This is a genomic window from Embleya sp. NPDC055664, from assembly GCF_053618075.1.
On sequence record NZ_JBSHGZ010000020.1, the window covers coordinates 103,368 to 158,860 of the forward strand.

Annotated in this window: 54 protein-coding genes and 1 pseudogene (2 of these 55 cut by a window edge); 24 read left to right on the forward strand and 31 right to left on the reverse strand. The window is 72.3% G+C overall.

Going from position 1 to position 55,493, the window contains the following annotated elements; translation table 11 throughout:
• The 4 genes from ACWGR4_RS28320 to ACWGR4_RS28335 all read right to left on the reverse strand — a co-directional run.
• On the reverse strand, positions 1 to 625 hold the beginning of the coding sequence (locus ACWGR4_RS28320) for a pyridoxal phosphate-dependent aminotransferase (RefSeq protein WP_452130890.1). Its footprint begins 635 nt before the window's first position; only the first 625 of its 1,260 coding nucleotides appear in the window; the start codon lies at positions 623 to 625; its stop codon lies beyond the left edge, outside the window.
• Positions 622 to 2,043: a KamA family radical SAM protein gene (locus ACWGR4_RS28325; RefSeq protein WP_452130889.1), complete on the reverse strand. Its 1,422-nt coding sequence runs from the start codon at positions 2,041 to 2,043 to the stop codon at positions 622 to 624. The genes ACWGR4_RS28320 and ACWGR4_RS28325 overlap by 4 nt, the downstream gene beginning before the upstream one ends.
• Positions 2,044 to 2,153: 110 nt before the next feature.
• Positions 2,154 to 3,254 carry a carboxylate-amine ligase gene (locus ACWGR4_RS28330; protein ID WP_452130888.1) on the reverse strand — a complete coding sequence of 367 codons (1,101 nt, stop codon included), beginning with the start codon at positions 3,252 to 3,254 and terminating at the stop codon, positions 2,154 to 2,156.
• A 531-nt stretch (positions 3,255 to 3,785) separates the two neighbouring features.
• A complete protein-coding gene (locus ACWGR4_RS28335) occupies positions 3,786 to 4,208 on the reverse strand; it encodes a hypothetical protein (protein ID WP_380012237.1) in 423 nt (140 codons plus the stop codon).
• A gap of 287 nt (positions 4,209 to 4,495) precedes the next feature.
• Here ACWGR4_RS28335 and ACWGR4_RS28340 point away from each other — a divergent pair, with 287 nt between their 5' ends.
• Positions 4,496 to 5,629: a PP2C family protein-serine/threonine phosphatase gene (locus tag ACWGR4_RS28340; protein ID WP_452130887.1), complete on the forward strand. Its 1,134-nt coding sequence runs from the start codon at positions 4,496 to 4,498 to the stop codon at positions 5,627 to 5,629.
• Here ACWGR4_RS28340 and ACWGR4_RS28345 read toward each other — a convergent pair.
• A complete protein-coding gene (locus ACWGR4_RS28345; RefSeq protein ID WP_452130886.1) occupies positions 5,626 to 6,606 on the reverse strand; it encodes a GlxA family transcriptional regulator in 981 nt (326 codons plus the stop codon). The genes ACWGR4_RS28340 and ACWGR4_RS28345 overlap by 4 nt on opposite strands.
• Before the next feature lie 71 nt (positions 6,607 to 6,677).
• Here ACWGR4_RS28345 and ACWGR4_RS28350 point away from each other — a divergent pair, with 71 nt between their 5' ends.
• Together ACWGR4_RS28350 and ACWGR4_RS28355 are read left to right on the forward strand one after the other, a co-directional pair.
• On the forward strand, positions 6,678 to 7,319 hold the full coding sequence (locus tag ACWGR4_RS28350) for an HD domain-containing protein (protein ID WP_380012246.1): 642 nt from the start codon (positions 6,678 to 6,680) through the stop codon (positions 7,317 to 7,319).
• A gap of 95 nt (positions 7,320 to 7,414) precedes the next feature.
• The gene (locus tag ACWGR4_RS28355) at positions 7,415 to 8,323 is read left to right on the forward strand and encodes an aminoglycoside phosphotransferase family protein (protein WP_452130885.1); all 909 of its coding nucleotides are present in this window, start codon (positions 7,415 to 7,417) and stop codon (positions 8,321 to 8,323) included.
• 50 nt (positions 8,324 to 8,373) lie between these two features.
• On the opposite strand, the gene ACWGR4_RS28360 is transcribed toward ACWGR4_RS28355, so the two are convergent.
• From ACWGR4_RS28360 to ACWGR4_RS28375, 4 genes are all read right to left on the reverse strand, one after another.
• Positions 8,374 to 8,727 carry a GIY-YIG nuclease family protein gene (locus tag ACWGR4_RS28360; RefSeq protein ID WP_380012252.1) on the reverse strand — a complete coding sequence of 118 codons (354 nt, stop codon included), beginning with the start codon at positions 8,725 to 8,727 and terminating at the stop codon, positions 8,374 to 8,376.
• 252 nt (positions 8,728 to 8,979) lie between these two features.
• Positions 8,980 to 10,227, reverse strand: a complete 1,248-nt coding sequence (locus ACWGR4_RS28365; protein ID WP_452130884.1) for a vWA domain-containing protein — start codon at positions 10,225 to 10,227, stop codon at positions 8,980 to 8,982.
• The gene (locus tag ACWGR4_RS28370; protein WP_452130883.1) at positions 10,224 to 11,474 is read right to left on the reverse strand and encodes an AAA family ATPase; all 1,251 of its coding nucleotides are present in this window, start codon (positions 11,472 to 11,474) and stop codon (positions 10,224 to 10,226) included. The genes ACWGR4_RS28365 and ACWGR4_RS28370 overlap by 4 nt, the downstream gene beginning before the upstream one ends.
• A 161-nt stretch (positions 11,475 to 11,635) precedes the next feature.
• Positions 11,636 to 13,060, reverse strand: a complete 1,425-nt coding sequence (locus ACWGR4_RS28375) for a hypothetical protein (protein WP_452130882.1) — start codon at positions 13,058 to 13,060, stop codon at positions 11,636 to 11,638.
• Positions 13,061 to 13,231: 171 nt separating this feature from the next.
• Here ACWGR4_RS28375 and ACWGR4_RS28380 point away from each other — a divergent pair, with 171 nt between their 5' ends.
• Positions 13,232 to 14,050, forward strand: a complete 819-nt coding sequence (locus ACWGR4_RS28380) for an inositol monophosphatase family protein (RefSeq protein ID WP_380012264.1) — start codon at positions 13,232 to 13,234, stop codon at positions 14,048 to 14,050.
• Between the two features lie 21 nt (positions 14,051 to 14,071).
• Here the strand turns inward: ACWGR4_RS28380 and ACWGR4_RS28385 are convergent, their stop codons facing one another.
• The 5 genes from ACWGR4_RS28385 to ACWGR4_RS28405 all read right to left on the reverse strand — a co-directional run bounded on the left by ACWGR4_RS28385 (position 14,072) and on the right by ACWGR4_RS28405 (position 17,413).
• Entirely contained in the window at positions 14,072 to 14,770 is a 699-nt protein-coding gene (locus ACWGR4_RS28385; RefSeq protein ID WP_452130881.1) for a hypothetical protein, read from the reverse strand.
• Between the two features lie 676 nt (positions 14,771 to 15,446).
• On the reverse strand, positions 15,447 to 15,953 hold the full coding sequence (locus ACWGR4_RS28390) for a hypothetical protein (protein ID WP_452130880.1): 507 nt from the start codon (positions 15,951 to 15,953) through the stop codon (positions 15,447 to 15,449).
• 63 nt (positions 15,954 to 16,016) lie between these two features.
• On the reverse strand, positions 16,017 to 16,631 hold the full coding sequence (locus tag ACWGR4_RS28395; protein WP_452130879.1) for a dihydrofolate reductase family protein: 615 nt from the start codon (positions 16,629 to 16,631) through the stop codon (positions 16,017 to 16,019).
• A gap of 71 nt (positions 16,632 to 16,702) precedes the next feature.
• Positions 16,703 to 16,960: a hypothetical protein gene (locus ACWGR4_RS28400; protein WP_452130878.1), complete on the reverse strand. Its 258-nt coding sequence runs from the start codon at positions 16,958 to 16,960 to the stop codon at positions 16,703 to 16,705.
• Positions 16,961 to 17,047: 87 nt separating this feature from the next.
• Positions 17,048 to 17,413 carry a YybH family protein gene (locus ACWGR4_RS28405; protein ID WP_380012282.1) on the reverse strand — a complete coding sequence of 122 codons (366 nt, stop codon included), beginning with the start codon at positions 17,411 to 17,413 and terminating at the stop codon, positions 17,048 to 17,050.
• 336 nt (positions 17,414 to 17,749) lie between these two features.
• On the opposite strand from ACWGR4_RS28405, the gene ACWGR4_RS28410 reads away from it, so the two are divergent.
• From ACWGR4_RS28410 to ACWGR4_RS28425, 4 genes are all read left to right on the forward strand, one after another.
• Positions 17,750 to 18,469 (forward strand): sensor histidine kinase, encoded by a 720-nt coding sequence (locus ACWGR4_RS28410; protein ID WP_452134259.1) that lies wholly within the window; start codon positions 17,750 to 17,752, stop codon positions 18,467 to 18,469.
• Positions 18,457 to 19,104, forward strand: a complete 648-nt coding sequence (locus tag ACWGR4_RS28415; protein ID WP_452130876.1) for a response regulator transcription factor — start codon at positions 18,457 to 18,459, stop codon at positions 19,102 to 19,104. Before ACWGR4_RS28410 ends, ACWGR4_RS28415 begins: the two co-directional genes overlap by 13 nt.
• Before the next feature lie 91 nt (positions 19,105 to 19,195).
• Positions 19,196 to 20,233 (forward strand): nucleotidyl transferase AbiEii/AbiGii toxin family protein, encoded by a 1,038-nt coding sequence (locus ACWGR4_RS28420; RefSeq protein WP_452130875.1) that lies wholly within the window; start codon positions 19,196 to 19,198, stop codon positions 20,231 to 20,233.
• Between the two features lie 66 nt (positions 20,234 to 20,299).
• Positions 20,300 to 21,277 carry a phosphotransferase family protein gene (locus ACWGR4_RS28425; RefSeq protein ID WP_452130874.1) on the forward strand — a complete coding sequence of 326 codons (978 nt, stop codon included), beginning with the start codon at positions 20,300 to 20,302 and terminating at the stop codon, positions 21,275 to 21,277.
• A 263-nt stretch (positions 21,278 to 21,540) separates the two neighbouring features.
• Here the strand turns inward: ACWGR4_RS28425 and ACWGR4_RS28430 are convergent, their stop codons facing one another.
• Together ACWGR4_RS28430 and ACWGR4_RS28435 are read right to left on the reverse strand one after the other, a co-directional pair.
• On the reverse strand, positions 21,541 to 21,696 hold the full coding sequence (locus tag ACWGR4_RS28430) for a hypothetical protein (protein WP_452130873.1): 156 nt from the start codon (positions 21,694 to 21,696) through the stop codon (positions 21,541 to 21,543).
• Positions 21,697 to 21,706: 10 nt separating this feature from the next.
• On the reverse strand, positions 21,707 to 23,692 hold the full coding sequence (locus ACWGR4_RS28435; RefSeq protein ID WP_452134261.1) for an MMPL family transporter: 1,986 nt from the start codon (positions 23,690 to 23,692) through the stop codon (positions 21,707 to 21,709).
• Positions 23,693 to 23,703: 11 nt separating this feature from the next.
• Between ACWGR4_RS28435 and ACWGR4_RS28440 the strand changes: the two genes are divergently transcribed.
• Both ACWGR4_RS28440 and ACWGR4_RS28445 read left to right on the forward strand, forming a co-directional pair.
• On the forward strand, positions 23,704 to 24,078 hold the full coding sequence (locus ACWGR4_RS28440; protein ID WP_452130902.1) for a hypothetical protein: 375 nt from the start codon (positions 23,704 to 23,706) through the stop codon (positions 24,076 to 24,078).
• Positions 24,079 to 24,269: 191 nt separating this feature from the next.
• Positions 24,270 to 25,688 carry a DUF2252 domain-containing protein gene (locus tag ACWGR4_RS28445; RefSeq protein WP_452130872.1) on the forward strand — a complete coding sequence of 473 codons (1,419 nt, stop codon included), beginning with the start codon at positions 24,270 to 24,272 and terminating at the stop codon, positions 25,686 to 25,688.
• A gap of 52 nt (positions 25,689 to 25,740) precedes the next feature.
• On the opposite strand, the gene ACWGR4_RS28450 is transcribed toward ACWGR4_RS28445, so the two are convergent.
• Positions 25,741 to 26,691, reverse strand: a complete 951-nt coding sequence (locus ACWGR4_RS28450; protein WP_452130871.1) for a hypothetical protein — start codon at positions 26,689 to 26,691, stop codon at positions 25,741 to 25,743.
• 302 nt (positions 26,692 to 26,993) lie between these two features.
• Between ACWGR4_RS28450 and ACWGR4_RS28455 the strand changes: the two are divergent.
• A pseudogene (locus tag ACWGR4_RS28455) lies at positions 26,994 to 27,656 on the forward strand (class I SAM-dependent methyltransferase); the annotation flags it as partial.
• A gap of 185 nt (positions 27,657 to 27,841) precedes the next feature.
• Here ACWGR4_RS28455 and ACWGR4_RS28460 read toward each other — a convergent pair.
• A complete protein-coding gene (locus ACWGR4_RS28460; protein ID WP_452130870.1) occupies positions 27,842 to 29,305 on the reverse strand; it encodes a S41 family peptidase in 1,464 nt (487 codons plus the stop codon).
• A 166-nt stretch (positions 29,306 to 29,471) separates the two neighbouring features.
• Between ACWGR4_RS28460 and ACWGR4_RS28465 the strand changes: the two genes are divergently transcribed.
• Complete coding sequence (locus ACWGR4_RS28465; protein WP_452130869.1) at positions 29,472 to 30,059, forward strand: GNAT family N-acetyltransferase; 588 nt, start codon at positions 29,472 to 29,474, stop codon at positions 30,057 to 30,059.
• 6 nt (positions 30,060 to 30,065) lie between these two features.
• Here ACWGR4_RS28465 and ACWGR4_RS28470 read toward each other — a convergent pair whose 3' ends face one another.
• From ACWGR4_RS28470 to ACWGR4_RS28480, 3 genes are all read right to left on the reverse strand, one after another.
• On the reverse strand, positions 30,066 to 30,326 hold the full coding sequence (locus ACWGR4_RS28470; RefSeq protein ID WP_452130868.1) for a hypothetical protein: 261 nt from the start codon (positions 30,324 to 30,326) through the stop codon (positions 30,066 to 30,068).
• Complete coding sequence (locus ACWGR4_RS28475) at positions 30,323 to 30,673, reverse strand: hypothetical protein (protein ID WP_452130867.1); 351 nt, start codon at positions 30,671 to 30,673, stop codon at positions 30,323 to 30,325. Before ACWGR4_RS28475 ends, ACWGR4_RS28470 begins: the two co-directional genes overlap by 4 nt.
• Positions 30,674 to 30,804: 131 nt before the next feature.
• Positions 30,805 to 31,215, reverse strand: coding sequence for a Fur family transcriptional regulator (locus ACWGR4_RS28480; protein ID WP_452130866.1), 411 nt, complete (start codon positions 31,213 to 31,215; stop codon positions 30,805 to 30,807).
• A 435-nt stretch (positions 31,216 to 31,650) separates the two neighbouring features.
• Between ACWGR4_RS28480 and katG the strand changes: the two genes are divergently transcribed.
• Positions 31,651 to 33,882 (forward strand): catalase/peroxidase HPI, encoded by a 2,232-nt coding sequence (katG, locus tag ACWGR4_RS28485; RefSeq protein ID WP_380012321.1) that lies wholly within the window; start codon positions 31,651 to 31,653, stop codon positions 33,880 to 33,882.
• Positions 33,883 to 33,948: 66 nt separating this feature from the next.
• Here katG and nadE read toward each other — a convergent pair whose 3' ends face one another.
• Complete coding sequence (nadE, locus tag ACWGR4_RS28490; protein ID WP_452133647.1) at positions 33,949 to 34,809, reverse strand: ammonia-dependent NAD(+) synthetase; 861 nt, start codon at positions 34,807 to 34,809, stop codon at positions 33,949 to 33,951.
• Between the two features lie 95 nt (positions 34,810 to 34,904).
• Here nadE and ACWGR4_RS28495 point away from each other — a divergent pair, with 95 nt between their 5' ends.
• On the forward strand, positions 34,905 to 35,480 hold the full coding sequence (locus ACWGR4_RS28495; protein ID WP_452133646.1) for a cysteine hydrolase family protein: 576 nt from the start codon (positions 34,905 to 34,907) through the stop codon (positions 35,478 to 35,480).
• A 22-nt stretch (positions 35,481 to 35,502) separates the two neighbouring features.
• Here the strand turns inward: ACWGR4_RS28495 and ACWGR4_RS28500 are convergent, their stop codons facing one another.
• The gene (locus tag ACWGR4_RS28500; RefSeq protein WP_452133645.1) at positions 35,503 to 36,774 is read right to left on the reverse strand and encodes a citrate synthase; all 1,272 of its coding nucleotides are present in this window, start codon (positions 36,772 to 36,774) and stop codon (positions 35,503 to 35,505) included.
• 112 nt (positions 36,775 to 36,886) lie between these two features.
• Between ACWGR4_RS28500 and ACWGR4_RS28505 the strand changes: the two genes are divergently transcribed.
• Positions 36,887 to 38,065 (forward strand): citrate/2-methylcitrate synthase, encoded by a 1,179-nt coding sequence (locus ACWGR4_RS28505; protein ID WP_452133644.1) that lies wholly within the window; start codon positions 36,887 to 36,889, stop codon positions 38,063 to 38,065.
• Positions 38,066 to 38,098: 33 nt separating this feature from the next.
• Here ACWGR4_RS28505 and ACWGR4_RS28510 read toward each other — a convergent pair whose 3' ends face one another.
• A complete protein-coding gene (locus ACWGR4_RS28510) occupies positions 38,099 to 38,491 on the reverse strand; it encodes a nuclear transport factor 2 family protein (RefSeq protein WP_452133643.1) in 393 nt (130 codons plus the stop codon).
• A 117-nt stretch (positions 38,492 to 38,608) separates the two neighbouring features.
• Between ACWGR4_RS28510 and ACWGR4_RS28515 the strand changes: the two genes are divergently transcribed.
• Complete coding sequence (locus tag ACWGR4_RS28515) at positions 38,609 to 39,052, forward strand: MarR family winged helix-turn-helix transcriptional regulator (protein ID WP_452133642.1); 444 nt, start codon at positions 38,609 to 38,611, stop codon at positions 39,050 to 39,052.
• Positions 39,053 to 39,074: 22 nt separating this feature from the next.
• Here the strand turns inward: ACWGR4_RS28515 and ACWGR4_RS28520 are convergent, their stop codons facing one another.
• Positions 39,075 to 39,593, reverse strand: coding sequence for a pyridoxamine 5'-phosphate oxidase family protein (locus ACWGR4_RS28520; RefSeq protein ID WP_380012345.1), 519 nt, complete (start codon positions 39,591 to 39,593; stop codon positions 39,075 to 39,077).
• Between the two features lie 467 nt (positions 39,594 to 40,060).
• Between ACWGR4_RS28520 and ACWGR4_RS28525 the strand changes: the two genes are divergently transcribed.
• Together ACWGR4_RS28525 and ACWGR4_RS28530 are read left to right on the forward strand one after the other, a co-directional pair.
• Positions 40,061 to 42,763, forward strand: a complete 2,703-nt coding sequence (locus ACWGR4_RS28525; RefSeq protein WP_452133641.1) for an immune inhibitor A domain-containing protein — start codon at positions 40,061 to 40,063, stop codon at positions 42,761 to 42,763.
• A gap of 155 nt (positions 42,764 to 42,918) precedes the next feature.
• Complete coding sequence (locus ACWGR4_RS28530) at positions 42,919 to 43,764, forward strand: SAM-dependent methyltransferase (RefSeq protein WP_452133640.1); 846 nt, start codon at positions 42,919 to 42,921, stop codon at positions 43,762 to 43,764.
• A gap of 21 nt (positions 43,765 to 43,785) precedes the next feature.
• Here the strand turns inward: ACWGR4_RS28530 and ACWGR4_RS28535 are convergent, their stop codons facing one another.
• Entirely contained in the window at positions 43,786 to 45,747 is a 1,962-nt protein-coding gene (locus tag ACWGR4_RS28535; protein ID WP_452133639.1) for a hypothetical protein, read from the reverse strand.
• A 107-nt stretch (positions 45,748 to 45,854) separates the two neighbouring features.
• A complete protein-coding gene (locus ACWGR4_RS28540; RefSeq protein WP_452133638.1) occupies positions 45,855 to 47,069 on the reverse strand; it encodes a serine hydrolase domain-containing protein in 1,215 nt (404 codons plus the stop codon).
• 110 nt (positions 47,070 to 47,179) lie between these two features.
• Here ACWGR4_RS28540 and ACWGR4_RS28545 point away from each other — a divergent pair, with 110 nt between their 5' ends.
• Positions 47,180 to 48,442, forward strand: a complete 1,263-nt coding sequence (locus ACWGR4_RS28545) for a sensor histidine kinase (protein WP_452134260.1) — start codon at positions 47,180 to 47,182, stop codon at positions 48,440 to 48,442.
• The gene (locus ACWGR4_RS28550; protein ID WP_380012363.1) at positions 48,430 to 49,077 is read left to right on the forward strand and encodes a response regulator; all 648 of its coding nucleotides are present in this window, start codon (positions 48,430 to 48,432) and stop codon (positions 49,075 to 49,077) included. Before ACWGR4_RS28545 ends, ACWGR4_RS28550 begins: the two co-directional genes overlap by 13 nt.
• On the opposite strand, the gene ACWGR4_RS28555 is transcribed toward ACWGR4_RS28550, so the two are convergent.
• On the reverse strand, positions 49,053 to 50,636 hold the full coding sequence (locus tag ACWGR4_RS28555; RefSeq protein ID WP_452132956.1) for a phytoene desaturase family protein: 1,584 nt from the start codon (positions 50,634 to 50,636) through the stop codon (positions 49,053 to 49,055). The two genes, ACWGR4_RS28550 and ACWGR4_RS28555, sit on opposite strands and share 25 nt — an antisense overlap.
• 65 nt (positions 50,637 to 50,701) lie before the next feature.
• On the opposite strand from ACWGR4_RS28555, the gene ACWGR4_RS28560 reads away from it, so the two are divergent.
• Positions 50,702 to 50,890, forward strand: coding sequence for a hypothetical protein (locus ACWGR4_RS28560; RefSeq protein WP_452132955.1), 189 nt, complete (start codon positions 50,702 to 50,704; stop codon positions 50,888 to 50,890).
• A 15-nt stretch (positions 50,891 to 50,905) separates the two neighbouring features.
• Here ACWGR4_RS28560 and ACWGR4_RS28565 read toward each other — a convergent pair whose 3' ends face one another.
• Positions 50,906 to 51,508, reverse strand: a complete 603-nt coding sequence (locus tag ACWGR4_RS28565) for a TetR/AcrR family transcriptional regulator (protein ID WP_452132954.1) — start codon at positions 51,506 to 51,508, stop codon at positions 50,906 to 50,908.
• Positions 51,509 to 51,621: 113 nt separating this feature from the next.
• Between ACWGR4_RS28565 and ACWGR4_RS28570 the strand changes: the two genes are divergently transcribed.
• Positions 51,622 to 52,032 carry an organic hydroperoxide resistance protein gene (locus tag ACWGR4_RS28570; RefSeq protein ID WP_380012375.1) on the forward strand — a complete coding sequence of 137 codons (411 nt, stop codon included), beginning with the start codon at positions 51,622 to 51,624 and terminating at the stop codon, positions 52,030 to 52,032.
• A gap of 16 nt (positions 52,033 to 52,048) precedes the next feature.
• Here the strand turns inward: ACWGR4_RS28570 and ACWGR4_RS28575 are convergent, their stop codons facing one another.
• A complete protein-coding gene (locus ACWGR4_RS28575; protein WP_380012378.1) occupies positions 52,049 to 52,537 on the reverse strand; it encodes an Lrp/AsnC family transcriptional regulator in 489 nt (162 codons plus the stop codon).
• A gap of 93 nt (positions 52,538 to 52,630) precedes the next feature.
• Between ACWGR4_RS28575 and ACWGR4_RS28580 the strand changes: the two genes are divergently transcribed.
• On the forward strand, positions 52,631 to 53,554 hold the full coding sequence (locus ACWGR4_RS28580; protein ID WP_380012380.1) for an LLM class flavin-dependent oxidoreductase: 924 nt from the start codon (positions 52,631 to 52,633) through the stop codon (positions 53,552 to 53,554).
• A 10-nt stretch (positions 53,555 to 53,564) separates the two neighbouring features.
• Positions 53,565 to 54,050 (forward strand): nucleoside deaminase, encoded by a 486-nt coding sequence (locus tag ACWGR4_RS28585; protein WP_380012383.1) that lies wholly within the window; start codon positions 53,565 to 53,567, stop codon positions 54,048 to 54,050.
• Between the two features lie 47 nt (positions 54,051 to 54,097).
• On the opposite strand, the gene ACWGR4_RS28590 is transcribed toward ACWGR4_RS28585, so the two are convergent.
• Positions 54,098 to 55,493, reverse strand: the 3' portion of a protein-coding gene (locus ACWGR4_RS28590; RefSeq protein WP_380012387.1) for an MMPL family transporter. It continues 761 nt past the right edge of the window; only the last 1,396 of its 2,157 coding nucleotides appear in the window; the start codon falls outside the window, past its right edge; its stop codon occupies positions 54,098 to 54,100.

Genomic DNA, 55,493 nt, shown 5'->3' on the forward strand with positions numbered 1-55,493 from the left:
TGGCCTTCGGATCGTGCACGACGTCGCGGTAGATCTCGTCCGAGACGACCAACAGGTCCTCCGCCTCGGCGATCGTGCAGAGCCGGCGCACCACGTCCGGCGGTGCGAGCGTCCCGGTCGGATTGTCCGGCAGGGTGAACACCACGATGCGCGGGTCGAGCCCGTCGGCCCGGGCGGCGCGGATCCGCGCCCGCAAAACGTCCGGATCGGGAACTCCTCCGTAGTCGCGGGGAATCGGCACCCCGATCGGCGTCTTGCCGGCCAATCGGACCTGTGGCGCGTAGGAGTTCCAACACGGCCGGGGCAACAACACGTCGCCCGGGACGACATGTTGGATCGCCATCAGCAGCGGTTTGCTGCCCGGTGCCAGTACGACCTGTTCCGGATCGGTGGGCAGCCGGCGTCGGGCGAAGTATCCCGCCACCGCGGCGCGGACCGCGAGATCACCGGCCACCGGGCCGTACGCGTTGGTCGGCGCCCCGGTCCGCAACCGGTCGAGGAGCGGGGCGAAGACGGGCAGCCGGGACTCGCCGAACCCGAGGTGCACGATCGGCACCCCCGCGGCCCGGCGGCGATCCACGACCTCGTTGAGCGCCAGATTGGGCGAGGTGCACCAGGTGGTCATCGCCGCATCGCCTCCGCCGGCCGAAGGTCGTACCTGCTCCGCCGCCGCGCCCGGCCGGCGAGCCCCTGCGGGGAGCCCGGGGCGCTTGTGCCGCTCATGTCGCTGCGGCCGGATGTGCCCACCGCCGCCGCGATGTCGGCGGGGGTGTCCGGGGCGAGTACAAGGTCGTCCAGCCAGGTGGCGCCGGCGTCGTAGCGTGCCCGGAACGGGCGGGCGACCAGGGCCGGTTCCCGTGCCTGGAGCATCCGCAACCGGAAGTAGCGGCCGTTGCCGTCGTCCTCGACGCCGTCGACGAGCACCTTGCCCGGCGTCGCCGACATCACCGGCCCGCGGACCGTGCGGGCCAGGCCGGGCAGCGTGCGATAGGCGCCGCGGAAGATCTCCGCGGCCCGGGCCAGCGGTACCGCGAAGTACTCGTGCGGGCCGGTGTCGCGCTCGACGAACATGTAGTACGGGACCGCCCCGCAGGCCAGTTCGGCCCGCCACAGCCGAGCCCACACCGCAGCGTCGTCGTTGACGTGCGCGATCAGCGGAGCCTGGCAGTACACGAGCGCGCCGGTACCGCGAATGCGCGCGAGGGCCCGGCGGGCGAGCTCGGTCTCCAACTCGCGGGGATGGCTGAAGTGCGCCATCACGGCGATGTTGCGCCCGGAGGCGACGACCTCCTCGAACAGGCGCAGCAGGTCGTCGGCGTCGTGGTCGGTGACGAACCGATGCGGCCAGTAGGCGGGCGACTTGGTGCCGATGCGGATGGTGCGCACCGTCTCGACGCCCAGGATCGGTTCCAGGTGTGCGCGCAGCCGTTCGGTGGACATCACCAACGGATCGCCCCCGGTGACCAGGACGTCCTCGACCTCCGGATGCACCGCCAGGTAGGCCAGGAGCCCGTCGGGAGTCGGCGCCGCGAAGCGCAGGTCGGGGTCGCCGACGAACTGCGCCCAGCGGAAGCAGTACGTGCAGTAGGCGTGGCAGGTCTGGCCCTGCCCGGGGAAGTGGAGCACCGTCTGCCGGTACTTGTGCTGCAACCCCCGCACCTCGGCCTCGCCCACGCGCGGCACGTTGAGTTGCCGCTGTCCGGACGGATGCGGATTGAGGCCGTCGCGGATGTGCCGTACCAGGGAGCGCAGTTCGGCCCTGTCCCCCGGCGCGCGGGCCAGTTCGGCCAGTCGGCGTTCGTCGGCCGGGTCGAGCATGCCGCGTTGCGGGAAGACCAGCCGGAAGATCGGATCGTCGGGGATGTCGTCCCAGTCGACGAGGTTGGACAGGACGTACTCGTTGACCCGGAACGGCAGTACGCACGCGACCGCGCGGATGGTCTCGCGGATGTCGTCGGACAGACCGTAGCGGTCCGCGATCTCGTCCAGGTGATGCGGTCCCAGAGCCCGGAAACGTTCGGCGGCGGGCATGGTTGTGGGCATCGACGACATGACGAACTCCCGGAGATGTCAGGGTTCACGGATTCATGGCTGGGCGGAGGAGAGTGGGCGCCGCATGCGTGTGCGCGGGCCGCCGACGGGGGCCTCGGGGGCTACTCGCCCTGTTGCTCGGTGGCGTCCGCGAGGTAGCGGACCACGTCGGTGTATCGGTGTCGGCGTTCGAAGACCAGGCGTTGGCGCCGTGCCCCGCAACCGTCGCGGCGCAGGCCGGCGAGGGTTCGGGCGACGTGGGGGAGGTCGCCCGCCGCGTCCAGGTGGTCGCGTACCCGCTCGATCAGCGCGTCGACCATCGTGTTCGCCGGGACGAGTTCCCCGCTCTCCGGATGTACGGCCATGCCTTCGAGGCCGTCGCGGGCCGCGCGCCAGCGGGCCGCGACCAGCACCTCCGCCGGGATGTCCGGAGCGGGTTCGCCCGCGCGGATCGCGGTCAGCGCGTCGGCGACCAACGCGCGCACCAGGACGGCGAGCAGCACCGCCTCGTCGACCGTGGTCGCCACGTCCGGCGCCCGGACCTCCACCGTCGGCCAGGACGCCGACGGGCGTGCGTCCCAATAGATCATCTTGCGATCCTTGATGGCACCGGTGGCGATCAGGCCGGCGACGGCGTGCTCATAGGCGCTTACCGAGGTCAGTCGGGGCGGAATGCCGGAGCAGGGCCACATGGTGTTGACAATGCTGCGCCAACTGGCGTGCCCGGTGTCGTGTTCGTCGCGGAACGGCGAGTTGGCGCCGAGCGCGATCAGGGTGGGCAGCCAGGGGCGGAGCCGGCAGGTCACCTGTACGGCGGTCTCCGGGTCGAGGGTGCCGACGTGGATGTGGCAGCCGCAGTTGACGAACGTGTCGGTCAGGTCGCCGTATCGGGCCGACTGGTCGTGCCGCCTCGGGGCGTCGATGAGCAGCGGTCCGGGAGCAGGTGCGATGACGGGGGTGGCGCCGGCGACGAGGCGACAGTCGAACACGGCCGCCGCCTCCGTGCAGTCGCGCCGCGATCGCACGAGGTGGGCGCGTAGTTCGTCTGCGGTATGTGCGACGGGACTGGCCGACTCCACCTGGTAGCGGGTGGCTTCCAGACGTGTGGTGTCCGCGTCGGCGACCTTGGCCAGGACGAGTTCGGCGCGTGGGGCGGGCGCGCCGGTGCGGGCGTCGACGAGCAGGAATTCCTCCTCGACGCCGATCGTCGGGGTCGGCGTCACGACGGCGGAGGGTGCTTCCCCGGAGGCGGACCGGGTTGCGGGCCGGGCGGGGGATTCGGGCTGCCGGAGTATGAAGCGGGAACCTGCCATCGGAAGTCCTTCGGCCATCCGGGCGCGCCCGGCAACGAACCGGCGCACGGACGGGTGGGCTGTTTCGGATCCGGGCCGAACGGGAGACGGCCGGCCGGGTCTGGAATGCCGCGGTGGTCTTGCGCGACCGGAACCGGGCGGTGACTGGTGCGCGGCTCGGCGGTCGCACCGGACGGCACCCGAATGGCGAGTGCCGGTCCGATTTCCAGCTTCGCGGTTGGTCCGGAGCATCGCCAGTCGACACGAAAGGGCCCGGGAGGGGCCGGTGACGGCGGTGGGTGGGGCTTGCGCGGGTCCGGGGCGGTGGGGCGGGGTCGCGTCCGCTCGTTGCTCCGACGGGGTGTGGCGGGTCGGTTACCGTGCGGGTTTCGGTGACTGCGCGACTACCGCGCCACTACGGAGCGACGCCGACGCGAATACTGCGCGACTACGGAGCGACGACTACGCGACACCGATGGCGCCGAGGGCGTACTCGACCGCCCTGGCGAGTTCGTCCGCGGTCACCGGGCGGGCGACGAAGCCGTCGTGGTCGTCGAGTTCGTCGACCCGCTGGTCGGCCACGTCGAGGGCGAGATGTTCGGCGAACTCCGCGACCGCCCCGGCGTCACCGTCGAAGTCGGCGGCCCGGTCGGTGGGCGCGTCGAAGAGTACGCCGATCCACAGGTCAGGATCGCGCATCACCAGCGCCTCGCCCAGATGTACCCCGCACCCGGGCGGACCGTCCTCGTCGCCGACGGCCGGCGAGCGGCCCAGCATCGGCACGCCGCGCTCGTCGGTCGGGCCGCCGCACGCGTGCGCCGACGCCGCGCCCAGCGGACAGCGCCGGCCGTGCTCCTGATCCTCGATGTGCGTGCCGCGTGCCATCACCGCTCCTGTCCACGACTGCCGCCGATGCCGATCGCGACCGACGCCGTGCGCGCGTATGTCCGCGCGCCCACCGCCTCGCCACGCCGCCGAGTCCAACACGGGGGACGACCGACTCGAAGGCAAACGCGCCGTACCGGAGCACGGCATGCCACGAATGCCGTAATCCGACCGTCCGGCGACCCTGCCTGCCCGACGGTGATCGATCGTCACGCGATGTGCCGCCGATCCCGGCGCGGCGGGGCTCGGTCGCGCGAGGCTGTCGCGGGAGGGGCACACTCGGACACGTGGTACTCCGACGGCGTCTCGCGGAGTTCCGGCATCCATGGCAAACGGCCCATGCACTGCCGGTACTCACCGTCGTACTGATCGTGGTGATCACGGTCGTGGACCTGATCTCCTCACCCGACGTGCACCTCGGCCCGCTCCTGGTCGTGGCGCCCGCGCTGGCCGCCTCGTTCGCCGGGCCGCGGCTGACCGCCGGGATCGGGGCCGTCGCCGTCGGCGCCCAAATGCTCATCGCCACGCTGCGCGGGGGCCTGGTCACCCGAAACCACCTCATGCAGGTCATCGCCGTCGCCATGATCTCCGTACTGGTGTGGTACCTGTGTCTGCGCCGCGAACAGCGCCGACGCGAGGTGGTCCGGCTCCGTTCGGTCGCCGAGGCCGCACAGCGGGTCCTGCTTCGGCCGCTGCCGCGTCGGGTCGGCTCGTTGCGGATCGCGTCGTTCTATCTGGCCGCCGACGACGAGGCGCAGATCGGCGGTGACCTGTACGCGCTCGCCCGCACCGACGTCGGGATCCGCCTGATCATCGGCGACGTCCGCGGCAAGGGCCTTGCCGCCATCGGCGACGCCGCGCAACTGCTCGGCGCGTTCCGTGAGGGCGCCCACCGGTTCGCCGCGCTGCCCGAGCTGGCCGCCGCGCTGGAGGAGAGCATCTGCCGCTACCTGGCCGAGTTGTCCCCGACCGACACGGACGCGGACGAGCGTTTCATCACCGGCATCGTCGCGGATCTGCGCGAGCACGACGGCGTGGGCGCGCTGACCACCTTCGGACACCCGCCCCCGCTGCTCCTGCGCGACGGCCGGGTGCACACCCTCGACGCGCGGCGGCCCGCACCCCCGCTGGGCCTGTGTCAGGGCATCGACGCCGCCGACTACGTGGTCGACACCTTCACGCTCCACGCCCGGGACATCCTGGTGTTGTACACCGACGGAGTGATCGAGGCGCGGGCGCCCGACGGTACGTTCTATCCCCTGACCGAACGTGTCGCGGGGTGGAGCGACCTCGGCCCCGAGGGCCTGCTCGACCACCTCCGGCACGACCTGCCGGCGTACGTCGGCGGCCGGCTCGTGGACGACGCCGCCGTGGTCGCGATCGAACGCACCCCCACGCTGCTGCCGGGCCGGCGGTGCTAGGCCGTGTCGAAGGTGGCGCGGTAGGCGCTGGGGGGTACGCCGAGGCGGCGTTTGAAGAGGGTGCGCAGGTTGGCGGGGGTGCCGAGGCCGGATCGGCGGGCCACGGCGGCCATGGACAGGTCGGAGTCCTCGAGGAGTTCGCGGGCCCGGTCGACGCGGGCGTCGGACAACCACTGCATGGGCGGCCGTCCGGTCTCCTCGTGGAAGCGGCGGATGAGGGTGCGCCGGGACAGCCGGGCCCGTCTGGCCAGCACGTCGACGGTCAGCGGTTCGTCCAGGTGCCGCAGTGCCCAGGCGCGCAACTCGTCGAGCCCGCCGCCGCGTTCGGGCGGGGTGGGGTGGGCGATGTACTGCGCCTGGCCGCCCGCGCGATGTGGGGCGGCGACGAGGGCGCGGGCCCGTTGATTGGCGATCGTGGCGCCGAGGTCGGCGCGGATGATGTGCAGGCACAGGTCGATGCCGGCGGCCACGCCCGCCGAGGTCAGCACGTTGCCCTCGTCGACGTAGAGCACCTGCGGTTCGATGCGCACCGACGGGTATCGGTGGGCCAGTTCGGCGGCGCGTTGCCAGTGGGTGGTGGCGCGGCGGCCATCCAGCAGTCCCGCGCCGGCCAGGACGAACGCGCCGGTGCAGATCGACACCATGCGGGCGCCTCGGGCGGCGGCCTCGGCGAGGGCGGTGCGCAGTCGCGGCGACGGGGGATCGGGCGGGACCAGGCCGGGCACGACGATCGTGTCGGCGTCGGCGAGGGCGTCCAGACCGCGGTCGACGAGCAGCGACGGGCCGCCGTGGAGCGGGACGGGGCCGGGGTGCTCGGTACAGACGGTGACCCGGTACGGGCTTCCCTCCCAGTCGCCGAACGCCTGGATCGGGATGCCGAAGTCCAGGGCCAGGACTCCCGGTTGGGCCAGGACGACGACGTGGTGGGGCGGGCGTGGCACCGGGGCGTCGGCGCCGGTACGGGCTACGGCGGGCATGGCACGATGCTATCGATCAATGGCAATCGTGCCACTGCCTCGGGCGCCGATCCGCCGACTACGGTCGGGGCATGGACACAGTCGCCGCCGTTCCCACCACGCCCCTGGCCCACCGGACGATCGAGTACGTGCGGGCTCGCACGTCGCGGCCGACCGCGGAGCACAGTTTCCGCAGCTACCGGTTCGCCGTTTTGCAGGCCGCGTACGACGGGCTGCGGCCCGGCGCGGACTTCGACCCCGACCTGCTGTTCTCGGCCTGCGCGCTGCACGACCTCGGGACCTCGCCCGACGCCGAGGGCCGGCAACGATTCGAGGTCGAAGGGGCCGACATGGCCGCGGAGTTCCTGACCGGAGGCGGCGTGGCCGCCGCCGACGTCGACCGGGTCTGGGAGGCCATCGCGCTGCACACCTCGGCCGGGATCGCCGAGCGCCGCGGCACGCTGGCGTACCTGACCCGCAGGGGCATCGCCATCGATTTCGGCGTGGACACCGAATGTGTCGACGACGCCCAGGCCCGGGTGATCCACGCCGAACACCCCCGGCTGCGGATGGCCGAGACCCTGACCGGGGAAATCGTCCGCCACGCCCGCCGGAATCCGCAGAACGCCCCCCGCTACAGCCTCCCCGGCGAACTGCTCCGCGAACGGGGCGAGGACGGGACGGGCCGCACCGGGATGGAGGCGGGGGCGGCGGCCTCGCGCTGGGGTGAGTGAGCGGGCCGTCCGGGGTGGAGGTGCGCCGCGGGTGCGGGGCGGCGGGCGGGAAAACGGTTGACGGGTGTCGTGGGTGGGCGGTCGGATGGTCGGTGATGAACACAGGCCAGATGCACTCCGATATGCACCCCGTCGACGGCGACCTCGTGCGGCGGTTGATCGCCGGGCAGTTCCCCCGATGGGCGGGACTGCCGGTGGAGCGGTTTCCGTCGGGCGGCACGGTGAACGCGATGTACCGACTGGGCGAGGACATGGTCGTGCGGTTGCCGCTGGTGCGCGGCGGGGTCGCGGACGTCACGCTGGAGCGGGAGTGGTTGCCGCGCCTCGCCGGGCTGCTGCCGACGGCCGTGCCGGAGGTGCTCGGCGCGGGGGAGCCGGCCGACGGGTATCCCTGGCCGTGGTCGGTGTACCGGTGGCTGACGGGGGAGAACCCGGAGCCGGGGGCACTGCGGGCACCCGCGCGGCTGGCCGAGGACCTGGCCGGGTTCGTGGCGGCGATGCGCGAGCTCGAGTTGCCGGGAGCGCCGGCGGCCTACCGGGGCGGACCGCTCGCCGCGCTCGACGCCTCGACCCGGTCGGCGATCGAGGAACTGCGCGCGATCCCGGCGGAGGACGTCGACTGCGATGCCGCGATCGCGGTATGGGAGGACGGACTGCGGGCCGACGCGGGGCGGAACGAGCCGGTGTGGCTGCACGCCGACCTCATGCCGGGCAACCTGCTGGTGGACGGCGCCGGGCGGTTGACGGCGGTGATCGACTTCGGCTGCCTGGGGGTGGGCGACCCGGCCTGCGACCTGGTCCCGGCCTGGAACCTGCTGCCCGCCGGCGCGAGGCGGACCTTCCGCGACGCCCTCGACGTCGACGACGCGACCTGGACCCGGGGTCGGGCCCGCACGCTGTCCCAGGCCGTGATCGCCCTCCCGTACTACCGCGAAACCAACCGGGCGATGACCACCAACGCCCGCCACGTACTGGCGGCGATACTGGGCGAACAGGACGCCTGATCCACGCGATTGCCTTTGCTTCGATCCACGCGGTCGCCTGCGGCCACGATCTACGCGGTTGCCTTCGCCTTGAGGGTGGCGATGTGGTCGAGGAGGCGAGGGTCGGCGCGGAACCATTCGCCGCGGAGGCGGAGGTCCTGGAACGCCGCGTGCAGGCGGCGTTCGTCGGCGATCGAACCGGGTTCGGTGTGCAGGACCTCGCCCGGGGCGGACTGGGCCAGTCGCCGGCGCAGGTCGGTGGTGAAGCCGATCTTGATCCGTCGATCGGTGCGGACGAAGTAGACGAGCCCCTCGCCGAGCATGGTGACCTCGGTGGGTTGTCGGCGCGGGCGCCGGCCGGAGGGGGTCTCCTCCTCGTCGTCGCCCGGTAGGCCGTCATGGGCGAACTCGCAGGTGGCGGCCACGTGTTCGGCGCACAGCGGAACCGGGGCGTCGGGGAGGGCCGGTGCACGGCACCCGCCGTCGGGGCGGGGCGCGATGCACAGGCCGGTGGCGTCGCTGATGATGACCTCCTCGGCAGGCCGACCATTCCCGGGTCGTCGACACGACTGCGGGAACCCCCATGTTTCCACCCCGGTCCGACACCGCGACGCCGGGGACGGCGATGTCGACACCATGCCGCCGACACCCGATCGCCGATGGACTCCCGTGGGCGCTCAGGGAGTTGGGCCGATCGTTACCACGCGGGCCCAGTCGGGTGGCAGGTCCGGAGTGTACTCGGGGTTGTCCTCGTATGCGGAATAGTCGCGGATGCGGGGGAACAGGCCCACCACCGTGCGGCAGGACGGGCGGGCACTGGGCCAGGGGGTCTGACCGTCCGTCAACACCACGACGACGTCGGGGCGAGGGCTGCGGCGCAGGGCCTTGGCGAAGCCCGAGCGCAGGTCGGTACCGCCGCCGCCGAGCAGCGTGATGCCCTCGCCGTCGCACAGCGGTTGTACGATCCGGGCCGCCGCGTCGCACGAGACCACGGTGACCAGATCGCGCCGGCCGCCCACGGCGCGGGAGATGGCGGCCACTTCGAGGAGGGCGCTGCCCAGTTCGGCGTCGCTCACCGACGCGGACGTATCGACCACCACGGCCACCCGAGGCGGCTTGCGGCGCAGGCTCGGCAACACGACGCCGGGCACGCCGGCCGAACGGCGGGCCGGCCGACCGTATGTGTAGTCGTCCGCACCGCCGGCACCGGCCACCGCCGAGCGCACCGCCGCGCCCAACAACTGCCGCCACGGCTGCGGCGGATGGAATACCTCTTCGGCCCACCGCCGCCACGACTTCGAGGCATGCCCGGGCCGACCCCTGATGCCCTGCGCCACCCGGAACCGGACCGCGTCCCGTTCGTGCTCGCTCAGGCCGTGCGCGCCGTCCGGCCCCAGATCCCACTCCCGATCCAACCCGTCGGCGCCGCTGCCACAGTCCAGCCATGCCAGGTCCTGCGTGACCAGTCCCATCACGATCTCGCGCAGGTAGGTCTCCATCAACTCGCCCTCGGACAGCCCGAACAAGCCCGGCAGCACGGCGCCTTCGGGCCGGGGCAGTCCGTCGTCGAACGCGTCGTCGTTGATCTCGCAGTCGGCGGCGAGGTTCATCCGCAGCCGGTCACCGCGGCCGGTCAACCCGCGCTCGTGCGCCACCCGGTCGCTGCGCCCGTGGTGGTCGCGAAGCAGATGCGACACCTCGTGCACCCATACGGAGGCCAGTTCCTCCTCGGGTGTTCGGGCCACGAACACCGGCGAGACGTAGCACCGCCAGTGTCGGTCGACGGCCATCGTCGACACCGTCCGCGACTCGACCACGTGCAGCGCGTACAGGGCGGTGGCCAGGTATGGGCGGGCGCGGGCGGCGTACAGGCGGGCGGCGTAGAGCTTGTCCAGGTCGAGCGCTCCCGACGCGTCGGTGATCATCGGCCGGCCCGTGCGGTCACCGCGGACCGGGCCGCCGCCCGGTCCGCGCGCCGGGACAGCGACACCGCTCCGGCCAGCCGCTCGATCGATGCCGGCACCTCCCAATCCTGGTCGCGCAGCGAGGCGAGGGCGGTGGCGGGGACGACCACCAGGTCCGGGGCGCCGGTGTCGAGCGCGCGGACCAGGATCGCCCAGGCCGCGTCCCAGCGGGGCTTGTCCGGGCGGTTGCGGACCGCCTCGACCACGCCGTCGAGTACGGCCTGACGCAGGTCCCCGCGCTCGGGCAGGATCGCGCGGGTCGGGTCGGCGAGCAGGTCCTCGGGGTCCGGGAGGTCCATCCGGTCCAGGGCGGCCAGCAGTTCGAGTCCCGGGCCGTCCCCGACGGTGCCCCTGACCAGCAGGGACAACACGTCGCGGGAGGATCCGGCCGCGGTGGCGAAGGCGATCAGCGACACCGTCATGTCCCAGCTGCGCGGCGACGGCCAGGCGCCACCGCGACGGGTTTCCGTGGTGGGAAGGAGGTGGACGAGCTTGGGGCGGGTAGCGAGCAGGCCGCAGACCGCCCGGCGGGCGAAGGCCACGGCCTCGGCGAGTCGGGTCGGATCCAGGACGGGCAGGGTGGCATGCGGCCAGGTGCCGCCGAGGCCGCGCACCACGACGTCGTGGTCGTGTACCCATTGAAGGTGTACGAAGCGGTTTGCCATCGGCGGGCTCAGCTCCCAGCCGTCGGCGGCCGACCCGCGTGGGTTGGCGGCGGCCACGATCCGGATGCCGGGCGGCAGTTGCAGGGCGCCGACCCGGCGTTCGAGGACGAGTCGGAGCAGGGCGGCCTGTACGGCCGGCGGCGCGGTGGACAACTCGTCCAGGAACAGCAGTCCGCGTCCGGCGCGTACGAGACGAACGGCCCACTCCGGCGGGGCCATCGGCACACCGTTGGTCGCCGGATCGTCGCCGACGATGGGCAGGCCGGAGAAGTCCGAGGGTTCGTGCACGCTGGCGATCACGGTGGTGAGCGGCAGATCCAGGGTGTCGGCGAGTCGGGTGAGCGCGGCGGTCTTGCCGATCCCGGGTTCACCCCACAGCAGTACGGGCAGGTCGGCGGCCACGGCCAGGGTCAGGGCCTCCAGTTGGGTGTCGGGACGGGGCTCGGTGGCGGTGTCCCGCAGGAGGGCCAACAACTCGGCGGCCACGTCGAGTTGGGGCGTGTTGCGGGGGGCGGTGGTGGTGAGTGGGGCGGGTGTACGCATGGTTGATCACCTTTTGGGTTCGGTGGGGGGCGTCGGGCGCGCGAAGGTACACACACTGAAGTGCACCCGCAGCGCGCCGCGAAGTGCGTGCGGCGGCGCGCTCGACGGCGCACACGTGCGTGCGTCGGCTCGAAGTGCCCGGGGTGGTCGACGGGTTCGCGTCAGTGCGGGTTCATGTTCCGCGGATGGGCGCGGCGGGTGTGCGGGGGACGTGGACGGTTCGGGAGCGGGATGCGGTCGGGCGCCGGTCCGCCCAGGCCGGCTCGGAACAACCCGTGAGTGATCAACCGTTCGGCGGCGTCTTCCAGTTCGTCGCGGAGGAGGCCGCCGCGCGGCAGTGCGTCGGGACCGAGCAGGCTTTCGACGACGGCGAGCGCGCCGGCGATGTCGCCGTGGTCCAGACGTTCGCGGACGCCCGCGATGCAGTCCGGGCGGCGGTGTGCCGCGTCGATGGCCTGGAGGCAGGGCAGCGGGGTGCCGGTCAGCGCGTGCAGCAGTTCCTCGCGACGGATTTCGGCCGGATCGTGGTCGAGCGGCGCCAGTACGCCGTCGACCAGGCCGATCCGATGGCGCGAGCCCCGGCATTCCACGATGTCGGGTCGTCCCGAGGCGTGGTCCGCGAGGACGGGTGCCGTGCCCGGGACATGACCCCGTATCAATGCCGCGGCGACCAGCGGGTGCAGCCGATCGGGCTCGATCAGGCCGGCGCGCAGCAGTTCCAGGTCGGGCGGTATCCAGGTGGCCGCGTCGGGCAGGACCGGCAGCCCGGTGATGTCGCCGCCGGCGGGTCGCGGTTCGACGGCTGCGAGCCGTACCGTCGACGGCCCGGGACCGTCGTCGTCCGCGACCACGTGCAGGACCAGCCGGCGACGGCCCCCGCAGCGCACCGCGACCGCGCCGGTGCCGGTGGGTCGCCCCGCGGCCCGGAGCAGGATCGCGGCCTCGGCGGCCCATCGGTCGACGGCGCACTCGGCCGGGATCGGTCCCGGCCAAGCCGGATCCGGGCCCGAACTCCCGTCGCAGGGCGGCCGATCGGCCCCGGAACGGATCCACAGCTCGTCGCTGCGGCGGGCGTCCCAGAGATGTCGGTGCAGGTCCAGGCGGAACCGTCGATGGGGATGGCGGTGCGGATGGTGACGGAAGCCGGCGGCGTCGCGGTGCGATCCGTCCCACAGGGCGAGGGCGATGCGCTGACCGGCGTCCGCCCACGCGGGTGGGGTGCGGGCCACCAGGTGCACCGGGCGCGTGCCGCCGTGCTCCCCGACGTCGTACCGCGCCAGGGACACGGTCAGACCCGGGCGCAGCAGCCCGTCGGGAGCGATCCTCGGCATGTGCCAGCGCAGCAGATCCGGTGCCAGACCACGCAGGTCGTCTCGGATCCTGGCAGCGAACTCCCCGCCACGCGTGCGGGCTTCGAAGCGGAGATCGATGTCGACGTCGACACCTGCGGCGGCGCAGGCGGCCTGCCAGTCACCGGCCAGCCGGCGCGTGGTCGCGGTCTCGATCATGGAGGGCGGCACGGCGAACTCGCGCACGCGCAGCCAGAGGGTGAGGCGGGAATCCCGATTCGCGATCGCGGTGAGCATCAGCACTCACCTTGCGCGGTGGGGACCCCCAATCCGTTTACGGAGTCAGTAGTCATCGGCAGGAGCCTAGCGCCCTCGACCTCGGAGGGCCAGGACCCCCCTTGTCGGGGTCGGGTGCTCGACGTGCTCGCCGCGCGCGGGCTCGTCGAGAGCGGCGCGTAGGCTCCCCATATGGCGATCTTGAAGATGGAGACGGATGCGGGGCTGGCCGTACGGGCGGCGCGGGCGGGTTCGGCCGTGGTGCGCGGGATGTACGGGACGTCGCCGGAGCGGTTCGACAAGGGCGCCGGAGACTTCGCCACGGCCGCCGATCTGGACGCGGAGCAGGCCATCCTGGACGCCCTCCGCGACGCGCGGCCCGACGACGCGGTCACCGGCGAGGAGAGCGGCCCCACCGGCACGGCCGGCGCGGAACGCCGTTGGCTGGTCGATCCGTTGTGCGGCACGTTGAACTACGCCGTGGGCAACATGTTGGTCGCGGTGAACGTGGCCCTGCGGGTGGGCGCCGAGACCGTCGCGGCGGCCGTGGCGGATCCGTTCGCCGACGAGGTGTTCTGGACCGACGGTTCCGGGGCGTACCGCCGACTCGGCGGCGAGGACCGGGACTTGGTGCCGTCGTCCGGATCGCGGCTGGTGGATGTGAACCTGGATCCGCCGTTCCCCAACGCGCCGTCGTTCCGCGCGGTCCGGCTCCTCGCCGACCCGGACTTCGTCGCGGGTTTCCGGCCGCGCGTGGTGTCCACCACTCTGGCCGTCGCGTGGGTGGCCGCCGGCCGCCGGGCCGCCTATGTCACCGACGGCGACCTGCGCGACAGCGTGCACTTCACCGCCGGCATCGCGTTGTGTGAGGCCGCCGGCTGCGTGGTGACGGACCTGTACGGCCGACCGCCGTACACCGGGGCGGCCGGTCTGATCGCCGCGGCCGACCGGGAAACCCACACCGCGCTCCTGGACATGATCCGCCGGCAGGCCCCCGCGGCCGACCGGTAGGCGGGATCGGCCGGGCACGCGTCACTCGCCCCGAGGCGCCGATGGGTCGGGGTTGGAAACAGGGTGCGGGATGGGGTCGGAAACGGGGCCGGGCTCGGGATCCGGTCGGCGGCTCGGCAGGCGGAGGTGTCGTCGCGTCGTCGCCGTCACCACGACCGCCATCAGCAGCGCGCCCGCCGCGTGGGCGAGGGCGAGCATCATCCGCGAGTGCAGGAAACCCATCTCCGACCGGATCTGCCCGTCGAGTGGCCCGCTCCAGTCCTTGCCGACCAGGCCCAACAGGCGGGTGAGCGTGGTGAACACGAGTATCCCCACGGCCGACACCAGCACCGGGGCAGGGCCGATCCCGGCGCGTCCGGCGTTGCCCGTCCGCCGGTGCCCCGAGCGGCACAGGACGCCGAAGCCGCGCGAAGGGCCGTACCAGGCCGAGCGGTTCCGGCAGACCAGCGCGGTCCACCACACGACCAGGGCGATCATCGTCACGCTCGTGACGAAGACCGCCGAGGCGGCCGCGTCGGTGGCGCCGTTCCCGCGCGGCACCATCCGCGCACCGGTCGACAGCGCCTCCGGCTCGACCGATGTGTGCACGCGCGACGCCAGGCCGGCCCGCCAGTCCCGATAGACGAGATACGCGTACACATCCGCCACGACCACCCCCAACGACGCCGCGCCCGCCGCGATCCCCGCACACCACAAACGCCCGGACGCAACGGGGGACACATCCGAATCCCCCACCCGGACCGCCAAGTTAGCCAAACCCACGGATCGACCGCCCACGGCCCGCCCCTCGCTCTGTAATTCCCGCGCCTCCCAAGAATGCTGACCCGGATGCCCCCCGACCAGCCCAAACCCACATCGGCCCGACCGACCGGCATCGCGGTGGACATGGGCGCACATCCCGGCCGGGCGAGGGCCCGATTCGGGTGCCGAGCGTGGATTGGGCGTTGTGTGAGGGTATGCGGGGCTTCACAGGGAGGTGGGGCGGCGTCAGACTGTCGCGATGAACTCGAATCCCTCCGATCCGGCCGCAGTGCGTGCGCGTGAGTCCGCGGAGGTGGTCGAGGCGCAGTGGCAGAGGGTGTCGAGGTCGTGGGCATCGAGGCGGTTGCGACACGAGATCGACCGGCCTGACGGGTCGTATCCGCATTCGTGAGCGGGGCACCGGGGACGTGTTCGACGAAGTGGGCTCCGCTCGGGAGGCCGTTGCCGTGCTGTTGGCCCCCGCGCCGGCGGATCTGGGGCCGGCGGTGGCGGGAAACGCCTCCGACTTCGGCACGTTCGAGGTGTGAGGCCCCGGGTCGCTCGGGGCGAGCGGCTCGGGGCGGTGGGGCTATTTGTGGTGACGAGGCGGGCGGCGCAGGTGGGCGACGCGGATGACCGAGTCGGCGTGTGACGGCTACGTCGTCGGGTCGGGGTGCGCGTCGGCGTTCGGCTCGATCCGCGTGGCATGTTGGAGGGCGTTGTCGATCGTGTCGGCCAGGGCGTGGAGTTGGTCGGCCCAGTCCGGGCGGGACATGGTCAGCGGTGCGATGCGGGCGCAGCCGGTCGTGGTGAGCACCGCGACCGTCTCGGCGGGGGTCAGGGGCACCGCGCCGATCACCGGTCCGGCCGGACTGGCGTACGGGTCCAGGTACGGCAGCAGGTCCCGGTCGACGCCGGGCCGGGCCAGACCGGGGCGGGGGTCCACCTCGGTCGGCCCGTACGGACGCAACTCGGCGAGCGTGTGTTCGATGGCGCCGGCGAGGGCCCAGGCGGGGCCGCCCGGCCGGCCCAGACCGCACAGCCAGGCGCCGGCCCGACCGCCGGCCGCGGTGATCCGCTCCAGGGCCGCGCGTTGTTCGGGGGAGATCTGCGGGTCCGTGGCGGGGCGGGAACCGTCGGGCGGCGAGGCGTGGTTGCTCATACCCCGTTGAACGAGCGACGGCCGAACACGATGCTGTGCATGCCGGGGACACCCGCGACCGGTCTACCGACCGGCCTGGGACAGGTGCACCTTGGCATCGTCGTACGAGGCGTCGCCGGCCGCCGCTGCCGGGCCGTACACCAGGTGGAGCACGCCGGACCCGAACGCCTTCGACGAGATCAGCCGCAGCGGGATCGACCCCTCGCCCTCGGTGAACAGCCGCATGCCGGTGCGCACCGCGATCGGGTGCACGAACAGGTGCAACTCGTCCAGCAGCCCGGCGTCCAACAACAGGCGCACGATCGAGACCGAGCCGCTGATCGAGATGTCCGCGCCCGGCTCGTCCTTGAGCGCGGTGACGGCGCTGACGACATCACCGCGCAACTGCTCGGAGTTGCGCCAGGTGAAGGTCAGCTCGCTGCGCGACACCACGATCTTGCGCGCGTCGCCGATCGCCTTCCCGAAGGCGGCGTCGTCGCCACCGGCCGTCTCCCGCTCGGGCCAGGCGCCGGCGAAGCTGTCGTACGTCTTGCGACCCAGCAGGAGGGTGTCGGACGTTTCGAGCAGCGCGCCGACGGCCGCGCCCATCTCGTCGTCGAAGTAGGGGAAGTGCCACTGGTCGGGCGCCTCCACGACCCCGTCGAGCGAGATGAACAGGCCGGCGGTGATCTTCCTCATGATGTGCTCCAGAGTGCTGCGGTCGATGCGGTGTCGATGTCATGGAGGTAGACGACGGCCGCCCGCAAAACTCATCGGTGCGGGTGGGACCCGATGGCAAACCGGGTTCGACGGGTGTCACGGCCGGGCCGGCAGACTCCCGCCTCGTGCGCCGCGAGGCCGCCCAGCTCGCGCAACGCCCGCTCGGACGCCGACCCCGGCTCGGCGGCGAACAGGTCGAGCCCCCGACACGCCGGCTCGTCCGGCAGCGCGACGAGTTCGCCGTGCAGGGTCGGCTCACCCGCCGTCGGGTGAGGCAGGACATACACCCGGTCCCGGAGCTGCGCCACCGGCCGACCGACCCGGCGTCGACCGACCCGGCGTCGGCCGAGCCGCGCATGCCGACGGCCGCCCGGGTCGGGGCGGCCGTCGGGGGTTCAGCGGGTGGGCGGGGCGAATTCGGGCTGGTCGATCACCCGCAGCCAGCTTCCGTCGGGCCGGCGCCGGACCACCTGGGCCCGGGCACCGGAGCCGTCCTTCGGCGGGGTCGAGGTGAGCGCGATGTCGCCGTTGATCAGCGTCGGCAGCGGTTCCTCGGGCTCGAAGTGGGGACGGTCGGCCAGCACCTTGGCCCACAGCTCGCGGATGGCCTCCCGGCCCACGGTCGTGCTGCCCGGCGGGTAGGCCAGTACGGCGTCCTCCGCGTAGAGCTCGGCGACCCCGGCGGCATCGCCGGCGTTGGACCGTTCCACGAACAGGCGGGTGATGTCCTCGGGACGCATGGCCTTCTCGTACTCGGACATGGTTTGTGTTCCTTTCCTCGTGGTGTCGCGGCCTTTCGTAGTTCCATCCTGCTCACTCGCCGATCAGAAATCCAACAGATGGATCCGATCGATGTCAGAAGCTGTGGTTATGGTCGACGAGGGTGAAGCGGACGTTGACGGCCCCGTCGCGGCCTGCATGTGGCCCATACACCCCGGACCGGGTACTGCGGATCCGGTACTCCGGTACTCGTCCCCCGGAAGGACGCCCGGGTGCCGCACCCGTTCATAGGGTCGCCGTAGTGTGCGCGGCCCTCGAGGTCGCCGCGCGTGGTGTGCGTGGTGTGCGTCCGGAACGGGGCCGAGAAAGTGGCGAGTGTGCGGGATCGAGCGAAATCGCTGTGGTGTGAGGTGTGGCGTGACCTGGGGTGCCTTCGCACCCCGAACCGGGAGCCGGTCGTCGCCGCGCGGACGGTGAAGGCGGTCCCGAGCCGGGCGGACGTACTCGACGCCCACGGCGCGGAGTTGCGCCGCATCGAACGCGACCTGCACGACGGGGCCCAGGCCGGTCTCGTCGCGGTGGCCATGCGCCTCGGTGTCGCCCGGGACCTTCTCGGTGCCCAACACCCGGTCGTCGCCGACCTGTTGCGCGAGGCCCTGGAGGGGGCGGAGGAGGTGTTGACGGAACTGCGCGACGTCGTCCACGCCATCTACCCGCCGATCCTGGCCGACCGCGGCCTCGCGGGCGCGGTGGACGCGGTCGCCGCCCGGAGCGGGGTCACCACCGATGTCCGGCTGGGCGAACTCGGCCGACTGCCCGCCGCGATCGAGGCCGCCGCCTACTTCGTCGTGGCCGAAACGCTCGCCAACACCACCAAGTACAGCCGGGCCCGCCGCGCCCGCGTCGGCCTGACCCGCCGCGACGGCACCCTGGTGGTCGAGGTCGCGGACGACGGTGTCGGCGGCGCGGACGAGCGCAACGGCACCGGCATCGTCGGCATCCGGCGCCGCGTGGCCGCGCTGGACGGCCGGGTGGCGATCACCAGTCCGGTCGGCGGACCCACCGTCGTCACCGTGGAGTTGCCGTGCGCGTCGTGATCGCCGAGGACAACGCGCTGCTGTCGGCGGGCCTCGAACTCATCCTGTCCACACGGGACATCGGCGTCGCTGCGGTGGTCACCGACGGCCCCGGCCTGATCGCCGCGGTGCAAACGCATGACCCGGACCTGGTCGTCACCGATGTCCGGTTGCCACCGACCTTTCGCGACGAGGGACTTCGCGCCGCGCTGGAACTGCGGCGCATCCGCCCGGGTCTGCCGATCCTGGTCCTGTCGCAGTACGTCGAGCACGTCTACGCCCGGGATTTGTTGTCCGACGGTGCGGGCGGCGTCGGCTACCTGCTCAAGGACCGCGTGGGTCGGATGAGCGAATTCGTGGACAGCCTGCGGCGGGTCGTGGCCGGCGAGACGGTGATGGATCCCGAGGTGTTGTCGCAACTGATGACGGCCGCCGCCGGCAGCCCCCTGGACCCGCTCAGCCCCCGAGAGCACGAAGTGCTCGCGCTGATGGCCCGCGGTCTGGGCAACGGCGAGATCGCCGAGATCCTGTTCATCACCGCCAACGCGGTACACAAACACGTCGGCAACATCTTCGGCAAACTCGGCCTGCCCGCGTCCGACGCCGGCCATCGCCGCGTCCAGGCGGTGCTCACGTACCTCCGCGACGGTCGCTGACGGTCGTCGGTCGTCGGGGCCGGGGTCCGTGTCGGCTTCGATCGGTACAGTCGCCGGCCGGGGCGGGTGCGCGGAGGTCGAGGAGGAGTGGATGGCATACGGCGTGGACCCGGACGGTGACACGTCGGCGCGTCGGCAGGCGGCCCATCGTGCCGTGCTCGACCACCTGTTGGGGCTCGTGGCGGCCGCGCCGTGGAGTGACTGTGTGATGCTTCGCGGGAGCATGGCCATGGCCGCCTGGATGGGTGAGCGGGCGCGGGAGCCGGCGGACCTGGACTTCGTGGTGCTGCCTGCGCCGACCGTCTATATCGATCCGTCGGCGCCATACCCCTACCTCGACACCGTCGCGGCCGTGCAGCAGTGGCCGGAGGCGGCCGGCGGGGCGGCCGGATACGAGATCTGGGCCGACGGGGAGCGGGAGTTCGAGACACGCGGCGTGCGGGTGCTCGTGCCGCCCGAGGGGCTCCACTGGGACACGGACCCGGATCCGGTGGGGTCGATCCCCGCCTACGAGGACCTGACGCAATGGATCGGAAAGCGGCCGGAGGCGGCGCCGGGCCTGACCCTGGACGCGAACGGCACACGTCGGGACGGTGGTTGGGACTACGCGTACGACGGGCAGGGCGCGGGCGGGATGCGCATCCTGATCCCCTGGGAGGCGGAGGGACTGCCGCCGGGGGAGGCGCGGCTCGACTTCGCCTTCGACGAGAAGCTGCACCAACCGCCGGTGTGGACCCGGATACCGCGCGCCGACGGCGGGCCGGCGCCGGTGGTGCGTACCGCGAGCCGGGAGTTGTCCCTGGCCTGGAAGCTGGTGTGGCTGCATGTCGACGGCGGCGAGGGCGGCCGACCTCGGAGCAAGGACCTCTACGACGCGGTGCTGCTGGCCGAGGACGAACGCACCCGGCTCACCTCGGCGTTGCTGCGTCGGGTCGGCAGCGGTTTCATCCGGAGCGTGCCCGAGCACGGCTTCGACCCGGACGCGGTTCCGGTCGACGAGTCGGACTGGTCCGCCCTGCTCGCGGATCTGCCCGGCGTGCGCGGCACCGCCCGGGAGTGGCTCGGCCGGCTGGATGCGGCGCTGGCGCCGGTGTTCGCGGCGCGGGGAAAACCGATCGCCCGCGGGTGACGGCTCGCGTAGGGTGCCCCGGTTGTCGAACCGGAAAGGCGGGTCGCGGACGTGGCGCCGAGAAATGTGACGCGGGATCAACTGGCGGGAGCGGTACGGGCCGCGCTGGGCGGCGGGCGGCGGTTGGCGGGGGTCGAGCGGCTGACGGGCGGCACCCGGAAGGGGGTGTACCGGCTGACGATGGACGACGCGACGTCGGTGATCGCCTATCTGTGGGAGGACTCGGAGAACTACTGGCCGGCGCACGAGGGCGACGACGACGTGACCGATCCGTTCTCGCCGGGTGTCGGGCTCGACCTGTTCGAGGCGGCGCACGCCCGGCTGGACACGCTCGGGCTGCGGGTGCCGGAGGTGTATCTGGTCGACCGCGACCGGGCGTACTACCCGGCCGATCTCGCCATCGTGGAGGACTTCCCCGGCGAGGACCTGATGACCCGATTCGAGCGCGACCCGCGGGCGGTGGAGCCGACGATGGCTCGTCTGGTGGAAGGGTTGGCGGCGATGCGGGCGTATCGGGCGCCGACGTACGGCAAGGTGGCGCTGATCGACGGGGGCGGTACGGCGCGGGGCACTTCCTGCGAGGGCGTCGTGCTGGACGCCGCGTTGCGCCACCTCGCCGAGGCGGCCGGGCGCGACGCGCGGATCGCCGCAGCCCGTGACCGCCTGGAGGAGAGGCTGCACGAACTCGCTTCGGCGATACGGCCGCGCGCCGAATACTCGGTGATCCACGGCGAACTGGGCTTGGACCACGTCCTGGTGGACCGGGACGGCAATCCGGTGCTGATCGACATCGAGGACCTGATGTACTTCGACGTCGCATGGGAGCACGTGTTCCTGCGCATTCGCCTCCACGACGACTACCGCCGGGTGGCGGCGGACAACCTCGACGGGGCCCGCCTCGCCCTCTACATGCTCGCCCAACGCCTGTCCCTGACGGCGGGCCCCCTACGCCTCCTCGACGGCGACTTCCCCAACCGAAGCTTCATGCAGGGAATCGCCGAACACAACCTCAACGAGGCCCTGTCGCTGGTCGCCCCCGTGTAGCGCCCGACGCCCGAGCATGCGGGCGCGCGGAGTTCCACTCGCCGGCGCCGATCCGCGTGGCCGGACAACGTCATGTAGTCGTCGCGGTCACGACCGAGGCAGCGGGCCTGAACCGAGCCGCGGCCCACAGATCGGCCGGGGGGCGAAGTTGATCGCGGGCCCGGGAGCCGATCGCCGGTTCGGAGGCGTTCGGGCGCCCGCGAGTCGGTCGGGCGCCCGGGAGTCTTTTGGGACTCCCGGGCCCGTTCGGTGGCGGGGTCGGGTCACCAGTTGCTCGACGAGTTGCCGGGTCGGGAGGTGTAGCGGCCGGTGCGCCGCCCCTCCCGTGCCCGGCGGCCGAGCGTGGCACCGAGCAGCGCGACCAAGGCGATCCCGATCACGATCGGCCCGACGACGACGAGGACGATCAGGAGCGGCATCGGCACGTGATCAGCCCGTTTCGGGTCGTGGGGGTTCGGCGTCGATCCGGTTCAGGGTACGGGCCGGGCCCGAGGCCACGCCAGGGTGGTCCGCATGCTTCGGTACGTCGATACCCCGGCCGCCGCGCGGGCCGTCCGCGCGGTGCGGGAACCACCAGTTGGCCCGCCCCATCAGGGTCACCAGCGCGGGCGCAAGCACCCCTCGGACGATCGTCGCGTCCACCACGATGCCGACCGCGAGGGCGGCGGCCAGGATCTTGACGTCGGTGACCGGGACGGTGGACAACGCGACGAAGGCCAGGAACAGGATCAGCGCGGCGGAGGTGACCAGCCTGCCGGTACGGCCGATGCCGATCACGACGGCCTCCTCGGTGGTGTCCCGAATCCCTCGGGCGGCGAGGTCGAGGTGCGCCTCGCGGATCCGGGTCAGGATGAACACCTCGTAGTCCATGGACAATCCGAACAGGAACGCGAACACCGCCATCGGCACCCACACCGTGATCGCCCCCGTGGCCGGGGTGTCGAAGAGCAGTTCGCTGCCGTAGCCCTTCTGCCGGATCAGTACGACCGCGCCGTAGGCGGCGGCCACCGACACGGTGTTCAGCACGAGGGCCTTGACCGGCAGCCAGATCGACCGCAACGACCGCATCAGCACGAGGAACGTGAGCACCGCGATCGCCGCCAGGACCAGCGGCAACGAGCCGTAGACCGCGTCCGCGAAGTCGCGATCCTGCGCCGGGCCGCCACCCGCGTGCACCCCGGGCGTGGCGCGCGCCGCCGCCAGGACCCGGCCCACCGCCGCGCGACCCGCGTCGGTGGCGGGGTCCGCGGCCGTCCACACCTCCACGACCCGCAGGCCCCCGCTGTCCCACCCGGCGGGGGCGATCGCGCCTGCCACACCCCGCTCTGTCGCCAACCGTCGGGCCGGCGCCTTCGCGTCGCCGTCGGTCGCCACCTCGATCGGCTGGGCGATACCCGTGCCGAAGCCGGCCCGGTCGATCGCGGCGAACACCTGCGCGGGCTCGCCGCCACGGCCGAGCGCCGTCACCTGCGGCTGCCCCACCCGCATGGTCAGCGCGGGTGCGGCGAGGGCGAGCAGCAGCGCGCCGCCGAGTACGGCCGCCAGGACCGGCCGACGTGTGGTGGCCCGGGCGATCGCCGACCACGCGCGGCCGTCCGCACGCCGGGTGCGGCGCGGCACGTCCAGCCGGGCGCCGCACACGTACAGCAGCACCGGCAGCAGGGTCAGCGTGACCGCGACGCTCACCAGCGGCATCAGCAGACCCGCGTAGCCGACGCTGCGCAGGAACGGGACGGGCAGCACGACCAGCGCGGCCAGGGACAGTGCGACGGTCGCGCCGCTGAGCAGGACCGCGCGGCCGGCGGTGGTCGCCGCGCGCACGATCGCCTCGACGCGCCCGGCCGGATCGCACCCGCCCGGATCGGCCCCGTCCGCGCGGTCGCGTTCCTCGCGCCATCGGGTCACCACGAGCAGGGCGTAGTCGATCGCGATGCCCAGGCCGATCAGGGCGACCAGGTACTGCACGATGAACGACACGTCGGTGACCCGGGTCAGGCCTCCGACCAGCAGGAACGTCGTGGGGATGGCGATCGCGGCGGTCAGGAGCGGGATCAGGGCCAGGCCGCCGGCGAAGGTCGGGCCGAGCACGACCAACGCGCCCAGCGCGCCGAGCAGGGTCTCGGCGATCGGGCTGCGGGCGGCGCCGTTGTCGCGTCCGGTCGGCAGCGGCCGGCCGGTGACCCGGACGGGCGCGCCGGCGATCTCGATCCCGGCCACCGCCGCCCGCACCCGGGCCGGCGCATCGCCGTACGCCTTCGGGCCCTCGCCGCCGGGCGGGTAGACCAGGGCCACGGTGGCGCGCCCGTCGGCCGAGATCAGCGCCGGATCGCCGGTGGTCGCGAACGACGCGTGCCGGCCACCGGGCGGGGTGGCTCGCCGCCGCCCTCGCGGCGCTGCCGGCGCCGGCGGCCGTATGGTCCACCGCCATGCCGGCCGGCCCGACCGGCCCCTGGGAGCGGCGACCCCTCCTCCTCGACGCGGGCCTGGCGCTGCTCGCCTTCGGGACCGTCCTGGCCGCGGCCTCGGCGCTGTCCGGGCTGCGCGCGGCGACCGGCCCCCGGGCCGCCCTGCCCGGCGCGGCCCCGCCACTGCGCGAGGCGGCGACCGCCACGTTCGGCGTACTCCTCGTCCTGGCCACCCTGCTCATGCTCGTCGTCAACCGCGGCGTCACCGCCCCCGCCTCGCTCGCCTGGCCGCTGATTGCCCCGGTCGCCGTGCTGAACCTCGCGTTCGGCGCACACCTGGCCGGCACCTGGCGCCGCCTGCGCGCGCACCGCCCCGTGCGTCCCCGCCGGCCCTGACGGCCGCGCCGCCGTCACTCGTTGGCGCCACACCGCTCGCCGGGAGCGGGCCCAACGCGTTTCCTGAGGTGGGGCGGCGTGCCGTCCTCGCCCCCGAGCCGCCCAGGCGATCGGGGGCACCCGTTCGGGCGAACCGCGCCGGCCGCATGCGTGGATCGTGTGTGCCTCGATGCGGTTCCGGAGGGCTTGCGATGACGCCGAAGGCCGAAGTCCGTACCCGTGAGACCTTGCCGCCCACGCCCCGGGAGCGCGCCGAGCGCGGCCGGGCGGCGCGGGCGAAGGCGTCGCGGTCGAGCCACGCCGAGTTCGCACCGACCCGGCGGCCCGACCCGATCGACCTGATCGAGCGGCAATCGGCCTCGCGGGTACCGGAGTTGGTGCCGATCCGGTACGGGCGCATGGCCGAGTCGCCGTTCCGGTTCTATCGGGGTGCCGCCGCGATCATGGCGAGCGACCTCGCCGGTACGCCGAGTTCGGGGCTGCGGGTGCAACTGTGCGGCGACGCGCACATGCTCAACTTCCGACTGCTGGCCTCGCCCGAACGGCTGCTGCTGTTCGACCTCAACGACTTCGACGAGACGTTGCCCGGACCGTGGGAGTGGGACGTGAAGCGGCTGGCCGCGAGCCTGGTCATCGCGGGGCGCGAGAACGGCTACACGGACGCCGAACGCGCCGACGTGGTCCGGGGGACCGTACGGTCCTACCGCGAGGCGATGCGCCGCTTCGCGGGCATGCGCAACCTCGACGTCTGGTACGCCAAGGCCGACGCGGACCGGGTCCGGGCGCTGGCGTCCGGACGGTTGCACAAACGCGGCTGGCGGCAACTGTCCAAGGCCATGAGCAAGGCGCGCGGTCGGGACAGCCTCCAGGCCTTCGCGAAGCTCACCCGCATGGTCGACGGCGAGCCGCGGATCATCTCCTCACCGCCACTGGTCACCCCGATCGCCGAACTCCTGCCCGACGACGAACGGGCCGCGCTCGCCGGGCGGATCGGCGACCTGATCGACCGCTATCGCCACACGCTTCGCTCCGAACTGCGCCACCTGCTCGGCCAGTACACCGTGGTGGACATGGCCCGCAAGGTCGTCGGCGTCGGCAGCGTCGGCACCCGCTGCTGGATCGTGCTCCTGCTCGGCCGTGACCTGGACGACCCGCTGATCCTCCAGGCCAAGGAGGCCGACGAGTCGGTCCTGGCCGCGCACGTCGGCCCCGCCGAGACGGCCACCCAGGGCGAACGGGTCGTCGCGGGCCAGCGGTTGATGCAGGCCGCCGGCGACATGCTCCTGGGCTGGGAACGGGTGGACGGTATCGACGGACGGCAACGCGACTTCTACGTCCGACAACTCCGCGACTGGAAGGGCATCGCCGAACCGTCCCTGATGGTGCCGCGCGGAATGCGCGCGTTCGGCGAACTGTGCGGCGCCACCCTGGCCCGCGCACACGCCCGCTCCGGGGACCGCATCGCCATCGCCGCCTACCTGGGCGGCGGGGACACCTTCGACCGCGCGGTGACCACCTTCGCGGAAACCTACGCCGACCGCAACGAACGCGACCACGCCGCGCTCCTCGCCGCGGTGAAGTCCGGCCGGCTCACCGCAGAGGACGCGTAGGGGGTGGGCCACCGGGCGTCCACCCCGTGACCCACCCCCCACCGCTACCGGCTCAGTGCTTGCGCTTGAACTCGTACACCGTCGCGCGCGCCGCGCAGTCGCGCGGCGGGATCATCTCGACGCGCAGCACACCGGTGTGCCGGTCGTAGTCGTTGCCCTCGGTCTCGAAGTCGACGGCCGTGCCGGGGCAGGCGCTGAGCTGCGGAAGCGCGCCGAGCGAGGTCACATGCCCGGTGACGGTGCGGCCGTTCAGCGCCTTCTTCAGTTCGATCTGCAGCAGCGGCTTGGCCTCGGGGAACAACTTCCGGTCGGAGTCGTCCGAAGCGCACAGCAGCCGCTTCGCGTCCAGGAACGTACAACCCTGGATGTCCTTGACCGGACGGTCCAGTTCGATGGTGCCCGCGAGCGCGAGGTCGCCGCCGGTGCGCGCCGTGGCGGGGTTGAGCAGCGGGGTGGGGAAGACGAGCAGGCGGTTCATCGTGTCCCACTCGCCGGAGACCATCCAGCGGCTGTCGGGGGAGATCGCGGCGAACGAGTTGTTCATCGCCTCGCCGGCCGCCAGCGGGTGCACGTACTCGTAGGCCGCGCCCGACGGCGTGGTCACCCGGAACATCTTCGCCGTCGCGTCGCCGCCGCCCTGGTACGCGTCGAACAGGTAGCCGCGCGAGGAGTCCGGGTCGCCGATGTGCGACCAGCCGCGCTCGCGCACCGGCGCGGGGATCGAGGTGTTGCCCGTGTAGTACAGGTACGGCTTGGCGCCGGGCGGGCGCACGTTGGCCAGTCCCTGGGCCTGCGACGCGGCGTCGATCTCGTACCGCCCGATCGGCTGCCACCCCTTGATCTCGGACGGGAACGCCGGCTTCGCCTGCGCCGCGTGCTCGTCGGACACCTCCGCCGCGTGCGCCGTGCCCGTGAGCCCGACCGTCGCACACAGCGCGACGCAGGCCGCCCCGGCCGCCACGCCGCGTACCGCCGACCGCAAACCTCGGACCATCGACCTCATGTGCACCGAACTCCTCTGCCGTGCCAGTGCCGTACCGACAGGTCCGGCCGCCAAGACCCTGGCGCAACACGATGGCCGCCAGACACCACACACCTGAACACCGGCGAACCAATGCCCCACGATCCGGAATCCCGACGTCCGCATACCGCCGGTTCGACTCGGCCGTGCGTGGCCCGAGGATGGGTGATCGGTGTGGGTCAGCCGGTGTCCGGTGGTGCGGAATCGGGGGTGGTCGGGGTTCGGGGGGTGGACGGGGTGGGCAACCGGGGGGTGGGTGTGCTTCCTGTCGAGAGGTGGGGTCGATGACGGACGGGTCCGGTGGGACGCGGCATGTGATTCCGGCGGCGGTCGAGAGGACCTATGGGGCGGACGATCTCGGGGCGACCGGGTTGTTCGGCGGCGGGTTCATCAACTTCGGTTACTGGCGAGGGATCGATCTCGATCGGGCGCTCACCGAGGAGGATCGCATCGCCAGTCAGCGGGCCCTGTATCGGCACGTGCTGGACGGGTTGGCGCCGGGCGAGGGGCTGCGGGTCCTGGAGGTGGGCTGCGGGATGGGGGCCGGGGGCGCGGTGGCGTTGGAGGAGTACGGCTTCGCCCGCGTCACCGGCATGGACATCCATCCGGAGCAGTTGCGGCGGGCCGAACGGGCCACCGCCGAGGTGTCCGCGCGCCGGCCCGGGGGGTTGCGGTTCGTGCGCGGGGCGGCCGAGGACATGCCGTTCGGCGACGGCGAGTTCGACTGCCTGTACAGCGTCGAGGCCGCCCAGCACTTCCGGGACCTCGGGGCGTTCGCCCGCGAGGCCGCGCGGGTGTTGCGGCCCGGGGGGCGCATGGTCGTGGCCACCTTCCTCGTGCCCGACGCCGATCCGGTCCGGGCGCGGCGGCCGGCCGAGTTGTTGCCCACGTTCGCCGAGGACCTGGATGTACCGCACACCGTCCCGGAGTTGACCGACGCCCTCGAACGCGCGGGGCTCGGCGACATCAGGGTCGCCTCGATCGGCGAGTCGGTCTGGCCCGGCTGGGACCGCTGGCTGGATCGCACCTGGGCACCCGGCACCTGGCCGCACAACTTCCTCCTGGCCTACCGCGAGGGCACCCTCGACTACTTCACCGTCACCGCCCGCCGCCGCGAGAGCGAGGCCACCGGTCAGGGATTGCGGCCGCCCAGCAGTCGTACCGCGCGGTCGAAGGCGGAGTCGCGGTCGGCGGCGAACTCCGCGTCCGTGAAGACCGGGGTGCGGAAGTCGACCGGCAACCCCACACCTTCGAAGCCGCGGCCGGTGGGGGAGACGTAGCGTTCGTTGGACAGGGTGAACGCCCAGCCGTTGGGGAGCGTGCGGCCGAACATGTCGGAGAAGATGCCCTGCGTGTTGTCGCCGACGAAGGTGGTGGGCCCCGGGCGTTCGCGCAGGGCCAGGGCGAACGTCTCGCCGGCGCTCACCGTGGCGGGGCCGGTGAGCACCGCGACCGGGCCGGTGTAGCGCGGCGCGCCGGCGGCGGGCTCGATTCGGAACGCCTGGGGTGGGGTGAAGCGGGTGGGGTCGTGCGGGTCGTCGCGGGCGCTTTTGACGTAGGCGGGGTGGGCCCGGTCGGTCAGCCGGGCGGCGACGCGTCGGCCGAGGTCGTCCAGGCCGCCGAGGTTGACCCGGATATCGATGATCAGGCCGTGCCAGGCGTCGGGACCGGACGCGCGCCGGGCGGTGACGATCGTGTCGAGGACGCGGTCGAGTTCGGCGGCCTCGACCGCGAACGGGGCCTGGTCGCCGGTGTAGCCGACGAACCGGTTGATCCGTAGATAGCCGATCCGGCCCGGGAGTTCGGCATAGCCGATCGCACCCGCGGCGAAGGTCCGCAACGGTGTGCCGCCGAGGTCGCGGCGCTCGACGAAGGCCCGGATCCGGTCCTCGTACGCCTGGTCCAACTCGGGTGTTCCGGGGCGACCGACCCGCCACAAGCGGTCCAGGGCCGGGGCCCGCAGGGAGGTGTGGCCGTCGCGCAGTGGTTCGGCCATCGTGGTGAGGATCTCGAAGAGGCGATCGTCGGTGGTGTCCGGGCGCACCATCGGCCGATACCTGTCCCGGGCCGCCGCCCAGTCGACGCCGCGTTCGGCGAAGAAGGCGTAGTTCTCCCGGAACGTCTGCCAGAACACGTCGAAGACGGCCCGCGGATCGGCGGGCGCGGGCCGCAGGCAGTCGGCCGGCAGCGTGCGCACGCGCCGCAACTCGCGGCGGCCCAGGGTGCCTTCGACGGTCAGGGCGGCCCGCTCGGGGCGCCCGGGGAGCCGGCGTACCGTGATCGGGAAGTAGCTGTCGGGGGCGTCGCGGGCGCGGAACCGCACGGAGCCGTCCGGTGCGTGCTCCCGGTACGCGGGGATGCCGGGCACACACCCGAGGTCGGTCGTCTCGTACGGCCGCAACACGCCGCCGTCGATCGTGAGGACCGTCCCGTAGCCGTCGGAGCGCCAGATCCCGTCCGGGGCGCGATCCGAGGCGGGGGCCGGCTCCACGCCGACGGCCACGCCCGCGGAACCGAGCAGAGCCAGGACAACCGTGCCCATCAGGACGAGTCGATACCGGCCGCGGCACACGCGGCCCACGTGTCGTGTGGTCATGCACACCACGCTTCCAGGCCGGACGAACCCTCGACACCACCACAGGTCGGAGAACGAACTCCCTCTCGCGAGGCGGTACATCTCCCCCGGCGGGCGGTAGCCGATAAGCGCGGTCTCGCGTCGGCGGGCGTAGCCTCGGCGCGGATCAGCGGGCAGGATCGAGGTCATGACCTCATCACCCGCATACCTTCTGCCGAGCGAGATCCGCGTACAGGGCCACGGGCTGTGGCTGCGCGAGTGGAACGACGACGACGTGCCGGCCATGGTGGAGCTGTTCGACGAGCCCGAGATCGACCGATGGACGCCGCTGGTCTCGCCGTTCGACGCCGAGGCCGCACGGGCGTACCTGGCGCGGGCCCGCGCGTCCCGCGCCCTGCATCGGGGCATCCAACTGGCGATCACCCTCGACGGCGGCGAACCGTGCGGCGAGGTGCTGCTGTTCCCGGACGCCGACGGCCCCGACGTCGACCTGGGCTCCGCGGCCGCGCGGCCGCGCCGGGTGGGGGAGATCGCCTACGGAATCGGCGCGCGGCACCGCCGCCAGGGCCTGGCCGGCCGCGCGGTGCGCCTGATGACGGAATACGCCCGCGACGAACTGGGCGCCGACGCGGTGATCCTGCGCATCGCCGCCGACAACGCCCCCAGCATCGCCGTCGCCCGATCCACCGGCTTCCACCTCACCGACGCCAAGCCCGTCACCCGCCCCCGCCCCGACGGCCAGGTCGTCCTGAACACCTGGCTGCACCGCGCCTAGCGCAAGTCAGTCGGCGGCCAGGTGTGTCGTCTGCAGGACGTAGACGCGCTCACTTCGTACGACGACCAGGTACAGGAACATGCCGTTGTCGACGTAGGCGGTGGCGGCACGCGGATTGGGACCCGTGTAGCAGGTGCCGTCGAGGTATCGGGCCTCGGCGGCACGGACGACCTCCGCCACGGCGATCTCGACCTGCGCGACGAACGCTTCCGGTGCGCCGCCCACGACGGTCGCCTCGTCGGGCTCGTACTCCCAACCCCAGGTCACCCGTCCACCGCGGCGTAGGCGGCGCGGAGGAGCCGGCCCGAGACGCGGACGCCTCTGGCGCGGACCGCGGGGTCGTCGCTGACCGTGTCGACCTGTTCGGCGTGGTGGTAGCGGAATGCGAGATCCGGGTGCCGCTCGATCTCCGCGACCGCCGCCCAGTGCCGCAACCAGGCCCGCAACGGGTCGAGCCGATTGAGCTCCAGTGCCTTCGCGGTTGCCTCACGCTGGGAGCGGTCCATCTCGGGAAGCCAGTGCGGGGCCAGCAACACGATCGCCTGACGCACACCTTCGATGGTGCGCTCGGGCCGGGCGATCACCGGAGTCGAGTATTCGGGTTCGGCGGTCACCAGCGCTCCTCACCTAGCCGGACCGGACACGCCCACCCTACCGCCGGCGCGACCCGGCGCCGGGCCCTGTCCGGTGGATCCCGCCTACGCGCCGGCTTCGGCCGGAGTCGGGAACGGCGGCGTGGGATCGGTCATGTGCAAGCGGGGCACAGACCTCGGTAGGTGACCTCGACCGCGGAGACCGTGAAGCCGAAGCGTTGGTCGGTGGGGAGGTCGGTCAGGGGGTTGCCCGCCGGGTGTACGTCGCGGATGGTGCCGCACCGGGAGCAGACCAGGTGCTGGTGCGGGCGGTGCGCGTTGGGGTCGTAGCGCTTGGCGCGGCCGTCGGTGGACACCTCGATGACCTCGCCCAGCGAGACCAGCTCGCCCAGCGCGTTGTAGACCGTGGCGCGGGAGATCTCGGGCAGGCGCGCCACCGCGCGCGCGTGAACCTCGTCGGCCGTCAGATGCACGTGGTCGCCGTCGAGGACCTCGGCCACGACGCGCCGCTGCGACGTCATCCGCCAACCACGCGCGCGCAGTCGCTCCAGCAGGTCACTCATATCGCTTCACCTATTCAGGTTCGGTGGAGACCCGAGTTTACCGGCGGAGGTCCGGGTTCCGTTTGAATATGGAATTGGCGCACATCTTGACTTGGACTCTGTCCATCGTAGGATCGGTTCTGACGATAGCCAAGAGTCGGGAACACCCCACTACGGCAGGAGACGGAGACGTGACGGGACCACCGCCGTGGAACCGCGCGGTGCCGGCCTGACGAAGTCGGCCGCCGGCGCGGGACCCGTACCACGCGGTGAACCGACCGCGACGCGGCCCGGTTCCACCGATCCGTCGTGTCGCCGCCGACGTGGACCGCACGACCGTAGAGGTTTGTCGATGCTCCCGGGCCGAGCACGTCCGGCGAGTCCGGCTTCTCCCCCCGACGTTGCACCGCTCGCATGCCCCGAGTACCACGATCCGCCTGGTCCGGAAGGATTCCCATGTCCGAGAACAATGATGCAATCGTCGTAGACGCGAAGACGGAGGGCGGAGGGGGCTGCCCGGTCGCGCACACGCGCGCACCGCACCCGACCCAGGGCGGTGGGAACCGGCAGTGGTGGCCGGAGCGACTGAACCTGAAGATCCTCGCCAAGAACCCCGCCGTGGCCAACCCCCTCGGCGCGGACTTCGACTACGCCGAGGCGTTCAAGGCGCTCGATCTTCCCGCGGTGAAGCGGGACATCGCCGAGGTGCTGACCACCTCGCAGGACTGGTGGCCGGCCGACTACGGCAACTACGGCCCGTTCATGATCCGGATGGCCTGGCACAGCGCCGGCACCTACCGGATCAGCGACGGCCGCGGCGGCGCCGGTGCCGGGCAACAGCGCTTCGCCCCGCTCAACAGCTGGCCGGACAACGCGAGCCTGGACAAGGCCCGTCGGCTGCTGTGGCCGGTCAAGAAGAAGTACGGGCAGAGCCTGTCCTGGGCCGACCTGCTGATACTCACCGGCAACGTGGCGCTGGAGACGATGGGCTTCGAGACCTTCGGCTTCGGCGGCGGTCGCGCCGACGTGTGGGAGGCCGACGAGGACGTCTACTGGGGTCCGGAGACCACCTGGCTCGGCGACGAGCGCTACAGCGGCGACCGGGATCTGGAGAACCCGCTCGGCGCGGTCCAGATGGGCCTCATCTACGTCAACCCGGAGGGCCCGAACGGCAACCCGGACCCGCTGGCCGCCGCGCGCGACATCCGCGAGACGTTCCGCCGGATGGCGATGAACGACGAGGAGACCGTCGCCCTGATCGCCGGCGGGCACACCTTCGGCAAGACGCACGGCGCGGGCCCGGCCGACCATGTCGGCCCCGACCCCGAGGCCGCCCCGATCGAGCAGCAGGGCCTGGGCTGGAAGAACACGTTCGGCACCGGCAAGGGCGCCGACGCGATCACCAGCGGGCTGGAGGGTGCCTGGACCGCCACCCCGGTGAGCTGGGACAACAGCTTCTTCGAGACGCTGTTCGGCTACGACTGGGAGCTGACCAAGAGCCCGGCCGGCGCGCACCAGTGGAAGCCGAAGGACGGCGCCGGCGCGGGCACCGTACCGGACGCGCACGACCCGTCGAAGACGCACGCGCCGACCATGCTGACCACCGACCTGTCGCTGCGCTTCGACCCGGCGTACGAGCAGATCTCGCGTCGGTTCCTGGCCGATCCGCAGGCGTTCGCCGACGCCTTCGCGCGCGCGTGGTTCAAGCTGACCCACCGCGACATGGGCCCGGTCGTGCGCTACCTCGGCCCGGAGGTGCCCACCGAGACGCTGCTGTGGCAGGACCCGCTGCCGGCGGTCGACCACGAGCTGATCGGCGCCGAGGAGATCGCCGACCTCAAGGCCCGGGTGTTCGCCTCCGGTCTGACCGTGTCCCAGCTGGTGTCCACCGCGTGGGCGTCGGCGTCCTCCTTCCGCGGCAGCGACAAGCGCGGCGGCGCCAACGGCGCGCGGCTGCGGCTCGAACCGCAGCTCGGCTGGGAGGTCAACGAGCCCGACCGGCTGGCCGCGGTGCTGCACGGCCTGGAGGAGATCAAGGCGGCGTTCGACGGCGGTCGCAGCGACGGCAAGCGTGTCTCGCTCGCCGACCTGATCGTGCTCGCCGGCGGTGCCGCGGTCGAGCAGGCCGCCAAGGCCGCCGGGGTCGACATCGAGGTGCCCTTCACCCCGGGCCGGGTGGACGCCTCGCAGGAGGAGACCGACGTCGAGTCGTTCGCCGCCCTGGAGCCGACCGCCGACGGGTTCCGCAACCACCTCGCGAAGGGCAACCGGCTGCCGGCCGAGTACCTGCTCATCGACCGGGCGAACCTGCTGACCCTGAGCGCGCCGGAGACCACGGTCCTGGTCGGCGGGCTGCGCGTGCTGGGCGCCAACCACCAGGAGTCGTCGCTCGGCGTGTTCACCAGCACGCCCGGCGTGCTGAGCAACGACTTCTTCGTCAACCTGCTCGACATGGGCACGACGTGGAAGGCGACGTCGGAGGACGCGAACACGTTCGAGGGCCGCGACGCGGCCACCGGCGAGGTCAAGTGGACCGGCAGCCGGGTCGACCTGGTCTTCGGGGCGAACTCCGAGCTGCGCGCGCTCGCGGAGGTCTACGCGAGCGACGACGCCAAGGAGAAGTTCGTCACCGACTTCGTCGCCGCCTGGACCAAGGTGATGGAGCTGGACCGGTTCGACCTGGTGTGACCACGACGTCCGGGTCGGCCCACGCGGGCCGACCCGGACGTTGTTCCACGAACCGCCGCGGTGCGGTCAGCGCCACCAGTCGTCGTCGGGCGTGACCGGCTGGGCCCGCTTGTGCCGGGTCGCGCGATGGGTCGACTCCAGGCGCGCCGCCACCTCCGGCGCGACGTCGCGGCCCTCCAGGTACTCGTCGATCTGAGCGTACGTCAGACCCAGCGCCACCTCGTCGGGCAGCGCGGGCCGGTCGTCCTCCAGGTCGGCGGTCGGCACCTTCTCCCACACGCTCGGCGGCGCGCCCAACTCCTGGAGCAGCGCCGCGCCCTGACGCTTGGTCAGACCGGTCAGCGGGGTGAGGTCGACACCGCCGTCGCCGTACTTGGTGAAGAAGCCCGTCACCGCCTCGGCGGCATGATCGGTGCCCACCACGAGCAGGTTCAGCTGTCCGGCGATCGCGTACTGGATCACCATGCGCTCACGGGCCTTGAGGTTGCCGCGCACGAAGTCCCGCAGCTCGGACTCCCCGCCCGCCGGCTCGGACTCCCCACCCGCCGACTCGGCCAGACCGCGGGCCACCTCGGCGGCCACCGCGTCGGCGCCCGGCTTGACGTTCACCGTGACCGAGCGGTCGGGCCGGATGAACCCCAGCGCGATCTGCGCGTCGTGCTCGTCGGCCTGCACGCCGTAGGGCAGCCGTACCGCGACGAACCGCGCCTCTCGGCCCTCGGCCCGCAACTCCTCGGCGGCGAGCTGGCACAACCGGCCCGCCAGTGTGCTGTCCTGGCCGCCGCTGATCCCGAGCACGTAGCCCTTGGCCGGGGTCGACCGCAGGTAGTCCTTGAGGAAGTCGACCCGGCGCCGGATCTCCACCTTGGGCACGACGGCCGTCCGCACGCCGAGTTCGGCGAGAATCTGCTCCCTGGGGTTTGCCATCCCCGTACTGTACCGAGCGGGGCACGACCCGACGCCGGGGAGCGGTGTCGGCCGGCTCACGGACCGCGCGGTCCGTGCTGGGAGGGACGATACGCATGGGCAACGGCGCACTGCTTGTGATGGACGTACAGCAGGAGATCGTCGAGATGGCCGACGACGGCTCCGGATACCTGGACCGGCTCGGCGCGGCGATCGAGGGGGCCCGCGCGGCGGGCATGTCCGTGATCTACGTGGTGATCGGGCTGCGGCCGGGGCAGCCGGAGGTGAGCCCACGCAACCGGGTGCTCACCAACTCCGCGGCAATGGGGCTGTTCACCGAGGGCGCCCCGGGCACCGCGATCCACCCCGCCATCGCGCCCCGCGAGGGCGACGTCGTGGTCACCAAACGACGCGGCAGCGCATTCTCCGGCAGCGACCTCGACCTGGTCCTGCGGGCGCGCGACATCGACCGCCTCGTCCTGGCCGGCATCGCCACCAGCGGTGTCGTGCTCTACACCCTGTGTCACGCGCAGGATCTGGACTTCGGCCTGACCGTGCTCGTGGACGGCTGCCTGGACCTCGACCCCGAGGTGCACCGCTTCCTCACCGAGAAGTTGTTCCCGCAGTGGGTGGAGGTCGCCCTGGTCGAGGACTGGCTGAAAACCGTCGCCGGCGCGGCCGAGGCGCGGTGAGCCGACCCGTCGACGCCGCGCCTCAGCGGCTCGGCGGGCGCGTGCCCGTGTAGACGCCGATGGCCCGGTAGCGCAGACCGGGCTGTCGATACTCCTCCATCGCGTGGGCCAGCCAGCCGATCGACCTGGCCATCGCGAAGACCGCCTCGCCGGCGTCCGGCCGCATCCGCATGGCGTGCGCCAACGCGGCCAGCGCCAGGTCGGCGTTGGGGAACACCTCGGCGCGCGCCGCCGGTTCGCGGGTCAGCGCGTCCACGGCGCGGATCACCCGGGCGACCCGCTCGTCGTGCTCGGCGTGTTCGCGGAGCAGGCCGAGCAACAGGTCGGCGCGCGGGTCGTGTTCGGCGTAGAGCAGGTGGCCCAGGCCCGGCAGGTGCTCCCCGGCGCGCAACCGGTCCGCGACCGCGCCGGTCGGGCCGCCGCCCGCCGGGTCCAGCGCGTCGCGCAGGAAGCGGTACGCCAACCCGATCGCCGCGCCGTGATGCCGGCCGTCGAACACCCCGAGCCCGGCCGAGACCACCGCGTACACGTCCGCCCGGGCGCCGGCCGCCACCCGCGCGGCCAGCGTGGACACCGCCAGGTCGTGGTCGGCCTTGAGCACGAGCGCGGCGTTCAGCAGCCGGATGTGCTCCGGGGTCGCCGCGCGAGCGGTCAGTTTCGGCCACAACCGCGCCGCGAGTGAGGGCCCGGTCGGCGGGGCCGCGCCCGGGCACGGGGGCAGGGTGTCCGCGATCATCGCGAGCAGCGCCTCGCCCGCGCGGACCACGGCCGGCTCCGACAGGTCGAAGCGCAGCGGATCGGCCGTGCCCGCCGCGGCCACGATCATCCGGATACGGTCGGTGAGCCGGGCGGTGTCCGGCAGCAGGCTCATCGTGCGCCGGACCAGGTCGGCCGGTCCGGCGGGGGCCTCGAACCGGGGCACCTCGGCGAGGTCCACGCCTCGCCACAACCAGTGCGCCACCGACTCCAGGCGATACCCGGTGAGTTCGGCTACGTCGCGGCCCCGGTAGTAGAGCCGGTCGTCGGCAAGCAGGGTCACCCGGGTGTGGATACGTTCGATCGAGCCGTTGGCGGGGCGTGCGCGCCGGCCGCCGGTCCGGCTCGCCAACTCCTCCACGTCCGCGGCGGCGAATCGGCTGCCGCGCTGTCGCGACTCGCGCACGCTCGTCAACAACCCGCGACTGACGTAGGCGTACACGGTCTCGGGCTTGACCCCCAACCGTTGCGCGACCTGGGCGGTGGTCAGGTAATCCCGGTCACTTTCGTCGCCCGGCACGGCCCGTCGACCAGCCATTTCGTCGCCGCCTTCCGCTCGTATTGAGGCAATCAACATTGACGATAGTTGATCGTCGGGACGACATTCGAGGTGGCCGAAGCGGAACTGTGCGCAGAGCGGGAGGCGTGTCATGTCGGTCGTCGTCGACGGCGGGATCGAAGTACCCAGGGGGCTGAAGGGGGTGGTGGTCACCACCACCGAGCTGGGCGATGTGCAGGGCGCGAAGGGCTTCTACCACTACCGGCAATACTCGGCGATCGAGCTGGCGGGCACCCGGACGTTCGAGGACGTGTGGTTCCTGTTCGTGCACGGCCGACTGCCCGCGGCCGACGAACGGACGGCGTTCGCAGCCGAGTTGGCCCGACTGCGGGTGTTGCCCGAGGAGCTGCGCCCGGTGTTGCACGCCATCGCCACGGCGGGCGAGCGCTTCGATCCGCTCGCCGGACTGCGCACCGCGCTGTCGCTGATCGGCGCCGCGCGTACGCTGCCGCCGCTGTGGGAGTCGTCGCCGGAGCGGCGCCGGGCGGATGCGCTCCTGGTGGGGGCGGTGACCCCGACGATCCTGGCGGCGCTGTACCGGATCCGGGCCGGATCCGAGCCGTTGCAGCCCCGGGCGGATCTTTCCACGGCGGCCAACTGGCTGTACCTGGTGACCGGCGAGGAGCCCGAACCCGAGCGGGTGGCGGCGATCGAGCGATATCTGATCGCCACCGTCGACCACGGCTTCAACGCCTCCACGTTCACCGCGCGGGTGATCGCCTCCACGGGGGCCGACCTGGCGTCCGCGGTGGTCGGGGCGATCGGCGCGTTCTCCGGTCCGCTGCACGGCGGCGCGCCGGATCGAGCCCTGGAATCGCTGGACGCGATCGGCTCGCCCGACGCGGTCGACGCGTGGGTGCGGCCCAGGATCGCCGAGGGCGAGCGGATCATGGGATTCGGTCACCCGGTCTACCGCACCGAGGATCCGCGGGCGGTGATGCTGGCCGAGCTGGCCCGCGAACTCGCCCCGCACACCGACGCGCGGGGCGTCGCGCTGGTGGAGTTCGCCGGCACGGTGCACCGACGGGTGACCGAGATCCTGGCCGAGCTGAAGCCGGGGCGGGAACTGCACGTCAACGTGGAGTTCTACGCGGGTGTGGTGATGGAACTGTGCGGCATTCCCCGGAACATGTTCACGCCGACCTTCACGGTGAGTCGGGTGATCGGGTGGTGCGCGAACATCCTGGAGCAGGCCGAGGACACGAAGATCATCCGGCCGATCGCCCGGTACACCGGGCCGCCCGCGCCGCAGCCGGTGCCCACCGGCTGAGGCCGGGCAGCACCCGGGTCGGGCCGGCCGGATTCAGCGGGCGCTGCCGAGATTCCGGTCGGCCTCGTCGCCTCGGAGCATGAGGGTGACCTCCTCGATGCGGTGGAAACGACCGTCGGGGGCCAGGTCGGCGAAGACGTAGACCTCGGTGCGTACGGTCGAGCCGTCGTGCTTGGTGATGTCGACCGTGTGCCGGTCGGCGTAGCGAGACCCGTCGCGCAGTTCGTCGTGGACCTCGACGGAACCGGCGGCCACGATCGTACGCAAGTGGGCGATGTGCGCGAGGAATTCGGCACGGTCGGCCCACTCCCCGTCGGTGCGCTGGCGGTAGTCCGGAGCGAAGTGCCGGTCGGCGGCCTCGGCGAGCGGGAGGTCGTGGTCGAAGAGCAGGTCGGTGAGGGCTGAGGCGATACCGGTGGGGGCCATGGGAGCCCGCCTTTCGGGTGAGCGGAAGGAAACGAAAGAGATGCGTGCGCGACGCACGCATTTCCTTCGCATACCGTAGCACCATATGCGTGCGCCGCGCACGCTATCCTTGGTGGTGTGGACAACGAGGTGGGATACGAGATCGCCGACGCGCTGGGCCTGCTGTTGCGGCGGACGACGCGGGAGCGGCTGCACCGGTCGTTGACCGAGGGCATGGGCGAGGGGGTGGACGAGGTGACCTACCCGGTCCTGAGCGCGCTGGCCCGGACGGGACCGCGCAGCGCGGCCGACCTGGCGCCCGACGTCGGACTCGACCGCTCCGGCGTCACCCGCCGCGCCACCCGCCTGGAGGAGGCCGGACTGGTACGGCGCGAACCGCACCCCACCGACCGACGGGCGGCGCTGCTCGTGCTCACCGACGCGGGGGAGCGCGCGGTGGTCGAACTGCGCCGCCGACTGGCCGATCACATCACCGCGAACCTGGACGCCTGGCCGCCGGGCGCGGCAGGGGAGTTCGCCCGATCGTTGCGCCGCTTCGTCGCCGAGGGTCCGTTCGCCTGACCGGGGCCGTCCGGGCGCGACCTCAGGCGGCGTCGAAGCGCCACCGGGTCTGGCTGTACGTGCCCTTGCCGAAGCCGAAGACGGTGGTCGGCGCCACTCGCAGGACCCGGGCCACATTGCCCCGGCTGCCGTGGAAGGCGCCGTCGCGGACCTCGAACCGCCAGTCGGGGCCGTACTTGCCCGCGTACGCGTCGGCGATGCGGCGCAGGGACGGGTCGTCCGCCAGGGGCACCGCGCGGCCCTCGACGACCAGGTCGAGGCCCCGGTCCAGGGCGTTGTCGCCGGTGGTCAGCACGCAGTTCGCATTGGTGTGGAGATTGTGCGCCTTACGTTCGTCGGCGCCGGTGCAAAAGTGCAGCGCGTTTTCCAGCCAGACCGCCAGCAGCGGTGTCACGTGCGGTCGTCCGTCCGGCCGCACCGTGCTCAGCCAGAACACCGGGGCGGTCGCCAGGCGGGTGACCGCCACCGACCACGGCACGGCCTCGGCGTCGGGGTGGCTGTAGCGCGAGTCCAGTCGGGTGCGCGGTTCGTGTTGCGACATCGGGCGTCCTCCGGGTGTCGGTGGTGCGCGGACCCGGCCGGGACCGGGCGGGATCGCGCGGACCTTTGCGGCCCATTGCAAAGGACTGCCCCGGGTCCGCGAACTCATCGGTGCGCGCGATTTTCCCGGATTCGCGGGGCTTTTCCCGGGGCTGTCGTGGGTCTCGGGTAAAGAGTCCATAAAGAAATCTTTGCCTCCCCTGTCTCTGGTGTCACAGGCGCATCTAGGGTCCGGATGCCCGACGCGAAATCCCGTCTCCGTCGTGACCCGACGGCCGGCGGGAGGTGGGGGTCGGGCTCTGCCGAATCAGCTCGACGTCGTGGGCGCGTAAGGCACCACAGCACCCTGATCGGCGTCGCTTCGCGTCCGGGACCACCTTCCGGGCGGAAGGGGAGACCATCTTGAGTCGAGCGATACCCGGGCGCGGCGGTACGCCGCCGCGAGGCCTCCGGCGTTTCCGTGGCCCGGTGACTTTACTGTCGGCTTCCGTACTCGTGGCCGCGGGCCTTTCCACGGTGACCGGCGCCGCGTCCGTAGCCGCGCCCGTGCGTGTGGACAACACCAGGGCGGTGTGGAACCCCGGACCCGAGGACACCTATCTCAACACCGTCGAAGCCGAGTTCCCCCAGGGCACCGGCGTCGACGGCGAAGTGACCGCCGCCGACAAGGCTCGCAAGGCCAAGGAGGGGCGCGGCGCCAAGGACCGTGAGGGCAACCCGCGCGCGGCGGGGCAACTGCGCCTGCTGGAGGCCGAGGCCCAGCGCACAGGCAAGAGTCCGGAGCAACTGAAGGCCGAGAAGAGCGGTTTGGCGCCGGGTAAACAACAGAACGCCAAACTGCTGACCATTCTCGTCGAGTTCAACGAGAACGCCAACGACGACTTCTCCGGGTTCAACCGCCGCGCGAGCGTCCTGGATCCCTCCTGCGTCGTGGAACCGCCGGGCACGATCAAGAACGGCCCGCTGCACAACACGATCCCGGACCCGGCACTGGCCGGGAACGACAACAACACGCCGTGGGTCAAGGACTTCAGCCCCGAGCACTTCAACAAGATGCTCTACACCAAGCAGGGCATCACCGAGCGTATGCGCAAGGACCTGATCGGTCCCGACGGCAAGCCGGGCATCGACGTCTCCGGCTACACGATGAAGAACATGTACGAGGAGATGTCGAGCGGTAAGTACACCGTCTCCGGCACCGCCACCCCGTGGATCAAGGTCCCGCACTCCGAGGCGTGGTACGGCGCGGGTGCCTGCGGCAAGCGTCAGCAGGACATGAGCGGACACCCGAACAACCCGGGTGGCGCGGCCACGCTCGCGATCGACGCGGTCAACGAACTCGCCCGCAGCCAGCCGAACTTCCCGTGGGCCGACTACGACAAGGAGGACACCGGCGACGCCGACGACGACGGCAACACGCAGGAGCCCGACGGCGTGGTCGACCACCTGGTCCTGGTGCACTCGGGCAAGGACAAGTCCTCCGGCGGCGGCGCCGAGGGCACGTACGCCATCTGGGCGCACTCCAGCGCCGTGGCGGGCGGCTACACCGTGCCCGGAAACACCGTCAAGGTCGCGAACTACATCGTGCAGCCGGAGGACTCCGGCGTGGGCGTGTTCGCCCACGAGTACGGCCACGACCTCGGTCTGCCGGACCTGTACGACAACTTCAGCGGCGGCGAATCCTCGGTCAACTTCTGGGACCTGATGGCGAGCGGCTCCCACTCGGGCCCGCTGTTCCAGTCGATGCCGGCCAACATGAGCGCGTGGTCCAAGTACACGCTGGGCTGGCTGACACCGCAGGTCCTGAAGGTGGGTGACAAACCCACCATCGCCACGCTCGGCCAGGCGGCCAAGACACCCAAGGGCACCCAACAGGCGGTCCGGGTCAACCTGCCCGACAAGGTGTTCAGATTCTCCACGCCGCACAGCGGCACCAAGGCGTGGTATTCGAACAACGACCAGGAGTGGGCGGACGTCAAACTCGTCCGCGACCTCGCCGTCCCGGCCGGGACCGACCTGAAGTTCCAGTGGTGGAGCGACTATTCGCTGGAGGTGGACTGGGACTTCGGCTTCGTCGAGGTCTCCACCGACGGTGGCACCACGTGGAAGCAGTTGGAGGTCCGCGACGAGGCGGGCACGCTCGTGTCCACCCCGCCGAACTACCCCGACCCGAACGGCAACCTGCGCCGGTTCGGCAAGAGCACCGGGCTCACCGGCGACAGCAACGGCTGGCGCCACGACCACGTGGACCTGACCGCGTACGCCGGGCAGAACATCAAACTGCGCCTGGGCGTCGACACGGACGCCGCGACGCAGGAGAAGGGTTGGCTCGCCGACGACTTCTCGCTCACCAACGGTGGCACCACCGTGTGGTCGGACGACGTCGAGCAGGGCGACAACGGATGGACGCCCGTGGCGGGTTCGGTCGGCGCCGGTACCCGGGGCGCCGGCTGGATCCGCTCCGACGGTACGTTCAACAAGGAGCAGTACTACCTGCTCGAGTGGCGCAACCTCTCCGGCTTCGACCAGGGCCTGAAGTACACCTACACGTTCGGCGAGAACGGCAAGCGCTCCAAGCTCGCCTACAACGCGCCGGGCATGTTGGTGTGGCTCCGGGACAACGAGTACCCGAACAACGGCATCCTCAACTATCTCGATCGGAGCCCGTCGTACGGCGCCAAGGGCGAGTTGTTGCTCGTCGACGCGAATCCCGAGCCGTACCGCTTCCCGCACCTGCCGTCGAACGAGGCGGCCAACGTGGAGGCCCGGGTGCAGTCGGCGAACGCGGCGTTCGGCTTCAAGGACACCGCGGGATTCCAGGCCTGCCTCCGGGCCGGCGACCACTGCGCGAACTTCGCCAAGACGGAGCCGGTGCGGTTCTTCTCCGACGTGTTCGGCTACGCGCCGGGCGTCCAGGCGGGCCCGAACGGATTCGAGGGCAAGGACCGCGACGGTTCCACCGTGGTTCCGGCGCGGGCGCCGTACTCGACCAAGGTGACCAAGCCGGACGGCTCGCCGGACTTCGCGAACTACGGCAAGCCGTTCCACGATTCGGTGACCGGCAACGGCAACCCCGGGTTGGAGAAGGCATACGGCGTGACCGTGTTCCCGATCACCCCGCTGCCGCATGACACGGGCGCCGTCGTCTGGATCGCCCCCGCACGGAAGTAACCGCTCCACCCGCTCCACCCGCACGATGTCGGCCCCCACGACGCAAGTCCGGTCGTGGGGGCCGACGTACGTGCGCGTGCAGCCGGTTACCATGCAGAACACAGCGTGCCGATAAGGCAGTTGGTTGCCCGGTGAACCGAGGGAAGAGGCGAGGGATGTCGGAAGCGGAGTGGATGTCGCGGGATCCGCGCGAGGAGCCCTGGCCGGCGGTCGATCTGCGGCTGGACGTCCCGCATTCGGCCCGGGTCTACGACTACCTCATCGGTGGGAAGACCAACTTCGAACCGGACCGGGTGGCCGCGCAGGCGTCGGTGCAGGCGTGGCCGGCCCTGCCGATCTCGATGCGCACCACCCGCACCTTCATGCAGCGGGCGGTGCGACACCTCACCGAGCAGTACGGGATACGGCAGTTCCTGGACATCGGCACCGGGATCCCGACCTCGCCGAACGTGCACGAGATCGCGCAGGGAATCGCCCCCGAGACGCGGGTCGCCTACGTCGACAACGACCCGATCGTGCTGACCCACGCGCGGGCGCTGATGTCGAGCACCCCCGAGGGCCGCACCTGCTACGTGGACGCCGACCTGCGCGACATCGACTCGATCATCGACGCCCCGCAGTTGCGCGAGGTGCTGGACCTGTCGAAGCCGGTGGCGCTGTCCCTGGTCGCGATCGTGCACTTCGTGCTCGACGAGGACGACCCCCAGGGCCTGGTGCGGCGCCTGATGGACGAACTCGCCCCGGGCAGCTTCCTGGTGCTGACCGTGTTCACCGGCGACACCGACCCGGTGGGCGTGGGCGGGGTCGGGCGCGAGTACAACGCGCGCGGCATCCCGCTTCAGATCCGGGACCGGAAGGAGACGCTCGCCTTCTTCGACGGCTACGAGTTGCTGGACCCGGGGGTGACGCTGGTGCACCACTGGCGTCCGGATCCGGACGCGCCGGAGATCCGCGACGCGGACATCGCGATGTACGGCGGGGTGGCGGTCAAGAACGCCTGACCGGGCACGGCCGCTTGCGCCTCACGTCGCCGCCGCGGTCGCCGTGGTCAGCAACTCCGGGAGCGCGCCCGGGAAATCGGGGGCGATGCGGCCGGCGATCACCCACGCGTCGACACTGTCGCCGAGGGTGTTCGCCACGTGTGCGGCGATCAGCCGACGGGCCTCGTCGAGTTCTTCGGGGAGCAGGGCCGCGAAGGCGTCGAGGGCGCCGAGCATGCGCAGCGGCGGCTGCGCCGTCTCGACGAACTCACGCATGGTGAGCGTGCCGTCGGCAACCGCGTCGACGTACCAGTTGTCCGCCTCGTCGATCCACTCGCTGGGCCGCTCCCGCAACGGCTCGCGCAGCGGGTGGCCGAGTGCGGCGCGGGCGTGGGCGGGTGAGCGCTGCCCCACGCGCGCCGCCGCCTCCGGGTCCGAGTGGCAGGCGGCCAGGGCGAGTTCGTCCGGGCAACGGGGCTGGGCGGCGAGGTTGGCCAGGACGGCGCGGGGCAACTCGCCCCGCCGGTGGGCGGCGATCGCCTCCGGCCAGAACGTGTCCGGGACATGCCGGGTCGCGATCTCGGGATTGCGGCGCATCGCCGCGAGCAGTGCCGCCGGTCGCCCGGAGTCGGCCACCGCGCGCCGCAGCCGGCGCAGACCGTCGAACGCGCGCGTCGTGTCCAGGAAGGTCCGCGCCGTTTCGTACTCGCCGCCGAGCCGCAGCCTGACCCGTCGGTCGAACAGCGCCACGCGGCCCCGGGTTTCCCACAGGCCGAGGAGGGCGCGCAGCGTGGCCGGGCGGCCGAGGCCACGGGCCCCGTAGTGCTCGAAGGCGGCCCGGATCAGATACGGATGGTGACCGTGGACCGCCTCGGCGCAGTCGTTCGACAGCCGGGAACTCAGCCAGGCGCGGCGTTCGAGGGGCAGCCGTACGCGTGGCCGCGCGTCGCGACGGGTGGCCCGGTGGATCGCGTAGGCGGCGTCCGGTCCCGGATGCGCCGACAACAACGCCGCGTTGACGTTCGGGTCGTGTAGCGCGAGCAGCCGCTCGACGGTCGAGGCGGTGGGCACGACGTCGTGGACCAGGTCCCAGGTGTGCTCGGGCACCCGCTTCAGCGCGGGCAGTACGACGCGTCCGGCCAACGCCGTCCCGGCGCGGGCGAAGCCGCGCACGACCTCGACGGGCAGCGCGGCCACCACACGGGCCGCGATCGTGGGATCCACCCGACCCAGCATCCCGGCCGGCGAGAACGCGCCCCACCGCTTCCACTCACCGACCGCCGGACCGGGCACGACGGCGTCGAACTCGCGACCCATCACGGCCGCGCCGGAGCCCGAGCCGGTGCGGACCCCGGTCCCGGCCGAACCGGACAGCCGCGCGGCGTCGGCGCACAACTGCGGGAACGTCCCCCGATGATCGGGGGCGTGTGCGATCAACCACCCCCACGCCGCGAGGTCGTCGCCCGGCAACAACTCGGCCGCCTCGTCGAGTACTCGGTCGATCGCCGCGAGCCGCCGGTAGTGCCGGGGGCGCACGAAGAACTCCAGGGTGCGGATCGCCCACCAGCCGGGCGTCGCCGACAACACGATCCGACGCGGAGTCAGAACCCCGCTCACCAACGCGGCTTCGAGCGGTCCGGTGGCCCACTGCGACCGAAACGGCTCGGGTCGCGCGACGACCAGTTCGAGGGCGACCCGCGGTGGACAGCCGCGATCCGCGAGGAGGATCGTGCGGGCGAACTCCCGGATGGGTTCGCGGCGATGGGCCTCGATCACCTCGTCCCAGTCGGGCGTCGCGGCGGAGAGCAGACGCTTTTCGCGGGCGTCGGCGACATACCGCCAAGAGCTTCGGTCGATGGGCTTGTTCGGTGTCCCGCGGCCGAGTTCCGGGACGGGATCGGCGCCCGGTCCGGCCACACCGAGCCGGGCCCGGACCCGTGATGCCAGCTCCGGATCGGCGCACCGCAACAACAGCTCCGCCGTCGCCGGGGTGCCGGCGCCCATCCGATCCCTCCCCGATCCGTGCCGTTGCGAAGGTGTCATGATCCCACCCGTCGTCGGCGAACCGCGGCCGGGACCCGAACACTTCGGCGCCGGCGCCGACCGCCGGCTCACCGACGCGGCGGGCGGAGTACGTTCCGTACGACCCGGTCGGCGGCGCGTTGTTGGGCGAGCGTCTCGTCGAAGGTCGCGTCGAGCCCGAAGTTCATCGAGACCACCGCACCCCGTCGGCCGTCCTCGGTGAAGCCGGTGGTCACGATGGAGCCCGAGTCGCCGCCGTCGTGTCCCCAATAGCGCTCGTCGCCGGTGTCGGTCAGCGGGCGGGAGACCAGTCCGAGACCGTATTCGCCGCGCGGCCAGAACTTCTGCAGTGCGGCGTCGACGGGACGGGTGCTCTTCATCGCGGCCAGTTCGGCGGGGCGGAGCAGGCGTCCGCCGAGCAGTGCCCGGAAGAAGACGTCGAGATCGCGTGTGGTGGAGACGATGCCGGCCGCCGGGTAGGCGGGGATCTGGGAGGTGACGTCCACGAGTTCGCCGTCGAAGCGCTGGTATTGCAGCGCGTGCGGCAGGCGGATGTCGGGCGATGATCCGGGCCAGTAGGTGTGGTCCATGCCCAGCGGGCGGAAGATGCGCCGCTCGAACTCGGCGTCCCACGGTTGCCCGGTGACCCGTTCGATGATCAGCTCGGCGATCAGGTAGCCGGTGTTGGAGTAGGCCCAACCCTCGCCCGGTTCGAAGAGTTTCGGCATGGCGACCGCGTCCTCCACCAACTGCCGGGTGGAGTACCGCTGATACCGCAGCTTCAGGTACTCCGCCTCGGTGTTCCACGACGGGATGGCGTCGGGCAGGCCGGAGGTGTGCTGGAGCACCTGGCGGATCGTGATGGCGCGACCGGCCACCAGCCCCGGCAACCATCGTTCGATCCGGTCGTCGAGCCCCAGGCGGCCCTCGCCGACGAGTTGGAGCACCACGGTCGCGGTGAGGGCCTTGGACGTGCTGGCGATCCGGAACGCGCCGTCGGCCGGGATCTCCCGGCCGGTGCGCACATCGGCGACGCCGACGCGCGCGGAACAGGTGATGCGGCCGGCCGTCGCCCTGGCCTGGACGGCCGGGATGCCCAGGGCCGACACCGCCTCGGCGTCACGCCGCAACCGGCGATGGTCGGGCACGCCGTGGGGTACGCCGGCGTCGGCTCGCTCGCCGGCGATCGGCGAACAGGGCGGGGCCGCCGCGCCCACGGCGGGCGGCGCGATCAGCACGCCGGCCGTCGTGGCGCCCAGGGCCAGGGCCAGGGTCGGCGGAAGGGTACGCAGGTGTTTTCCCATGGCCGGAAAGCTAGCCGGCGCCGGCCCGGCCGCCGATACCACCGGCTGCAGGTGTTTCGGTACAGCCGGCTGTAGTGCGGGGGTGGACCCCTGTTCGCATACTGACCGTCATGTATGCGGCGAACGCGGTGCGTGCCTGCGCCTACCTGCTCGGCAACATGTTCGCCGCGCTCGGTGGGCTGCTCTTCCTCGCGCACCCGGGTGCGGTGGGCGACTGGGCGGACCGTCGGCGATCCGCCGCGCGACGCCGGCTAGGCCCTGTCCGGCGGACCTTGGCGGGTCCGCGCCACCCGGTGCCGCACCTCGCCGCACCGGAGAAACAGCCGAATGGAACCACTATGCGGCTGCTTCTCCGGCACGCCGATGCACGGCACCGGACGACGCGGCCCGATCCACCAAGATCCGCCGGACAGGGCCTGGGCGTACCGAGCGGTTCGGCGCCGACCACGCGCCGGTGGCTGGTGCTCAACGCGGTGACCGGCGTGCCGGCGGGCCTGCTCGCGCTGCTCGTGGTCGGCAACACGATCGTCGGGGTGATCGGGCTGACCGCCTGGTGGGCGTTTCCCCCCGCCGACCGGCCACGACTGTGGGTGGATGTACCCATCGACGGCTGGGACGACGCGCTGGTCCTCGGCGTCGGCCAGGTCGTCGGCCTCGGCGCCGTGGCGTGCTTCGGGCTGCCGCCGCTCGCCCGCGCCCAGGCCCGGCTGCTCGCGTCGTCGCGGGCGGAGCGGCTGGAGTTGCGCGTGGCCGCGCTGACCCGGACCCGGGCCGACGTACTCGACGCGCACGGCGCCGAACTGCGCCGGATCGAGCGGGACCTGCACGACGGTACGCAGGGTAGGCTCGTCGCGATGACGATCCACCTCGCCCTGGCCCGGCAGGCCGTGCGCGAGGATCCGGACACGGCCGAGGCGCTGATCGAACGGGCGCATACGAGCGCCGAGGCCGCGTTGGCCGAACTGCGCGACGTGATCCGCACGATCTACCCGCCGATCCTCGCCGACCGGGGTCTGTCCGGGGCGTTGACCGCGGTCGTTGCACGGTCGGGGGTGCCCGCCCGGCTCGATGTGGGCGAACTGGGCGACATACCCGCCGCCGTCGAGACGGTCGCCTACTTCACCGTCGTCGAGGCGCTGACCAACGCGACCAAGCACAGCGGGGCCTCCGTCGCCACCGTGACGCTCGACCGCGAGGCCGACCGCCTGCGGATCCGGGTCACCGACGACGGCACGGGCGGCGCCGACGAGGTGCGGGGCACCGGCCTCGCCGGAATACGTCGACGGGCGATGGCGCTCGACGGCGAGGTGACGGTGGACAGCCCGGCGGGCGGTCCCACCTCGATCATGGTGGGGTTGCCGTGCGGTTGGTGATCGCCGAGGACAACGTGCTGCTCGCGGAGGGGTTGCAACTCATCCTCGCCCGACACGGATTCGAGGTCGCCCGCGTCGTCGACACGGCCGACGACCTGCTCGCGGCGGTGGCGGAGGAGGAACCGCGGGCGGCCGTTGTCGACGTACGCCTGCCGCCGTCGTACCGCGACGAGGGCCTGCAGGCGGCGATCGAAGTGCGCCGTCGCCGACCGGACTTCCCCATCCTGGTGTTGTCGCAGTACATCGAGCAGACGTACGCGACCGAACTGCTGTCCACCGGCCATCACGGCGTCGGCTACCTGCTGAAGGACCGGGTCGGCCGGGTCGGGGAGTTCGTCGAGGCGCTGCGCAAGGTCGCGGCCGGCGGCCTGGCGCTGGACGCCGAGGTGATCGCGCAGGTCGTGCGCCGCCGGGACGATCCGCTGACCGTACTGACCACCCGCGAGCGCGAAGTCCTCGGTCTGATGGCCCAGGGCCTCGACAACACGACCATGGCCGCCCGCATGCGGGTGACGGACAACGCGGTGCACAAGCACATCGGCAACATCTTCGCCAAGCTCGGCCTTGCCGCCGGCGACGCCGGACACCGTCGAGTCCTCGCCGTGCTCACCTACCTGGACGCGTCGCCCCGCTGACCCTCGCCCGCGATGCGGACCGGCCCGCGCAGTACCGCCATCGCCGCGTTGTGGCCGGGGACACCGCTCACCCCGCCGCCGCGGCGGGCGCCGGCCCCGCACAGCAGGATGCGCTCGTGGGCCGTCTCGACACCCCACGTCCCGGGCGGCGTACCGTCCGGGGTGTACGGCCAGGACAGGTCGCGGTGGAAGATGTGCCCGGCGGGCAGCCCGAGTTCGTCCGCCAGGTCGAGCGGCGTGTGCACCTCCAGGCACGGGTCGCCGTTCGCGTCGCGCAGCAGGCAGTCCTCGATCGGCTCGGCGAGCACGTCGTCGACGGAGTCGAGCATCGCGCGCAGCGCCTTCGTCCGAGCGCCGTCGTGGTCGTCGGTGAACAGGCGCGCGGGCATGTGCAGGCCGAACAGCGTCAGCGTATGCACCCCGGCGGCCCGGGGCCCCGGACCGAGGATCGAGGGGTCGGTGAGGGTGTGGCAGTACATCTCGCCGGGCGGCAGCGTCGGCATTCGCCCGGCCGCGGCCTGCTCGTACGCGTCGGCGATGTGGGCATAACCCTCGTTGACGTGGAAGGTGCCCGCGAACGCCCGGCGCGGGTCCGCGCGCGGATCACGCAGGCGCGGCAGCCGGGCCAGCACCATGTTGACCTTGAGCTGCGACCCCTCCGGCGCGGGGCCGGCGGCCGGCTCGCCCAACAGTCGGCCCAGCGTTTGTGGCGCGACGGCGGCCAACACGTGTGCGCCCGCCACGCGATACTCCGTGTCGCCGATCGTGTAGTACACCTCGCCGTCGGGATTCACGGCGGTCACCGTCGCGCCCGTGCGCAGGTGTGCGCCCGCCGTCCGGGCCGCGTCGGCCAGGCTCGCGGTGACCGCGCCCATGCCGCCCACCGGGACGTCCCAGTCGCCCGTACCGCCGCCGATCACGTGGTAGAGGAAACATCGGTTCTGCCGCAGCGCGGGGTCGTGCATCGACGCGAACGTGCCGATCAGCGCGTCGGTGGCGACCACACCCCGCACCGTGTCGTCGGCGAACTCCGCCTCGATCAGACCCGACAGGGGTTGTGCGAACACCGCGCCCCAGATCCGCTCGTCGTCCACGAGGCGGCGGAACTCGGTTTCGGAGCGCAGCGGTTCGGTGAGGGTGGGGAACACCCGCCGGGCCAGCCTGCCGGTGGCCGCGCCGAACCGCTCCCACGCGTCGGCGTCGGGTGCGCCGGCGAACCGGGTCAGTTCGGCCCGGGTGCCCGCCCGGTCCTCGGTGTCGACGAGCAGGCCGTCGGCGCCGCGCGGGGTGTACGACCCGATCCGCCGACGCCGCGTCACCAGGGGCAGCCGCAGGTCCTCGACGATCTTTCGGGGCAGCAGGCCGACCAGGTACGAGTAGCGCGACAACCGCACGTCGACCCCGGGGAACGGCCGGGCCGACACCGCCGCGCCGCCGACCTCGTCGAGCCGTTCCAGCACCACGACCGAGCGCCCCGCCCGCGCCAGGTAGGCGGCGGCGACCAGGCCGTTGTGGCCGCCGCCGACCACGACGACGTCGAATCTCCCACCGTCACGCACCACATCCGCCTCCGGAATCACCGATCTTGCGCCGCGCGGTCACGCCACCCACAGGCAGCGTAGGTGTGTTCACCCGGGAGCGGGCCCGACACACCCGGCGCGCGATCGCGAGTGATGTGGGCGCAACGTTGACCCTGGTGGTCACCGCCGGCCCGGCCGGCGCGGCACGGATCGCGGACCCGGAGCACGCCACATCCGTGCGCACCGGAACCGGAGCGCCGCTGCCCGAGGAGGAGGCGCCGGTCGGGCGGTAGTAGCCGGCGGGGCGGCTATCGCGTCGGGTCGTCGGGTGTGTCCAGGACCCGGTCGAGCGCGTCGCGGGTGATCCGGCGCATGGCGTCGGCGTCGTCCAGGTAGCAGCCGACGGCCAGGCCGTCGCGCAGCAGCATGAGGATGTCGGCGGTGGTCCGGGGGTGGGCGTCGCCGGCCGCGGTCAGCAGGTCGGTCAGCATCGTCCGGAACCAGGTCCGGTGGTCCTGGATCGCGCCGCGGACCGGATGCGCGAGATCCGGGAATTCGGCGGCGGCGTTGATGAACGCGCACCCCCGGAAGCCGGGTTGGCGGCCGATCTCGACGATCAGGTCGAAGAGCCGCACCAGGACCTCGCGCGGCGGCAGGTCGGCGGAGTCGGTGAGGAAGTCGTCGACGGCCCGGCGCTGCGCCTCGAACTGCTCCGTCAGATAGGCGTGGACGAGCGTGTCCTTGGCCGGGAAGTGGTGGTAGAAGGTCGCCTTCGCGACGGCCGCCTCGGCGATGATCCGGTCCACGCCCACGGCATGCACGCCCTCCGCGTAGAAGAGCGCGCTCGCGGTGTCGAGCACGCGGCGGCGGGCCGGGCTCTCGCGGGGTCGATCGGGGGTCGTCGTGGGCATGCCTTGACTTTACCAGACAGGTCTGTCTACCGTCGGATCCGTCGACCGAACAGACAGATCTGTCTGCCACTATTCGGATCTGTCTGCCATCACTTGGAGAAGGCGAGACCACCATGAGCCTGTACACCGCGATCGCGACCTCGGCCGGACGCGACGCCCGGGCGGTCAGCTCCGACGGGCAACTCGACGTCAAGCTGGGCATACAGCGCGAACTCGGCGGCGACGGGATCGGCACCAACCCCGAGCAGTTGTTCGCGGCCGGCTACGCGGCCTGTTTCGGCAGCGCGATGCAACTGGTGGCCAAGCGCCAGGGCGTGGACGCGGCCGACGCCTCGGTCACGGCCGAGGTCGATTTGAACCCGAACGGCGACGGCGGCTTCGGGCTGGGCGTGACGCTGCGCGTGGAACTGCCGGAGCACCTGTCCGCCGAGCAGGGCCGCGCCCTGCTGGAGGCCACCCACCAGGTCTGCCCCTACTCGAACGCCACCCGGGGCAACATCCCGGTCGAACTCGTCGTCGAGTAGCAGGCCCCGCGGGGTCTCAATCCGCCGCGCGCTCCCCGTCCCGGTCGTCGTCGGGCGGGGTGGGGCGGGCGGGGCCGCGATAGGTCAGCGTCTGGCTGTAGACGATGTTCGTGGTGGTGCTGCCGAACTGCGCGAGGCGGTCGATGATCGCCTCCAGGTGCGGCATCGACGTGGCTGCCACCTTGAGCGTGTAGCAGTCCTCGCCCGTGGTGCGCAGACACTCCAGGATCTCCCGCCGCTCCTCCAGCAGGCGGTGCAGCGGGCCGTGCCGACTCCCGGGGTACTTCAGGCGCACCACGGCCAGTACGGCGAAGCCCGTCCGGGCGAGGTCGACCTCCGCCCGGTAGCCGGTGATCACGCCGACCGCCTCCAGACGCCTGACCCGCTCCGTGGTCGCGGACGCGCTCAGACTGACCCGGCGCCCCAGTTCGGTCAGCGGGATACGCCCGTCGCGTTGCAGCTCGCCCAGGATGGCCCAGTCGGTGGCGTCGAGATCCTCGGTCATTCGGCCAGACTACCGGCGGATCCACGGCGATCCGGCCGGAAGGGCATGAATTATGTCTTCGGCCCTCGGGTTGCCGCCGGATAGCCTCGATCCATGCAACTCGGTGTCAACGTCCCCAATTTCGGCCCCGGCACGGATCCGGGCATGCTGCGCGACTGGGCACAGACCGTGGAGGGGCTGGGATTCGACCTGCTGATGGTCTCCGACCACATCGCGATCACGCCCGACGTCGCGGAGCAGTACCCCGCCCCCTTCTACGAACCCTTCACCACGCTCGCCTGGCTGGCCGGCGTCACCCGGCGGGTCCGGCTGGGCACCACGGTGCTCATCGTCCCCTACCGACACCCCCTGCTCGTCGCCCGGATGGCCGCCAACCTGCACCGATTGAGCGACGAGCGCCTGGTGCTCGGCGTGGGCGTCGGCTGGGCGCGGCAGGAATTCGCCGCCCTCGGGCTGGCGTTCGAGCGCCGGGGCCGGACCACCGACGAGCACCTCGCGGCGATTCGCGCCGCGTGGGCGGGCGGCGAGGACGACTACCGCGCGGGCGGTATCCCCATCTGGGTCGGCGGCAACAGCGACGCGGGCATCCGCCGCGCGGTGCGCCTCGGCGACGCCTGGCATCCGCTGCGCCGCACCATGCCGTGGATGCACGCGGCGGTCGACCGGATGCGCGACATCGCCGAGGGGGAGGGCCGGGCGACGCCGGCGCTGGTGCCCCGGATCGCGCTGCATGTCACCGACGAGCCGCTGCCCGACGCCACACGACTCGCGGGCGAGGGCACGATCGAGCAGGTTCTCGACGATCTGGACGGCCTGCGCGGCCTGGGCGCCGAGACCGTCGTGCTCGATCCGTTCGACGGCGATCCGAACGAGACCCGACATCCCGGCGCCGCGTGGCGCATGCTGGCCCGGGTTGCCGAGCGACTGCGTACCCCCAACGGCGATCGCACTCCGCCCGGCGGGCGCACCCCTGCCGGCGAGCGCACCCCGCCCGCCGATTCCACCGAAGCGAAATGACGGAGACGCGATGACCGTGTCGGACGAAGAACTCATCCACCTGCGCCGATGCGTGGAACTGGCCGCCGAGGCCGTGGCGGCCGGCGACGAGCCGTTCGGCTCGGTCCTGGTCGCCGCGGACGGCACCGTCCTCGCCGAGGACCGCAACCGCGAGCGCAGCACCGGGGACCCGACCCGCCACCCCGAGATCGAACTGGCCCGATGGGCCGCCGCGCACCTGACACCCCCGGAGCGGGCGGCGGCCACCGTCTTCACCTCCGGCGAGCACTGCCCGATGTGCGCGGCGGCGCACGGCTGGGTGGGCCTCGGCCGCATCGTCTACGTCAGTTCGGCCGCGCAGACCGGCGATTGGCTGGCCGAACTGGGTGTTTCGGCCTCTCCCGTACGCGCCCTGCCGATCGGGGAGGTCGTACCCGGGCTCGTGGTGGAGGGCCCGATTCCGGCGTTGGCCGAGGAGATCCGCGCGCTGCACCGCCGCTTCCGCGGCAAGGGTTGACGTCCGGCCGAGGGGCCGGCCGGTGGACGGACGGCCCCTCGACCGGCTCAGAGGGTGGGCCGGGGTGACGGTCGCTCGGGGTGTCCCGGGCGCCAGATGCGCGGCCCGATGTCGAGGGCGAGGGCTGGGACGAGCAGGCTGCGGACCAGCAACGTGTCCAGGAGCACGCCGATGGCCACGAGCAAGCCCTGCTGCAGCGAGGTGACCGTGGGGATGACGGTGAGCGCGGCGAAGGTCGCGGCGAGCACGAGTCCCGCGGAGGTGATCACGCCGCCGGTGACGGTGAGCGCGGTCAGCATGCCCTCGCGATGGCCGCGCAGCCGGACCTCCTCCCGGGCCCGGGTCATCAGGAAGACGGTGTAGTCGATGCCCAGCGCGACCAGGAACAGGAAGCCGAACAGCAGCAGACCACGATCGATCCGGGGATGACCGAGCGCGCGGAAGACCAGCACGGCGGCACCGACGGCGGCGGCGTACGAGAGCACCACGGACAGCAGCAACACGATCGGCGCGACCAGTGCGCGCAGCAGCACCACGAGCATGATCAGCACGATCGCCAGGACCAGCGGGATGAGCAATTTCTCCTCCTTGCCCTGCGCGTTCGAGGTGTCGAGGGCGACCGCGCTCTGCCCGCCGACGACGGCCTCGGACACCTTCCCGGGGGCGCGATCGAGGGTGACCCGAATGTGGTCGACGGTGCGTCGAGCCGCGCCGGTGTCGGGGGCGTCGGCGAGGACCGTACCGATGTGCGCCCACCCACCGGCGGTCCGGTCGACGCTCGCGGCGGCGACCCCCGGGACGCCGCGGATGATCGCCGCCGCGTCGCCGCCGACGGCCGAGGGCACGTACACGTCGGCCGGCGCGGCGGACCCGGCGGCGAAGTGCCGCGCCAGGAGTTGCTGGCCGGTGACCGAATCGACCTTCTTGGTGAACTGCTCCGCCTGGGTCTGGCCTGTGGACGTGGCGGTCGCGCCCAGTGCGAGGGCGGCCAGGGCCACGGCGGTGCCGATCCAGAGCGCGCGGGGGGCACGTCCCACCAACCGGGCCACCGCCGGCCACAGTCCGCGTGCCCGCTCGGCGGCGACCGGCTCGGCCGGCGCGTCCGGGGTATACCGGGGCACGAACGGCCAGAACGCCCACCGGCCGAGGATCACGAGCAGGGCCGGCAGCAGCGAGGTCATCGCCAGCGAAACCACCGCGACGCCGACGGCCACGACCGGGCCGAGTCCCCGGGTGGAGTTCATGCTGCCGAACACCAGGCACAAGGTGGCCACGATCACGGTCAGCGCGGACGCGACGATTGCCGGCAGGCACCTGGTCAACGCCTGCACCATCGCCTCGTGCCGGTCCTCGTGCCGGCGCAACTCCTCGCGATACCGAGCCACCAGGAGCAGTGCGTAGTCGGTGCCGACGCCGAGGACCAGCACGGTGAGGACGTACGCG

Bases quoted from the DNA above. Each gene is read 5' to 3' on its own strand.
- ACWGR4_RS28520 (WP_380012345.1), bottom strand. From the start codon at position 39,593: ATGTCGCAACACGAACCGCGCACCCGACTGGACTCGCGCTACAGCCAC.
- ACWGR4_RS28460 (WP_452130870.1), bottom strand. From the start codon at position 29,305: ATGACCACACGACACGTGGGCCGCGTGTGCCGCGGCCGGTATCGACTC.
- ACWGR4_RS28350 (WP_380012246.1), top strand. From the start codon at position 6,678: ATGGACACAGTCGCCGCCGTTCCCACCACGCCCCTGGCCCACCGGACG.
- ACWGR4_RS28365 (WP_452130884.1), bottom strand. From the start codon at position 10,227: ATGATCACCGACGCGTCGGGAGCGCTCGACCTGGACAAGCTCTACGCC.
- ACWGR4_RS28345 (WP_452130886.1), bottom strand. From the start codon at position 6,606: ATGCCCGCCGTAGCCCGTACCGGCGCCGACGCCCCGGTGCCACGCCCG.
- ACWGR4_RS28580 (WP_380012380.1), top strand. From the start codon at position 52,631: ATGCAACTCGGTGTCAACGTCCCCAATTTCGGCCCCGGCACGGATCCG.
- ACWGR4_RS28430 (WP_452130873.1), bottom strand. From the start codon at position 21,696: ATGCCGCTCCTGATCGTCCTCGTCGTCGTCGGGCCGATCGTGATCGGG.
- ACWGR4_RS28545 (WP_452134260.1), top strand. From the start codon at position 47,180: ATGTATGCGGCGAACGCGGTGCGTGCCTGCGCCTACCTGCTCGGCAAC.
- ACWGR4_RS28480 (WP_452130866.1), bottom strand. From the start codon at position 31,215: ATGAGTGACCTGCTGGAGCGACTGCGCGCGCGTGGTTGGCGGATGACG.
- ACWGR4_RS28585 (WP_380012383.1), top strand. From the start codon at position 53,565: ATGACCGTGTCGGACGAAGAACTCATCCACCTGCGCCGATGCGTGGAA.
- ACWGR4_RS28325 (WP_452130889.1), bottom strand. From the start codon at position 2,043: ATGCCCACAACCATGCCCGCCGCCGAACGTTTCCGGGCTCTGGGACCG.
- ACWGR4_RS28370 (WP_452130883.1), bottom strand. From the start codon at position 11,474: ATGCGTACACCCGCCCCACTCACCACCACCGCCCCCCGCAACACGCCC.
- ACWGR4_RS28395 (WP_452130879.1), bottom strand. From the start codon at position 16,631: ATGAGGAAGATCACCGCCGGCCTGTTCATCTCGCTCGACGGGGTCGTG.
- ACWGR4_RS28505 (WP_452133644.1), top strand. From the start codon at position 36,887: ATGTCGGTCGTCGTCGACGGCGGGATCGAAGTACCCAGGGGGCTGAAG.
- katG (WP_380012321.1), top strand. From the start codon at position 31,651: ATGTCCGAGAACAATGATGCAATCGTCGTAGACGCGAAGACGGAGGGC.
- ACWGR4_RS28355 (WP_452130885.1), top strand. From the start codon at position 7,415: ATGAACACAGGCCAGATGCACTCCGATATGCACCCCGTCGACGGCGAC.
- ACWGR4_RS28375 (WP_452130882.1), bottom strand. From the start codon at position 13,060: ATGCTCACCGCGATCGCGAATCGGGATTCCCGCCTCACCCTCTGGCTG.
- nadE (WP_452133647.1), bottom strand. From the start codon at position 34,809: ATGGCAAACCCCAGGGAGCAGATTCTCGCCGAACTCGGCGTGCGGACG.
- ACWGR4_RS28420 (WP_452130875.1), top strand. From the start codon at position 19,196: ATGGCATACGGCGTGGACCCGGACGGTGACACGTCGGCGCGTCGGCAG.
- ACWGR4_RS28530 (WP_452133640.1), top strand. From the start codon at position 42,919: ATGTCGGAAGCGGAGTGGATGTCGCGGGATCCGCGCGAGGAGCCCTGG.
- ACWGR4_RS28380 (WP_380012264.1), top strand. From the start codon at position 13,232: ATGGCGATCTTGAAGATGGAGACGGATGCGGGGCTGGCCGTACGGGCG.
- ACWGR4_RS28540 (WP_452133638.1), bottom strand. From the start codon at position 47,069: ATGGGAAAACACCTGCGTACCCTTCCGCCGACCCTGGCCCTGGCCCTG.
- ACWGR4_RS28390 (WP_452130880.1), bottom strand. From the start codon at position 15,953: ATGAGCAACCACGCCTCGCCGCCCGACGGTTCCCGCCCCGCCACGGAC.
- ACWGR4_RS28445 (WP_452130872.1), top strand. From the start codon at position 24,270: ATGACGCCGAAGGCCGAAGTCCGTACCCGTGAGACCTTGCCGCCCACG.
- ACWGR4_RS28450 (WP_452130871.1), bottom strand. From the start codon at position 26,691: ATGAGGTCGATGGTCCGAGGTTTGCGGTCGGCGGTACGCGGCGTGGCG.
- ACWGR4_RS28565 (WP_452132954.1), bottom strand. From the start codon at position 51,508: ATGCCCACGACGACCCCCGATCGACCCCGCGAGAGCCCGGCCCGCCGC.
- ACWGR4_RS28570 (WP_380012375.1), top strand. From the start codon at position 51,622: ATGAGCCTGTACACCGCGATCGCGACCTCGGCCGGACGCGACGCCCGG.
- ACWGR4_RS28465 (WP_452130869.1), top strand. From the start codon at position 29,472: ATGACCTCATCACCCGCATACCTTCTGCCGAGCGAGATCCGCGTACAG.
- ACWGR4_RS28535 (WP_452133639.1), bottom strand. From the start codon at position 45,747: ATGGGCGCCGGCACCCCGGCGACGGCGGAGCTGTTGTTGCGGTGCGCC.
- ACWGR4_RS28405 (WP_380012282.1), bottom strand. From the start codon at position 17,413: ATGTCCGAGTACGAGAAGGCCATGCGTCCCGAGGACATCACCCGCCTG.
- ACWGR4_RS28335 (WP_380012237.1), bottom strand. From the start codon at position 4,208: ATGGCACGCGGCACGCACATCGAGGATCAGGAGCACGGCCGGCGCTGT.
- ACWGR4_RS28575 (WP_380012378.1), bottom strand. From the start codon at position 52,537: ATGACCGAGGATCTCGACGCCACCGACTGGGCCATCCTGGGCGAGCTG.
- ACWGR4_RS28510 (WP_452133643.1), bottom strand. From the start codon at position 38,491: ATGGCCCCCACCGGTATCGCCTCAGCCCTCACCGACCTGCTCTTCGAC.
- ACWGR4_RS28495 (WP_452133646.1), top strand. From the start codon at position 34,905: ATGGGCAACGGCGCACTGCTTGTGATGGACGTACAGCAGGAGATCGTC.
- ACWGR4_RS28440 (WP_452130902.1), top strand. From the start codon at position 23,704: ATGCCGGCCGGCCCGACCGGCCCCTGGGAGCGGCGACCCCTCCTCCTC.
- ACWGR4_RS28500 (WP_452133645.1), bottom strand. From the start codon at position 36,774: ATGGCTGGTCGACGGGCCGTGCCGGGCGACGAAAGTGACCGGGATTAC.